The organism is Ruegeria atlantica, assembly GCF_013032005.1.
In the GTDB taxonomy this organism is placed as follows: Bacteria; Pseudomonadota; Alphaproteobacteria; order Rhodobacterales; family Rhodobacteraceae; genus Ruegeria; species Ruegeria atlantica_A.
The window spans coordinates 1-57671 of sequence record NZ_WQBE01000015.1 but is presented as its reverse complement, the minus strand read 5'-3'; the positions used below and the strand labels follow the sequence as shown (position 1 = coordinate 57671).

The window sequence follows — 57671 nt, the reverse complement described above, 5'->3', positions numbered from 1 at the left end:
GGATCGACACCGTTGCGCAAACAGGCCTCGGTGACCGAGGGGAATTGCCTAGCCATCTCGGCCCCGATGGCCTGGCGCGTGTCCAATGCCGGGCATTTGCCCGCCTGCGCCTGCAGGTAAACGGCGCGCGCAACCGTGTCGCGGGGGGCCAGTTCAGCGTCAGGGTGGATGTCGGGCATAAACCGATGGCCGGCGCTGTCGATCAGGATAGCACCCTCGCCCCGAAGCGCCTCGGTTGCCAATGGCGTCGGGTCTTCGCCCACGTCGATGGCGGTGGGGTGGAACTGCACGAATTCGGCATCTGCAATGCGCGCGCCTGCGCGAGCAGCCATGCCGATCCCCTGCCCGCGGATACGTGCAGGATTGGTGGTTTGGGCATAAAGGCCCGAGGATCCCCCCGTGGCCAGAACATGCGCTGATCCGCGCAGCAATATCGGCGGCGCATCGGCGGCATCGGCGCGGGTCAGGTAAACGCCGGTCACTTGTGTACCGTCGCTTTCCAGCCCGACGGCCTGCGCGCCCTCGATCACTTGAATCGACGGCGTTCGGCGCACCTCCTCGATCAGAGCACGCATGATCTCGGTTCCGGCCTGATCGCCCTTGACGCGGACCACGCGGGCTGCGGAATGCGCGGCCTCGCGCGATTGCACGAACCCACCATCGGCGGTGCGATCAAACCCGGTGCCCAAGTCGGACAGATCATAAATATGTTCCGGTGCGGCATTGGTGACGAACTCGGCCACCTCGCGCAGGACCGACCCGGCCCCGGCGCGCATGGTGTCGTCCGCGTGCGCTTCGGGGCTGTCCGTCCGCGCCATGGCAGCGGCAACGCCGCCTTGTGCCCAGGCCGAGCTTGCACCCGATCCAAGTGGTTCAGGCGAAATCATCACCACAGGGCAAGGGGCCAGCTTCAGGGCCGCATAGACTGCCGCCAGCCCGGCGCCGATGATGACCACACGCGGCGTCTCAACGCTCTGCATGTCGCGGATCAAATACCCAGCTGGCGTGACAAGTCGATCATGCGTTGCACCGACAGGCGGGCCTTGTCCGCCACTTCGGCGTCAACTTCGACCTGCCCTGTCATGGTATCAAGCGCGAACAGCACCTTCTCCAGCGTGATCTTCTTCATGTAGGGGCACATGTTGCAGGGGCCGACAAACTCAACCTCGGGCAGTGAATCCGCAATATTCGACGCCATCGAGCATTCGGTAATCAGCAGCGCCTTTTCCGGCTTTTCGTCCGAGACGTATTTGATGATACCGCTGGTGGAGCCCGAGAAATCTGCCTCGGCCACAACGTCCGGTGGGCATTCAGGGTGCGCAATCAGGCGGGTGCCCGGATTCCATTCCCGGAAATCGCGCAGATCTTGCGGGCTGTATTGTTCATGCACGATGCATGACCCTTCCCACCAGACCACATTTTTCTGCGGCACATCGCGTGCCACGTTCTGCGCCAGATACTGATCCGGCGTCATGATGACCGTGTGACTGTCTTGCGCCGCAACAATCTGGGCGGCATTCGACGAAGTACAACAAATATCTGACGCCGCTTTGACCTCGGCCGTGGTGTTCACATAAGACACAACCGGCGCGCCTGGATACCGGCGGCGCATTTCCTCGATCCCTTCGGCGGTGATCGATTCCGCCAGCGAGCATCCCGCCTCCATATCCGGCATCAGGACCGTCTTGTCCGGGCTAAGGATCTTGGATGTCTCGGCCATGAAATGCACACCGCATTGCACAATCACATCCGCCTCGACCTCAGTCGCTTTGATCGCCAGTTGCAGGCTGTCGCCACCGAAATCCGAAATGCCATGGTAAATTTCGGGCGTCATGTAGTTATGGCCCAGAATGACCGCGTTGCGCTCGACCTTCAGGTCGTTGATCGCCTTGACATAGGGTGCATAGATCGCCCAATCGACGGGCGAAACCACGCGGGACATGCGGTCATAGATATCGCTCATGCTTGCGGCAAGCTCGGGCGATGGGGTCAGATCATATTTTTCGGAGAGATGCGCACGCTGCGCCGGTAGGTCGAACACGGGACTGTTTTTCTGCCTGATGGATTCGTGACGCACTTAATATGGGGTTTATCGTGGATTTACCACCACTCTTAAAAGAAGAATGTTCCAATATTCCCAGTTCTGGCGGAACTATCTTATCAATTCAGGCGCAACAGACCTTCTCGGCCCGCACCTCAAGCATCTCGGCGGCTGGTCTTGCCCGAGAAATGGTCGGCCACAAAGTCGATCAAGGCCCGCACGCGCTGCGGTAAAAACGGCATTTCCGGGCGTAAAATAAAGATCCCACCACCGGCATTCGGTTCAGCATGATCGGGCAAAACCGAGGTCAAGCGACCAGTGCGCAAGTCATTCGAGACAAGAAACTCCGGCAGCCAAGCAATGCCGCGCCCGGCGCAGCACGCTGCATGGAGCGCTTCGAGGCTGTTACATGAAAACCCCGGCCCAAGACGCGATATGGGACCCGCTGCTCCTGTGAATCCCCAATCCGACAGGTGTTTTTCCGGCCCCAGGCGTAGACATTTATGCGCGGTCAATTCCTGTGGTTGCTGCGGTTCGCCATGCCGCTCAAGATAGGTGGGCGCTGCACATGGTATCCGCCGATTGTTCATCAGTTTCCGCGACACAAGCGATGAGTCCGGCAAAACGCCGCTGCGGATCGCGATATCAAAACCTTCTCCGACCAGATCAACAACCTTGTCCGTCAACAGCATGTCAATCTCGACCTCGGGGTTGAGATCCATGAATTCAATGACCAGAGGGATCACGTGTCGCTGACCAAAAGCCGCCGAGCTTGTCAGGCGGATCGTTCCATGCAGGCTGTCGGCACCATCGGCAATGTCCTCTTCCAGTGCCGTCAGGCGGGCGAGAATCTCGCGCGCTTCCTCTACATATCGCTGTCCCGCCTTGGTCAAGGTCATGCGCCGAGTCGAGCGTATGAGAAGCGGCACCCGCAACCTCTGCTCTAGCTGATACACCCGCTTGCCCACGGCCGACGGGGTGTATCCCAATGCGCGGGCCGCAGCCGAGAAACTGCCGTGATCAACCACGGCCAGAAGAATTTCCAGTTCAGCCTTTTGTGCCATTTGATCCAAAAAATATCAAAAACTAATCCCATTCACTACATTATCAAAAGAGATTGTCCAAATTATCTAAGGTGGAGATCAAAAACCAAGGAGAACCACCTTGCCCGCCGCCTCGAACATCTCTCTCTTCACGCCGCTTACACTGCCGAACGGGCGTGTTTTGAAGCACAGGATCATCAAATCGGCCATGTCGGATTCACTGGCCGACGGTCGGGGCAACCCAACCGCTGCACAGATGCGTCTGTATGAACGTTGGGCAACAGGGGGTGTGGCCGCGTCAATTATCGGCGAGGTGCAAGGCGATCCTCATTTCCCTGAAAAGCCGGGCAATTTGGTGCTTGATGAACAAGCCGACTTGGCGGCCTTCAGCGATCTTGCCCGGCGCGGGTCGACCGGCGGCGCGCAGCTTTGGCTGCAACTCGGCCATGCCGGGGCGTTGGCCCATTTGCCGATCAGCCAGCCCAGAGGCCCAAGTGCGATAGACTTCCCAGACTTTCGCAGCGAAGCCATGTCTTTGCCCGAAATCAGAGCAATCCCGGATCAATTTGCCCGCACTGCCCATCTTGCAGCCAAACTTGGTTTTGGGGGCGTCCAGATCCATGCCGCGCATGGGTTTCTTCTGAGCCAATTTCTCTCTCCCCTCTTCAACCGCCGGACGGATGCCTATGGCGGCGCAATCCACGCGCGGATGCGCCTGCTGATCGAAACGGTCGAGGCCGTTCGTGCCGCGGTGCCCCGCAATTTTACAGTTGCCGTCAAACTCAACGCCACCGATCAGCTGGACGGCGGTCTTTCAGAACAAGACGCGCTGAAGGTGGTTGCAGGGCTTGAAGGCAAAGGTGTTGATCTATTGGACATCAGCGGCGGAACTTATTTCCCGGGCGCTCCGTCCAGTTCTGATCGTACGTCCAAAGGCCCCTATTTCCTCGACTTCGTTCGTGCGGCGCGCGGTCTAACCGCGATCCCGCTTATGGCCACCGGAGGATTCAAGCGCCGTGACGAGGCAGAAGCTGCGATTATGGCGGGGGATGTGGATGCGGTGGGTATTGCACGAGGCTTTGTTCTTGATCCCGCTTTGCCCCGGACGTGGCAGGCGCGACAACACGAGGTCCCCTTCCCCCGCTTCACCACCCTTCCACCCGGAGGGATGACCGCGTGGTATACCATGCGCATGACGGATATCGGGTCGGATCGGGAAGGATCGGTGGATCGCGGTATTGCCCAGGCCATCACCGAATATGAAAACCGCGACGCACAGCGCGCAAGGATCTGGCAGAACCGGTTTAATTCCAGGTCAAAGCAAACCTGAGACAGCCGATCAGCAGGTTATGTGAAATTGCCCCCAAAAGCACCAAAACCGAACCAGTCGCGGTCTTGATTAAATTTTAGCGCAAATCCCTCATGAGTTGTGTTTTTTTGCCACAGCCCAGCAACCCAATTCAGATAAACTTGAGTTGAGATTGACTACCAAGATCAGAGGGATAGTCAGGATACAGAATTTTTGGATTTGAGGTTTCGATTTCATATGGATGGGTTCTCATCTTCTCTGGGCCTACACCTTATAGCAGATTTTTTCGATGCAAGCGCACTATACGATCCTTTCCCAGCAGAAGAGACCCTGAGACGCGCGGCAATCGCTGCCAATGCTCAGGTTCTTGGGATCAACATGCGCGATTTCGGACAACGGGCAGGTTTCACAGGCATGGCACTTTTGGCCGAGTCGCACATCTCGGTCCACACCTGGCCCGAACACGGATATGCCGCCATCGATATCTTTATGTGCGGTGACGCAGAACCACAGCGCAGCTTAGAGGTTTTGAAGTCTTATTTCCGCCCCCAGCGCGTCGATGTGCAATCCATCAAGCGCGGTCTGATCGGACAGAGCAGACACCGGCTTGCGGCGGCGGGCTGCTAAAGGGCGGATGAAGGAACTGCGCAGATGCCCGGTCACGATAAGTCTCATTCTATGCGCGATAATCGTTTATGCGCTGTGGGGTCCGGTTCGGCATTCCGGACCCATTGTGACGCTGCCCGATCATCTGTTGTTTTCGATCCGGCATGGCAACCTGAACCATCTGACGCTCAATTGCCTGCTGATCCTTGTTGGCGGCAGCCTCAGCGAACCGCACTTGGGCAGCGCCCGAACCGCAGGGCTTGTTATCCTTTGCGCCGTTGCCGGAACGACAACAGAATTCGCATTGGCCGGACCCGGCTTTGTGGGGCTGTCCAGTGTCGCCTATGGCCTGGTTTCCTATGGAGTGATTGCCACAAGCACACCGGGGCGACGCAGTTGGATGCTGGCGCTGATTGTCTTTGTCCTTATCGCCGAGCTGTTGTTTCTGCGCCCTCAGATCGCCGTTTTCACCCACAGCACATCCGCCTTGATCGGAGGAGGAATCGCCATGTTTAGCGCCCTGTTCGGCTCAAAAGGGCCAACCCTTAAACCCATGGAATGGCAGCATGTATCCCCGGCTGTCCAAATCATCGCCCAAACCGACGAAGATGATGCCGACGAAGCCGAAAACAAGTTCGTGCATGAAGGAACGGACAACATGTTCGTCCTGCAGGACCGCGGCGAGGTGCTGGGGCTGATCGGCTATTGCCTCGACGAAGATGCGCCGGACATCGCCTGGCTGTCCTGGACTTATCTGGATCAGGCGCATGCGGGCAAGGGGCTGGGAAGCCAGATGCTGAACGACCTGCTTGGCAAACTGGCCCAGATGCATGTCCGCAAGATTTTCATCGAAACCAGCGACTATGAAGAGTTTGGCAAAAAGCTCTATGCCGCGGCGCATAAACTGTATGAGGAATTCGGAGCCGAAGTCGAACTGACGGTACCCGGGTATCACGGCCCACGCGAAGCCAAGATCATCTATGGATTGGACAATCCCGAAGCGCCCGACATACAGGCGGCAGAGCCATCGCCAACCACTGGCCTGAGCTTCACCGACATTCACAAAGCCGCCGAAACGGACGACGTTGCCGGCCTGCGCTGGTGCGAAACCAGCAGCGGGCTGAGCGGGCTGGATCAACAGCTTTCGTTGGCGCGCGCGCAAAGTTATCGCATGGCCGTTCTGGCCATCCCGTCCGACCTGTCCAACGCCAACGCAACAGAACTGCAGGCCAATGGCCTGAAAAAATGCGGCGAGCTCAAAGGGTTCTACGGCAAAGACCTGCATCAGGTCTGGTGGAGCAGCAACCTTGGCGAAACCTGAATCACAATCTCAAATCAATAGGAGAAGTTATGTTTGGAAACATTAAAACGATAGCCATTGTTGGCGTTGTGGGCTTTGTGGCCTATTCGATGTTTTTTAGCTCGAAGTCCGAGCAAACCGCCGATCTCGGGCAGGTTCTGGACCGGACCGAATTCGCGATCAACCAGTATCAGGAATACCTGGAAGCCAACAGCATCGCCGAAGCATCTGACGAGCAGGTGGATGAGTTCACCGGATATCTGGCTCAGGTCATGAACTCGGACCCGCGCTTTTATGACGAACCGCTGGGCATGGAGGTTCTGTCTGACGCCAAATTCTCGGGTTTTGTCGATCCGAACGCAAATGGCACGCGCGACTCGAGCGAGGGTGAGATTTTCACAATCGAGATTGACGAGGCCAACAACCGCCTGATCGCCACCGACACCACCGGCCAATCCGCGGGCTTGCGGTTCTCGGGGGCGGGATTCCTGGCGGGGGCTCTGATCGGCAACCTGATCAGCCGCCAACGCTTGGCCGGCATTACCGCGTCCAGCTTCAACAACCGGTCAGTGACACCGCGCAACAGCTACTCGGCCCCGCGCAGCGCCCGCTCGGGCGGTTTGCGCGCCGGTAAATAAGACGCCGCGACTACACCAAACCCCACTCAGACCCGGCGCGTTATCAGTGCCGGGTCTTCCCGTTTTCGGATTTTGAAATGACTGATACTCTGACACCGCGTTACACGGCGCTGCCCCGGCGGCAGGCGATGGTTCTTCTTGGCGCAATCCTTGTTGTTGCCCTTTGTGGCATTGTCTACGAATTGATCATCGGTACGGTGTCCAGCTATCTGCTGGGAAACTCGGTCTATCAGTTCTCACTTACGATCGGGTTTTTCATGTTTGCCATGGGCGTGGGGTCCTATGTGTCCCGTTTTTTCCACGGCAACCTGATCCAGATCTTCATCTGGGTTGAGCTGATCCTGGCGCTGATCGGTGGTCTGTGCAGCGTGTCGCTGTTCATGCTTTTTCCTTACGCGCCCTGGTTTTACACGGTGGGTATGTTCACCTTCATCTCGGCCATCGGATTTCTGGTCGGGTTGGAAATACCGCTGCTGATGCGCGTATTGTCGGAAAGCAGTACAACGCGAGAATCCATCGCTGATGTGCTGTCACTAGACTATATCGGTGCGCTTGGGGGATCGGTTCTGTTTCCCATTCTGTTGCTGCCGTCGCTTGGGCTGATTTCATCCTCTTTCGCTATCGGTCTGACCAATGCCATGGTTGGCCTGCTCAGCGTCCTGTGTCTGCGCGACCAACTGGATGCGCCCAAACGGATGCTGGCCTGTGCCATTGGTACCATAGTTTTGTTGTTCGCCCTGACCCTGGTGGCCGGGCGCATCACTGCATTTGCGCAGGATCATCTGTATTTTGATCGCATCGTCTGGCGCAAACAATCGCAGTATCAGTCGCTGGTCGTTACTAATACTTGGCAAAAAAACGACGTGCGTCTGTACATTGATGGCCATCTGCAATTCGCTGAAACCGACGAATATCGCTATCATGAAGCGTTGGTCCACCCCGCCTTGTCCTGGGGGGATAGCACCCCAAAGTCGGTTCTGGTGCTTGGCGGTGGCGACGGTCTGGCCGTACGTGAAATCCTGAAACACCCCAGCGTTGAGCGTATCGATCTGGTCGATCTTGACCCAGCGATGACCGACCTGGGGCGCAGTCTGGCCCCCGTCGCACGTCTGAATGACAACAGCATGGAGGCATCCATACTAAACGTTCACAACACCGACGCTTTCAACTATGTCAAATCCACCGATCAGATCTATGACCGGATCATCATCGACTTTCCCGATCCTCATAGTGAGGCGCTGTCAAAACTGTATTCGGTCGAGTTCTACGCCATGGTTCAGGGCATTCTGTCCCAAAACGGCGTTCTGGTGACACAAAGCAGCTCACCTTTCTTTTCCCCCCATACCTATTGGACGATATCGGAAACCCTGTCCGAGATGTTCCCGCAGGTGGTCAACTATCAGATGTCGATCCCTTCTTTCGGGGTTTGGGGTTACAACCTTGCGACCAATGAACCCGCGTCTACGCTGGGGGATCTGCCCGAGGGTCTGAGGTTTATAACGCCTGATGTTTTTTTGGCCGCGCAGGTGTTTCCCAGCGACATGTTGCCCAGACGCGAGCTTGCAGTGAATTCCATCTTTGACCCCGGCATCTACCAGGAATACGCCCGCGACGTGTCCGGCTATTGAGCCTGGACGCCAATTGAATGTCGTCCACCACTCAGATCAGGTCTAACAAGCGGACACTGTCAAAAAAGGTCTGCATCGTCAGAGATTCTGAACTAACCCAGAGACTGTAGGTGCTCTTCTAACGCTGCAATACCGCCATTGATTTCATTAAAGAAAATTCTTGAAGTTCGACCATGCTTCTGCGCGATATTTGCTCATAACTCTGCACGATTTGCCCAAAAGTCTGCGCACTCCACTTTTCGGTGCCGGATTAAATCCTTCCGAAAGTCTCTTTGAGTTCTGCGACTTGAGCTACATCCAGCAACCGGGTTGGCAGGCCCCGCAAAGCCACTAGTAGCTTGGCTGTTTCTTCTAACTCTTCTGCTGCACAGACCGCTGAGAAGAGATCCTTTCCCGAGACGACGGGACCGTGATTGGCCAACAGAACCGCACTATGCTTGCCGCCCAGTTCGCGGATCAAGTAACCGGATTTCGGGTCGCCTGGCTTGATGTATGGAACCAGTTTGACCGTGCCGACGCGCATCACCACGTACGGCGTAAGCGGCGGAATACAGTCATTGGGATCGGTGTCTTCCAGACACGACAGAGCAGTGGCCCAGGTCGAGTGCAGATGAACCACTGCGCCCGCTTCCGGCCGCGTGTCATAGAAGGCTTGATGCAGAAAAATCTCTTTGGTCGGCTTGTCGCCAGAAACGTGGTTGCCATCCAAACTAATCTTGGCGATGCGCTCGGGGTCGATATCGCCCAAGGTGGAATTCGTTGGCGTCATGAGGATCCCGTCATGTAAACGCGCGGAGACATTGCCCGCCGTGCCGACGGAAAAACCACGCGCAAACAGCGATGCACACAGTTCCGACATCTGCCGTCGCAGTGTCTGTTCTTCAGAACTCATTTACCGGACTCCATCATTCTGAGGGCCTTCGCGAAAAAGTCCGGAGCGCCGAAGTTTCCAGACTTTAGAGCCAGCGCAATGGGTTCAGTCTTTCCAACGCTCAAGACTGGCACGCCCGGGTCGATCTCTGGCCCAATTGACATGGCCGGTGAACCCAATGCCTCAGAGACGGCCTTGGCGACAGCGCCTGACGTCTCTCCTCCGGCCACGACAAGGCGCTTATGACCCGTTTGAACAAGTTCTCGTGCTGTTTTCGCAAAGAGATTGTCCAGCCTGTCCACTACTGCTTCTTGACCGAATTGACTTTGGATCGCTCGCACCTCTTCCGGGCTTCCTGATGAGTAAGCGAGAGGGGACTCTCCTGAATGCGTTTCAAAGAAATCCAGAAGCGTTTGCGTGGTCACATCCCCGGACATAACACCCGGAACATCGATGGCGAACGTCGGATTGGATTCCGCATGAACATCGATCTGCCCGCGTGTCGTACCTGAACATGACCCTGCAAGGATAGCGGCAGGCCCAGAGATACCTGTGAACACAATGCCACCTCTTTTGGACGAAGCTTTTCTGACGAAGTTTCTGGGTAGACCCAATGCGATCCCGGATCCCCCGGTAATCAGCTGGGCATCCATCAGTGCCTCGCCCCAGGCCAGCAAATCCTCGTCCGAAATCGCATCACCGATTACAAAGCGTTCGTCTGCGATCCGCAACGCATCAGCAATCGCCTCTGACCCTTGCTTCACGGTGCCAACTGGAACCAACCCAACCGCCTCCTTGGCCTGGTGCTGCAACCAACGCCTGATGTTCGCATCCGTCATCGGAGTAAGAGGGTGATTTTCCATCCCTGACTCGTGCAATAGCTTGCCGAACACAAAAAGATGGCCGTGATAAATGGTACGCCCCGTGGTGGGAAAGGCCGGACAGAAAACCACCTTCTGCGCGTCCAGTTCGTTGGCAAGCGCTTCCGCGACCGGGCCGATGTTTCCTTCATTAGTGGAATCGAATGTTGAGCAGTATTTAAAAATGAACTGCTGGCATCCTTGATCCTTAAGCCACCGCAGAGCTTGCAAGCTGTCCGCTACGGCTTCCTCAATAGGTGCGGTGCGGCTCTTAAGTGAAATCACACCCGCTTCGATCTCTTTGTCGGCTGGGGTAGTTGGAATACCCGGAAACTGAGCCGTTCGTAGTCCACCTTCCGGCTCAACACCTTTCGCCAAGGTGTTTGCGACATCACTTGCACCAGTAAAATCGTCCGCTATGACACCGATTTTCATAGTTCAATGTCCCGCGTCGGCCCTGGATCCAGCCTATGGATATGCGGTGCCGCGCCCACGGGAAAAACCTCACGCACAAGTGGATCATGGCCGGGCACGATAAGCCTAGAATGCGAAGCCAACCTCTCAAGTGTCTCGAAACCATCCATCATGTCTTGCAGGTCGACGACGATAGGAAAGGCTTTGCGCGCCATGAAATTCTCGTAATAATGCGAGGCATCAGAGGCGAGTACCATCCACCCGGCTGCCGTTCTTACACGAACGCATTGCAACCCGCGCGAATGCCCACCGATGCAGTGCACCGTTACCCCATCTGCAATCTCGGCTTCTCCGTCGTAGAACACGACCTTCCCTGAATAGAGACGCTTTACGACCTCGCAAATATGGACCGCCGTGAAAGGTGCGCGCAGATGATCGTGGCACATGCAGGGGCCTGTGGCGAAGCCCATCTCCGCCGATTGCATATGCAACTTCGCGTTCGGGAACATATGCAGCCCCCCCGCGTGATCATAATGAAGATGGGTCACGATAACCTCGGTTACCGCTTCCGGCGTGATGTCCAAGGGGCGCAGAGCCTCGCGTGGGTCCATCGCAATGGGACGACCACGCGCGGCGGCCTCATCGGAGTCGTAGCCGGTATCGACCAGTATGACTTCGTTGCCGCGCTTCAATACCCAAACGAAATAGTCCATCGCGTGAGGTGCGTCGTGATTGTCATCCAAGATGAAGCTGTCGCGTCGAGTGCGGGCATTGCGATCCGCATACTTGACAGCGTGAATCTCCCAATCGTTCATCGGATGACCTCGAAGTACTGGTGAACTGTCTTCGTGGCGATCATATCAGCCACAGCCGCATCGAAGGATTTGAAATGCGCGCTTTCCAAGTGGGCGGAGAACGCCACGCTATCATCATAAACCTCATAGAGAAATACTGTCTCGGGATTGCCGCCGAGGCAAACGTCAAACTGCTGGCATCCGGCATCGTCACGCAAAGAGGTTGAAGCGTTTGCGACCATCAGCGGTAAAAAAGTGTCTCTCTTACCGGGTTTGAGAGTGAAAGTGACAGTGACTACAAACATCAGACAGAAAGTCCTTTCAGACGTGAGAAAGCGCGCTTTGCAACGGGCAGCTGGCTGAGGATCAGACCAATGTTGAGCACCAGCAGAATGGCCGCTCCAGGTCGAGAAAAGAAGACCGAAAGATCCCCATCCGACAGGAACAATGACCGGCGGAAGGTTTCATCAAAAAGACCTCCCAGGATAACCCCGATAACCAGTGGAGCGATTGGGTACTTCATGAGGTTCATAAAGTAAGCAACGGCGCCGACGCCAAGCATCAGGTATAGATCATTGATGCCACCACCAACGCTGAAAGACCCAATTGTTGTCAGAACCATAACGACGGGCAAGAAGATGGTCTGCGGGATGGCGAGTATTTTGATAAAGACCCGAGCGGTGAAAAGCCCCATCAGGAACATCGTCAGGGAGGCCAGCACCAGGATTGCAGCCACGCGCAGAATGATCTCGGGGTCTATCGTCGGGCCGGGGATCACGTTGTTGATCTTGAAAGCCCCCATCAAAGCGGCGGCTGGTGGTGAGCCAGGAATGCCCAACACCAAAAGTGGGATTAGCGCGCCCCCAATGCAGGCGTTATTTGCTGTTTCTGAGCACAGCAGACCTTCCAATGACCCTTTTCCAAACTTATCGCCCTCAGCAGATACAGTCTTACCGACACCGTAGCTGACCCAACCGGCGACATCTTCGCCGACGCCAGGAAGCGCTCCTACCCCGGTCCCAATCACTCCTGACCGGCCAATGGTGGGCAGGTAGCGTCGGATGGAGCGTAGGTTCGGAAGGATTCGGCCCTTTAGGGCTACAACTTTCCCAGCCTCAACGTGCCTCAAACCGTCGATAATTTGGGGGATGGCAAAGGCACCCATCAAAACTGGCACGACCTGAAATCCGCTCATCAGGTAAGACCAGCCGAAGGTATAGCGCGGCTCAGACAACAGAGGGTCAAGTCCCACCATGGACATCGCAAGCCCGATCAGACCGGCGATCCATCCCTTAATCACCAGGTCTTCGCTCATCAAAGTGCCCGAAAGCAGAATGCCGAAAAGGGCCAGCAGTGCTTTCTCTGGGCTTGCGATGTTCTTTGAAACCAAAAGCAGCGCCCAGACAAAAATCAAAAGCGTGATGGTTCCGATAACTGTGCCAATGAAACTGGCCGTCGTGGTCAGCCCTAGCGCTTCGCCCCCTCGACCCGCTTTGGCCAGAGGGTAGCCATCCATGGCCGTCGCCGCGCTGGCTGCCGTGCCCGGAATGTTCAGCAAAATAGACGGGTAAGAGCCGCCGTAAATCGCGCCCACATAGGCACCGAGCAAGGCAATGAGCGAATAGTCCAATGGGATCTTATTGCCGAAAAAACCCGTTAAGATCGTCACCGCGAGCGTTGCCGTAAGTCCGGGTAACGCACCGAATGTGATGCCCAGAAATACGGATACGATCAGATACAGGTAGGTCAGCGGGTCTACTGCCAGGCCCACGAATGCGGTCCCAAACCCAGCCAGTTGCGAAAGGATAAAGTCCATCCGGTCAGTCTTTCCATAGCGGACGAAGCGTCACGTAGTAGTGGTATTCGATTTGCTTGAAGATCAGCCCACCGCGCGCAGGTACGTTTTGGCGGAAGACGAATGCCATCGCACAAACGAGGATGAGCGGGGCAAGTATTGCCACCAATGGAACGAACCGCAAAACGCGTTCGGAAGCCGCTTTGGTCAACACCACTAGTGTTAACGCGACCCACAAGGCCAGTGTGAACCAATCATCACCGTGTGCATTCCAATCCGCCTGAGCAGGAAACACGGCGAACGCAAACAAACCGGCGACGACAACTGCGACACAGGCCAACAAAGCACGCCGCGCATGACCTCCGTAGTAGCCGTAAGTCAAAGCTGTAATCAGTAACCCCGAGCACAAAATAAAATCCACTCTGGGAACCAGTCCGACGACATATGCAAGAAGGATCAGGCCTATTGTTGAAGCTCGATAGGCTTCCGACTGGTCCCATCCGATCCCTAGAGCGCTGGCCGCGTATTTGGCACCGCCAGAGCGGATCGAAATAGCCAACAAAATGAACGACAAAACAAGCAATCCACCGAAGATGAACAGCGGTACAATTGCAGCCGAGTTGTACCAGTCGGACCCACTGACACCTGCGCGGTTTTCACCCCATAGCGGGATGTCCGACGTCTTCCAAAGGAAAAAGGTGGAAATTGCTATCAGACCAATCGATGCCCAGAAATCGCGCGCCCGCATGATCAGTGTATCGTCAGGTTTGTCCATTGCCTGCCTCTTATCGGAAAGGGCGCGATCAAGCGCGCCCCTTCAAAATTGATCGGATTAGGGCTTCTCGATACCCAGCGAGGCTGGATCCACTGTGGCAGCGCCCAGATCTTGCAAGGTGTAGGCAAAGGTAGCCTCGAGGTTCGCAAACAGCTCTTGAGCTTCTTCGCCGTGTTGACCACCGACATCATAATTGTTTGCAGAGGCCCATTCAGCGACGGTGTCGGAGGCAATCGCTTGCTCGAAGGCATCACCAAGCGCGGCCTTTACGTCGTCCCCCGCTGAACTGTGAACTGCAAACCCGATGGCCTGTTTGAGCGGTAAATACTGATCGAGACCGTCATAGATGCCAAAGGCAGAAGGCACTGTTGCCCCTGCAATCTGCGCATCTTCGGGTGTCAACATCGCAAGCGGTTTAAGTTGACCGCCTTCGATCAAAGGGGCCTGTTCAGCTAGAGAAGTCACAACCAACGCGACTTCACCTGCTATTGCTGCCTCCTGCCCGGGCGCTGAACCTTTGTATGGAACAAACTTGAATTCTGCACTGGACCCTTTTTCGATGGCCAGAAGGTTCAAGTGGTGGATCGAACCTGCGCCGGAAGCCGCCGCTGGAATGGTCCCAGGAGCAGCTTTTGCGGCGTCGACCAGCTCTTCCAGCGTGTTGTAAGGGCTATCTGCTGGAACCGAGATCAGATCAGGTGATCCGCCAACAATGAACGGATACCAAAAATCAAATTTCTTATCCCAACCACCTTGCACAGCAGCGGTGACGTTCGACTCTGACAAACCAACCAATGTATAGCCATCGTCTGGTTGGTTCATGACATAGACCATCCCGTTGGAGCCTGCGACACCACCTGTTTGATTGATCACATTGATCGAGACCGGAAGGTGTTTTTCCATCTCGGCCATGATCATTCGGTTGATCGTATCCGTACCTCCTCCGGCCCCCCAGACCACAGCTGTGGTGATATCACGATAGGGATAATCCTGCGCAACAGCTGCCCCTGCAATCCCGGTCGCCATCACGGCTGCGGCCGCCAACCGCCCTAGCTTTTGTTTCATTTCCAAGTCCTCCCAAACAGCTTTGCGTTTATTATTGCATTTATTTGCGTATACATTAAAGAATGCATTGTCAACGGACTGTAGTGAAAGCTGCTATCGCGCTATGAATGCGAAACGGGAAGGAAGCGGGCTAAGATGAAGAAAAATTATGATGTGGCAGTGTTCCACGGGGACGGAATCGGCCCGGAAATTATGGCCCCTACGCTTGAAATACTGCACCAGCTTTCGCGCAGCAGTCCTTCATACGAACTGGTGTTTACAGACGCTCCGGCGGGCGCAGGCCACTACGCCAAAACTGGAGAATCGTTTCCGGCTGGGTCACTCGAAACTGCACGCAACGCCGACGCGATTCTGCTATCTGCAATGGGTTTGCCGGACGTTCGCTACCCTGACGGAACCGAGATTTCACCGCAGATCGATTTGCGAAAGCAACTGGGACTTTTCGCCGGTGTACGGCCAGTAAAGGTAAGCAGCGGACAAATGACCCCCTTGGCGCTGCCCACCGGAAAAGAGATCGACTTTGTCTTGATACGTGAGAGCACAGAAGGACTGTTCTTCACCCAAGGCACTGGCGAAGTTACCGAACACGAAGCACGTGAAACTCTGCTGATCACTCGTGAGGTGTCCGAAAAACTGTTCCGTTTCGCGTTTAAACTCGCCCAGAACCGCAAAAGAACCGGGCGCGGTCGGGGTCGAGTTACATGTGTCGACAAAGCTAATGTGTTCCGCGCCTTTGCGTTCTTCAGATCGATGTTTGATGCAGAAGCTGCACACCATCCCGAATTGCAGGCAGACCATGCCTATGTTGATGCCACCGCTCTATGGATGGTTCAAAAGCCTTGGGAATTCGATGTATTGGTGACTGAGAACATGTTCGGAGACATCCTCTCCGACCTTGGCGCGGGTCTCATGGGTGGTCTTGGACTGGCTCCGTCAGCGGATATCGGGTTGAATCACGCTGTATTCCAACCCTGCCATGGTTCCGCTCCGGACATTGCGGGACGGGGTATTGCCAACCCTTTTGCGATGATCCTGTCCGCAGCAATGATGCTTGAATGGTTGGGTTTGACCCGTGATCACCCAGGCCTGTCCAATGACGGCGAACGATTGCGTGAAGCCGTGGAAAAGGTGACTGCGAACGGACAAAACCTGACGCGTGACTTAGGTGGCACCGCCGGAACGCAGGACGCTGCCTCATCGGTATTGGAAGCATTGCGGGCATGAATACTCAACAAGCCATCAGGGTCGCGTGTGTGGGTGCGGGGTACTTCAGCAGGTTCCACTACGAAAGCTGGTCCCGAATGCCCGGAGCGGTTCCGATTGCATCCTGCAACCGTGATATCAACAAGGCGAAGGAAACAGGACTGGCCGCTTACGACGATTTGTCAAAAATGCTGGAGGCGGAAGAACCGGATCTCGTGGACATCATCCTTCCGCCTGTGGCGCAGGCCGAGGCAATCCGCTCGGCATTGCGGTTTGGTATCAAGTGGCTGATCTGCCAAAAGCCATTTTGCTTGTCTCTGGATGAAGCTGAGAAGATTGTTTCAGAGGCAGAAGCCGTTGGTGCCATTATTGTAATACACGAGAACTTTCGCTTCCAGCCTTGGTATCGCGCAATCAAAGAGGCGATGGCCGTGGGTCGAATTGGAACACCTCTACAAGCGACTTTCCGACTTCGACCCGGTGACGGACAGGGACCAAGCGCCTACCTAGACCGGCAGCCGTACTTTCAGGATATGCCACGTTTCCTCGTTCATGAAACAGCGGTTCACTGGGTAGACACATTCCGATTTTTATTCGATGCGCCCAGCGCAGTTTATGCGGACTTGCGCCAAGTTAACCCCGTTATCGCGGGCGAGGATGCTGGTTACATCCTGTTTGACCACCCCAACGGTTTGAAAGCTCTGTTCGATGGGAACAGGTGCCTTGACCACAGCGCCGAAAACCTGCGTCAGACCATGGGCGAAGCTCTCGTCGAAGGAACGGAAGGATCACTGGTTCTTAACGGCGACGGTTCAGTAGAACTCCGCGTTTTTGGAAAACAGGAGCGGCAGCAGATTCTACCTCCAAGCGATCACGATGGGTTTGGAGGCGACTGCGTCCACGCCTTGCAAAGTCACGTCGTTTCAGGCCTTCTAAGAGGCACGCCGTTGGAAAACACGGCCCGAGATTATCTGGACGTGATCCGCATTGAAGAGAAGATTTATCTTTCGGCTGCGGAGGGACGAAAAATCAACCTGGAGACGCCGTGAAGGATCAGGACACAAAAACTCTTTCCAATACGCAACGCGCTGTTAGGGATTTGCGGCAGATGATCCTGTCCGGCGAACTTGCCGCCGGGACTGACCATCTGGAGTCGGAACTCGCCGAAACTCTGGGCATGTCCCGCACCCCGATACGGGAAGCTGCGTTGATGTTGGAAAGTAAAGGGTTGCTGGAAATGCGGCCCCGCAAGGGCGTGCGGATACTACCTGTTTCATCAGATGATATGCGTGAAATTTACGACATACTGACGGAACTCGAGAGCCTCGCAGCGCAGCGCGCTGCCGAAGCGGGTTATTCCGAAGATGAACTGGCGGTACTTGCTGGATCAATTGCAAAGATGGACCAAGCCATCGAAGCCGGAGACCTTGAAGCCTGGGCCGAGGCCGACGAGTTGTTTCATCAGGAGCTCGTTCGGTTGGGCGGCAACAAACGGGTCGAAGCGATTGTCGCCATGATGAGCGACCAAGTGCGTCGCGCGCGCGCAACTACGTTGTTCATCAGGCCCCTGCCCGTCAAATCCAATGAAGATCACCGGGTTGTTTTTCAAGCGATTAGTGAAGGTCGTCCAGATGCCGCCCGCGAACGTCATCGAGAACACAGGCTGCAAGCGCAGGCTATGCTTTGCGGGATACTCGAAAAGCATCGGCTCAACAGCCTCTGATCTTCTCGTGTCCGGTCGTTAATCAACTAAAATAACTGCCAATTTTTGACAACAAAGGCGCTCCGAATACTTCTTGCCCACGGCAGTCCACGGTTGCGTCCGGCTGTTCTGATTTTCTTTTTTCAAATCACTCAACCAATCACTGCATCGTTTGGGGTTGATGTGGTACGAATTCGTATTAAATTAGTACGATATCGCACTATTGGAGGGTCAAGATGCCAAACCGAAGACGTTTTCTCAAGATTCTAGGCGGAGGCACAATACTGGCGGCAACCGGTGCGGTTGCGTTTCTCGCTACACGCACGCCGCATGACGCGCTGGCTCCGTGGATGCCAAAACCGTATGACGACCCACGCAAAGTTGCTTTGTCCTATGCAATTCTCGCCCCCAATCCGCACAACTTGCAACCTTGGCTGGTCGAGTTGGTTGGACGAGACAAGGTGCGCATCCACCGTGATCCTGATCGCGAGCTTCCGGAAACCGATCCTTACCACCGACAGCTCTATATTGGCCTCGGGGCATTTGTTGAGACGATGGTACTGGCGGCAAGTGCTTTCGGGTTCGATACCGAGGTCAAGTTACTGCCAGATGGGGATGACGGACCCATCGCAGAAGCAGTGTTTGTGCCAGGCGGGACATCCGATCCACTATCAGATCAAATCCTCAAACGGCATTCCAACAAAGAACCGTACACTGAACAGCGGCTGTCCGAGGCGGAAATGTCAGTTCTTGAAAACTACGCCACTCTGATTTCCGATGAGGGTCTAGTGGCCCGTATTCGAGACCTCACGAAACGCGCATTTGAAATCGAGATGCGTACACCGCAGACGCTGAAAGAATCCGTCGACCTCATGCGGATCGGGAAAGCAGAAATCAACGCCAACCCTGACGGGATTGAACTGCGTGATCCCATGCTGGAAACACTGCGACTAGCAGGTCTGTTGGACAATGAGACCCTGATGAATGTTGACCACCCAGGCACTCAGTCACACATGCGAGGCTACTTCGCCATGCTAGACGCGACGCCGCAATACGCGGTCATGACGACGGCTACAAACACGCGAAGCGATCAACTCGATGCCGGGCGTCGATTGATGCGTTTTTACCTGAAGACAACCGAAATGGGCCTGGGCGTTCATCCGGTCAGTCAGGCACTTCAGGAATATCCCGAGATGGCCGATGAATACGCTCTGGCGCATGAGCTTCTTGCGCCAACAGGGCACACAGTGCAAATGTTGCTGCGTTTGGGGTATGGACCCGAACCAATTGCCACACCCCGCTGGCCGCTGGAGACACGAATTCTGAATGAAGCCTGAACATGTGACCAACGAAGTCTACCGGTTCTTCACCGAGGTCGGGATCATCAATCAGTTGATCTCGACCAAGCTAGAAGCGTTCTTACCTGGCAGAATGACCGCAACCCAATTTGGCATATTGGGCCACCTGGTCCGGCGCCCCGAGGGAGAGACGCCACTACAGCTATCGAACGCTTTTCAAGTGCCCAAGACGTCGATGACCCACATGCTCTCCAGTCTTGAAAGTCATGCCTTAATTACCCTTGAAGCCAACCCCAATGACAAGCGTTCAAAAATTGCCCGGTCGACGCCGCGAGGCGCGGAGTTTTTGCAAGCTTGTATGGATCGGATGTCGACAGCCCTCGGTCCGGTGATGTCCGAACTCGGGCCTGAGCCGTTTCATGAAACGCTGCCTAATCTGACGCTCATACGCGAAGCTTTAGACAGCGAACGGGACTAAGTAGAACCAGCGCCGCCCAAAGCGCGACCTCAAACGATCAGAACACCATGCTATCTGCGCCTAGGAGCAGCGACGGCGATCCTCGAGGCAAGATGGGCATGTCGTCAAATATTGCAATCCACGCGTCACCATCAAATACCACGAGTGGTTGGTTAAATTCCCGCCTATTGGGGAACTGCCAGAGTTCGCTCGAACTAGCGCGCCGTCACAGTCGCCAATCGACAAAGTAGGATGTGCGAAATCAACACCAAAAACGAAACAACCTCAGGCTACATAGAACAAACTTGCAATCGCGTGCTCCGGCGTAGTCACCTAAGGCATAGGGTTGGAGGAAGCAAATGGCGCAATGGAAGTTCGTGGTTTGTGTTTGTTGCGCGCTGGCTCTAGTAGCTTGCGCTCCAAAAACCCGCACATATGAAAAGACGGTATCGGCTTCGCTGCCAGCGACTTCAGGCACAGCTCTGGGCCTGGCGGCCAATCACCTTGGGAATCCCAAAGACGGTCGGTCAGGCGTCAAGCTAATCAGTGATGGCGAAGAAGCGCTCGTCTCAAGGCTGTTGTTGGCGGCTGCGGCCGAGCGAACGATAGACGCGCAATACTACCTTCTGCACAACGACCCAACGGGTCACCTCTTTGCAGCCAGTCTATTGCAGGCCGCAGATCGGGGTGTTCGTGTCCGATTGTTGCTGGATGACATGGATACGTCCAGCTATGACGCGATGACAGCCGCATTGGACAATCACGAGAATATTGAAATCAGGCTGTTCAATCCGTTTTGGCGCGATCAGAGCCTTTTGTTCGCGGGTCTGACGGACTTCAAACGCATCAACCGCAGAATGCACAACAAGTCCATGACGGCGGACAACGTGTTCACGATAGTGGGTGGCAGAAACATCGGTGCCGAGTATTTTCTGGCTCGGAAAGAAATGAACTATGCCGATCTGGATGTGCTGGCCGCAGGCCCAGTTGTACGCGAGGTGTCGCAAAGCTTTGACGCATACTGGAACAGCGAATTCGCCGTTCCGGCTCGTGTGGTCGTTGGAGAACCCCAGGAATTTGACCTTGCTGATGCACGAGTCCGGTTGAATGAACTGGTCGAGGAAGCGAGGCAAACGCAGTACGGCGCTGCCCTCAGAAAATCAGCGCAAGAGAACTTCGCGGATGGAGCCCTGTCACTGGATTGGCTGCCTGCGAAACTTTATGCTGATCCGCCCTCAAAAGCCGCGGGTCTCGAGAACTCAGGTCCCGTTCTGGCATCTCAATTGCTTCCGTACTTTGAGAATGCCAACAGTGAGGTGAACATCGTCTCCGCCTATTTCGTGCCGCGCAACAACGGTGTGAAATGGCTTACCGAACTTGAGAGCCGCGGTGTTAACGTGAAGGTCGTGACCAATTCGCTTGCATCTAACGACGTCGCACCCGTTTACGCACACTATGCTAAAAAACGCCGAGCACTTTTACGCGGTGGAGTAGAACTCTACGAACTGCGCCCCGACGCCTATCAGGTCCAACGTCGGGGTATTAACTGGGCTCAATCTCGATCAGGCCTACACTCCAAGGCATTTGCAGTTGATGACCGATACTTGTTCGTAGGGTCGTTCAACTGGGACCCGCGGTCTGTCAACATCAACACCGAAATGGGAATTCTGATTGACTCACCAGCATTGACCGCACGGACTATGGGTGCCTTGGACGACGCGCTACCCGCATACACATATAACGTGACGCTAGAGCACGCCGGTCAACTTAAATGGACAACAAGAGGCGATGATGGCAACGTCCTTGAGTATGAATCCGAACCGACAGGATCAGCTTGGGATCACATAGTTTCCGGTTTCCTAAGTATTTTACCAATTGGGTCACAGCTTTAGGTTTGTTGACAAATAATCTGGCCGCGTGTCGCTCTTCTCGGACACGCGTCTACAGCGAGTGGGAAACACCCTGACGTATTTCGGGCCATCGCCCAGGCGACCTTCAGTAAAAACCAATCTTGCTGACATCTACACGGGCGTCGTGATCGCGCCCGTAGGCGACAATTCCAACTGAGGTGATTTCGTCAGCGACGGGAACAGAGCGCAACATGGCACCTGAAGCCTTAAAGTTTGACAAAGGTAAAGAAACCTCGGTCCATTCGTCAGAAGTTTCGAACTCGGCCTGATAGTATTGCCAGGGCAGCACCGTGCCACGTGTTCTGAGGTGAACGAAGTATTGCTCGCCGTTGCCCCGCACCACTAACCTGACGCCTGATACACCCTCATCTGGTCGAACAGGTAACTTGCGTCGAAACTGGATGAAGCCGCCGTTGTTTTCTGTACTCACGGTTCCGGTCAACCGCGCGAATGCAACATCACCTTCCGAATGAAACTGCACCTGCCCTGAAGAGACCCCTCCCATGACGGTGTCGGCAATGTAGTCCCAACGAGTCTCCGGAGACTCGGAGAAGTCCTCAGCAAGATTTCCATCAGCCTGCGCCATTGTAGATCCGATGATAAATAGCCCTGAAACAAGCCCAACGAAGTTGCCACGCATATTGTTCTTCCTCAGTTCAATATCGCAATGGAAAGGTTAAGCGCCGTGGCAAATGCGACCCATGCTAAGTACAGCAGGAAGGCCAGTGCGGAAACCCGATCCGAATTCCTGACCCGAGCGATGAACATGACGATGACAACCAACAACGCGACAATGACCACAAGGGCAAACCACGGCTGTTGCAGTACGAAAAAGGTTGGAGACCACAAAAAGTTCAGACCCATCTGCGCCCACCACAGCTTCATTGCGGTCGAACTTCGGTCTGTTTCAAACTGACGCCAACCCGTCACAGCAATCAAGACATAGAGCACCGTCCAAACCGGGCCAAAAACCCAATTTGGTGGGTTGAAGGCGGGTTTAGAAAGCTGCCCATACCAATCGCCGGGTGCGGTCAATATCCCGATCAGGATGCCGCCTCCCATCACGAGGGCAAGAAATGCTATGCGGACCATCCAGTTCGACATTGTAAGGCAGCTTTCAGCAGTCCTTGGTCGCTACGTTGACAACTGCGTCGGAAGAGAAGGTTGCAGTTTTGGTCTCAACTGCGTCGGCATATGACACTGTTGCGCCTTCGATCTCGGACCCGGTTACGGTGATTTCGCGTTGCCCGATTGTATCATCAACATCGATGGTAAAGGCGAGATTGTCCCCGACTGCGAGGGTGGCGATCTCAAGTTCAATTGTATTTTGCCCGTCCACCGCCAAAGGAAGTTGCCGCAGTGCATCAACACCCTCAACGATTTCAAGCGGCTGGAATACCTCTACGCCTGCGCCATTTTCGGTGACATCGAAAATCAGGCGTCCGGCAGATTGCGACAAGTCAATTTTGAGGGTTGAGGCTTCTACTACGCACGTTCCGACATTCGTCAGAACAAAACGGTCCTTGGGTGCGCCTTCTATGAAGCGAATTTGTACACCAGCTTGAAGCGAAGTAGCTGCAAACAATCCAAGGGTTGCGGTAAGAATACTCTTCGAGAACATATTTATCTCCTTTCTAAAAGGTTCCTGACAAATACGCTCTGGCAGCTTTCTTGGATCAGACTTATGCCCTTTGACTATCGTGGTTCAGCCGACAGGACCTTTCAAAGTTCCATGCGCCGCTGTCAGAACGGTTAAGTCAAAACATGCCGTTTTCATTCTCGCTGTTTGCCGGAACCTCCTGAAGAACGTCCCAGTGCTCGACAACCTTCCCATCGACATCCAGGCGAAAAATATCGATCCCTGCGTACTCGAGACCATCGGGCCAGATTTGGTGGCAATGCAGAATAACGTGGTCGTCTTCAGCAAAGGCACGTTTGATGTCCACACGCTTTCCCGGGTATTCGGCAGCCATGCGCTCGAAGTACTCGACAAAGGCTTGCTTGCCGTCGCCAACATGCGGGTTGTGCTGCGTATAGGTTTCCCCAACAAAGATCTCTATGGCCTCGGCAGGTCGACACTCGTTGAACATCATTTCGTAGAAAGCGATGACGTTTTTCTTGTTTGTTTTGAGGTCCGGCATACTGATCTCCAAATCGACGTTTGCACCGCCCAAAAAATGTTGGCCCACGCAAATCTTGGAAGCAACCCGGCAAGGACCTCAATCCCTAATCGGCAAGAAGTTACCGGCTTGATTTTGCGTTGCGACTATTTCGCGGGTTAGCCACTTATTCAGTTTCTTCAAAGTCTATGTGAATGTGATTTCCATCAGGATCGGCCACATGGATTTGGATCATTCGGGATCCCGGGACTTCGGATTTGCGATACTGGATCTGACACGAGATCAGTTTTTCTTCGAATGCTCTCAACCCTGTGGCTGAGAGCGCAAAATGCTCGAGCTTGAGCTTCACTTCGGAGCCGACATTAGGCGTTCCTTCGTGACCCACAAGGTGAACCACGGCGTGATCACCCGCATACAACCAAGCTCCGGGAAACGGAAAATCAGGGCGGGCCCCGAGTTTTAAACCCAAGACCTCTTCATACCAAGCAACCATCTCAGGCAACTTAGTCGTCACGATATTCACATGATCCAGCCGCTCAATTCTCATCTAAAAACCCTCAAGCACGAGCTTTCCTTTGGCCTTGCCGCTTTCAAGGATAGTATGCGCTTTCTTTAAGTTTGTAGCATTGATCCTACCAAGTGTATCGGTCGCTGTGGATCTGATCTTTCCGTCATCTATCAACCCGGCGACCTGATTCAGGATTTCGCTTTGACGGTTCATATCTCCAGTCCCAAAAAGCGACCGAGTGTACATGAACTCCCAATGCAATGAGATCGATTTAGGTTTGAACGGCGCGATGTCGAAGGTTTCAGGATCATCAATCAACCCAAAGCGACCTTGAGGTGTCATCACCTCTCCAGCTTGGGAAGCATAAAGCTGGGAATGGTTTGTCGAATAAATGAAATCCACGCTGTCGATACCGAGAGCCTCGAGTTGTGAGCCAAAAGGTTCCGCATGGTTAATGACATGGTGTGCACCCAGCTCTCGAACCCAGTCTTGTGTCTCGGGTCGGGACGCAGTGGCAATCACCGTCAAGTCAGTGAGAGCTCGCGCCAATTGAATGGTGATCGACCCGACACCGCCTGCGCCACCAATAACCAACAACGTATTGGTCCCGCCGGAAACGGCATCCTGAACCCGCAAGCGGTCGAACAGCATCTCAAAGGCAGTAAGCGTCGTGAGCGGCATCGCCGCAGCCGCTTTCGCCGGTATGGATTTTGGCGCGGCTCCGACAATACGTTCATCCACCAGATGAAACTCGGCATTGGTTCCCGGTCGGTCTATTGCCCCGGCGTACCAAACTGTATCTCCCGGACTGTAATTCTCAACCGTTTCGCCAATTGCTTCGACGATCCCTACTGCGTCCCACCCCAGAATATCAGGTGCTGGGCCCGCAGGAGCACGTTTTTGCCGAATTTTCGTATCAACTGGGTTCACTGACACGGCCTGCACCTTCACCAACAAGTCGCGCCCCTTAGGCGTCGGTTTATCGGCCTCAAAGTCGATTAAGGCGTCCGCCCGATCAATCGACCCTGTCTCACGGTATCCCACGGCTTTCATAACGTGCTCCTTTGTCCGGTTCTCTATCAACCGATGACTGTCATCTCATTCAACGTGAATTCTGCAACGGCGCCCTCTGTTGCTTCCAGGTAAGCCGCAAGGTGCTGAGCACCCATGTGGGTTTGCCAAAGCTCTCGGCTTTGCCAGTTTTCGTAGAACACGAAATGAGCCGGGTTGTCGTTGTCCTGGTGCAGGTCATAGTTAATGCAACCTTCTTCGGCACGGGTTATGTCGATGAGCTTGATCAGCTCGGCCTTTACGAGGTCAATCTTGTCGGGGTTAGCTTTGATGTTGGCGACGATTGTCAACTTGGCCATTGGAATAGGTCCCTTGTGTATTTGCGCGATGCGCTAGATTTACGCCGCAGTCTCTTCGGGATAAACGGGGTATAATCGAACATATAATCCGGAAATACCGTTTAATGCATTTAGACAATCTTCGCTTGTTTCTGACCATAGCCGAGAAAGGCAGTCTTGTGGCCGCGGCGCGCGACACAGGGATGTCGAGCACGACAGTGTCCGAGCGGCTCGCGGCTCTCGAGGCACATTATGGAGTGGTTTTGTTCAACCGCACCACCCGTTCCATTAGCCTGACCGAAGAAGGCCGGGTACTAGCCGATGGTGCAAAAAACGTTCTCAGTGAGGTTGCGGACCTGGACACACGTGTTCGGCACGGTGCCGAAACTCTATCTGGTCCAATTCGCATAAGCGCGCCGATTGACTTGGGACGGAGCATTGTTTCCAAGGTTATTGCCGAATTCACCGAAGAGAACCCAGCCGTCTCAATCGAACTGTCCCTCTCGGACGGCTATGTCGACCTTGTGGGCCAGGGTTTCGACCTCGCCGTTCGCTTTGGCAACATCACAGACAGCTCGCTCAGGTTGCGAAATCTAGGAAGCTACCAACGTTTCGTATGTGCGTCCCCAAGTTATCTGGCCTCATTCGGAACGCCCGAAAAACCAGAAGATCTATTAATCCACAACTGCTTGGTCATGAGGTTTGGCGACATGATCGACAACGTTTGGGAGTTTGGATCAGGGCCAAATGCCCAGCGCGTATCGGTAAAGGGAAATCGGATAGTCAATGATGGTTCACTCATCCGCGATTGGGCGATTGCAGGCCATGGGGTCGTATTGAAGTCAGAACTGGATGTAGGCGAAGATGTTCGATCTGGCAGACTTGTTTCTGTCTTGCGCGACTTCCTCCCACCGCCGAAACCTTTGCAAATGATGTTTCCGCCTAGCCGAGCCCAACCACGTCGCATAACGGCCTTGGCCGAGCACTTGCGTCGCAAATTTGGTGTGAATTGAGGCAACAGGGGAAGAAACTAGACTGATACCAGCTAGGTTTGCTTAATGAATTTCAAAGTCGCCTGTGCTAGCTCTCTGCCAGCATCTTCTTGAATGAAATGCCCGGCTTTAGGCACAACGGTATGGTTTTGACCAACTGCCCCAGGGATCGACTTTTGGAACACTTTGTCTACTCCCGCCATGACCCTGTCATCTTCTCCAAAAACGGTCAGAAACGGAGTGTTGAGGGTCTTTAGGGTTTTCCATGCGGCTCGGTTGGCTTCTGAAGCTGGGTTGTCGGGTTTGTCGGGCACCAACATTGGAAACTGTCGAGCGCCTGCCAGATAGCGCTCATCCGGGAACGGTGCGTTGTAGGCTGCGACCTCTTCATCGGAAATCTTGGATGTTGTGCCGCCGAATACGATGCGCCCCGAATAAAATTCAGGAACGGATTGCGAGTATTCCCGCCAAGAAAGAAATGCCTCGCCCAAGGGAGTGTCACCGGTGGGCAAGGCCGTGTTTGCCACAACTACCCGAGAGAACCGCTCGGGCATACTCGCAACCAGCCGCAAGCCAATGAGTCCGCCCCAGTCTTGACAAACCAGTGTGATGCCCGTCAGGTCAACTTCCTGCAACCACTCGGACATCCAGTCTACATGGCGTTGGTAGGTGTAGTCGGATCGCTCAGTTGGCTTGTCCGACCGTCCAAACCCAATCAAATCAGGAGCCAGAACTCGATGGCCCGCATCATTGAATAACGGAATCATGTGCCGATACAGGAAGCACCAAGTTGGTTCTCCGTGCATCAACAATACTGGCGGTGCCTGTGCCGGACCCTCATCCAAATAGTGCAGTCGGAGTCGACCGCCCTCGGTATCATCCACATCAAGATAGTTCGGGCCAAAGTCGAAATCTGGCAATCCGTCAAACCGGTGGTCCGGTGTGCGAAGGAACTTCATCGTGAACTCTCCAAAATTGCCGACGGTCTTGGTCCAACAACAGTGATCGATAAAACTAAAACGGTCCAGTTCCAGCGTATACCGACTTCAGGTTTGGTTGAGTTGGACGCGTTACTTCGGTCCCTCGCGGAGGAGGCCCTTTTCGCAGACGTCTTGAATCTGCGCCAAAAAAAATGATCTCAAAAACCTTATATTGTGAGTTCATCTGCACGGATCGCCGAGAGGCGACTCAGAAGAAAATCGCAAGCCCGGTCATTGAGACAACCAAGAAAAGGAGAGTCATAATTCCGCCCGAGCGAACAAAATCGACCACCCGGTAGCCTGCTGGGCCCATGATCAACGCGTTCACCTGGTGGGTTGGGATCAAAAATGAGTTGGACGTTGAAATTGCCACTGTGAGGGCAAATACAGCCGGGTTACCACCCGCTGATATGGCGATAGAAACCGCCAGCGGCACCAGCAGAACAGTTGCACCCACGTTCGACATGACCAGCGTGAACGCTGTCGCCAAAATGGCGATTCCTGCTTGCAAAGACCAGATCGGCCACCCCTTCAGTAGAGCCAACACATGCGCGGCAATCCAATCCGCAGTGCCGGTGTTCTGGACTGCCTGGCCCAGCGGAATCAGTGAGGCGAGTAGAAAAACTGTGCTCCAACTGATCGACTCGTAGGCTTCGTCAATCGAGAGCACCCGGCTCAAAACCATCCCAATAGCGCCGATCAACAGGCACAATGACAAGCGCAGATCAGAGAACAAAATTAAGCTCAACGCTATTAGGAAGAAGGCGAGCGCCCATCCGACCTTGTGTGGCCGCAACTCTTCCTGGGGAAAGTCCGAGGTTACAACGACGAAATCCCTGTCTGACTTCAGTCGTGTCAGACGATCCCACTGCACGTGCACCACACATGTGTCGCCGGCTTGCAAAGGAACTTGCCCGATATGCGTGGCTGCATGATCCTCGGTTTCAACGTGGCTCAGTGTTTCTTCGCCACGCTGAATGGCTAACAAAGACAACCCATGTGTTTGACGGAGACGCAAATCAATCGGAGTCTGGCCTATCACTGAAGAACCGGGAGGAATAACAACCTCTGCCACCCCTGATTGAGTCGCGGCGAAATCATCCGCAAAGACGTCTAGTTGGGGTAGTATCTCTAAGCCGTAAGGCTCAGCGAACTGATGCTCAACCACCCGACGTAGGCCGAGCACTGCGAGCCGCGCCGGGGCTTCGATCTTTGTATCAGCCATCGGCGCGATGACCTTGTGGCCGCGATAGGATGTACCAAGAATGTAAATATTATGGGCGACCATGACATCCGCGAGCGTTTGTCCAATCAAGATCGAGCCTTCTGGAACACGAATCTCGAACATATCGGCCCTAAGCCCATAGGTGTTTTCTACATAGGTCTGCATGGACCGAGCTGAGCTTGCGTCTTCTCCACGCTCTCGCTGCGCTGGAAGGACCCAACGACCAAAGAGCACAAAGTAAAGCACCCCTGTCAGCACCAGCATCACACCGATAGGCGTGACTGAAAACAACCCAAATGTCTCCATTTGTTGGTCAGCCGGAAGGGATGAATTTGCCGAAACGATCAGGTCATTTAACAGGATGAGGGGCGACGACCCGACCAATGTGATCGTACCACCCAGAATCGCGCAAAACCCCATGGGCATCAGCAACCTACTCATCGGGATTTCCGTACGTGCTGAGATGCGGCTCACAACAGGCAGAAAAAGCGCGGCAGCTCCGACGTTCTGCATGAAAGAGCTGATGACACCAACCGTTGTTGAAATTATGGGGATTATCCGGGCCTCTGTCGTGCCACCATTCTTGAGGATCAAGGCCGCGACCTTTGACATAAGTCCAGTCTTATCAAGCCCAGCCCCAATTACCATCACTGCGATGATGGACATCACAGCGTTGGAGGAGAAACCTTCAAAGAGCTTGGATATATCGGCTAGATTACCTAGCCCCGGTAGATAGCTCAGTGCGCCAAGCAGTACCATTACAAGAATTGCTGAAACATCGATCCGTATAATCTCGGTAACAAAAAGTAAGACCGTAAAAGACAATAGACTCAGTACGGCTATCATTTCGTACGTCAGTGTTGGTAATTCCATATCGTACTCCCAACCTAACGTTACCTGACTAGCAGCAAATACGAAGGACCAGCTCTGCGCCGCAGATAAGGCCAAAATCCATCAGGCCGTCTCACGCGGCTCGTTTTCTCGAACGTGGTATCTGCTGAAACCTGGATTTCGCCAACTCAAAGAGACGCTGATGATAAACTCAAAAACCTCTCTTAATCACCGCAATCGGAGGAAAGCAGTCCATGCGTAAACTTGTGACAGAACCCCGCTTCAAGAAAGGGTATTGCCGTAACCTCGAAGTGAGCGCGTCCAAACCGGCGCGCTCACTCTATTTGGTATTGCCTGTTACCAAGTAGTTAAGAGTGATGCATCACTCTGCGGCAACCGCTTCCTCTTCTAGTGCTGGGTAGTCGGTGTATCCTTTTTCGTTACCGCCGTAGAGGGTAGTTGCATCCAGCTCATTCAGCGAGGCGTCTTTCTCCAGCCGACTGACAAGATCCGGGTTGGAAATGAACGGTCGGCCAAAAGCCACCAGATCGACGGCACCTGTCTCAACCGATTCAATCGCCATTTCGCGATCATAAGCGTTGTTGCCCATTTTCGCACCGTCAAACAATTTATAGAGCGCCTTTAGATCGCCACCTTCCGGAATATCGCGCGGGCCGCCGGTCTGTCCTTCCACGAGATGGAGATAGGCCAACCCATAGCTATTCAACAATTTGATCGCATGGGAGAACGTCGCCTGCGGGTTGCTGTCGGAGATGTTGTTGGCGTCCGAGAACGGGCTGAGGCGAACACCAACGCGGTCGGCGCCCCACACGTCGACAACCACGTCCATGACTTCCTTTAGGAATCGCGCTCTGTTCTCGACAGGACCGCCGTATTCGTCTTCACGCCTGTTGGACTCGTCCCGCAGGAACTGATCGATCAGATATCCATTGGCTGCGTGGACCTCGACACCGTCGAAACCAGCCTCTTTGGCGTTTTCCGCGGCCCTCCGGTAGTCGGAAACAATGTTCGCAATTTCTTCGATGGCCAGAGCCCGCGGTTCAGATGTTTCAACAAACTGCTCACCATCAAACGTCTTGGCCTTAGCTCCAATCGCGGATGGTGCAACAGGGGCGCCACCATCCTGCTGCAAGCTGTAATGCGAAATCCGGCCCACATGCCAAAGCTGGATTACAATCTTCCCGTCCTTGGCATGGACGGCCTCAGTCACTTTTTTCCAGCCGTCGATCTGCGCTTCGGAATAAATGCCGGGCGTCCAGGCATAGCCCTTGCCTTGGGGCGAGATTTGCGAAGCCTCCGTGATGATCAGACCTGCACCCGCCCGCTGGGCGTAGTACTTGGCCTGCAATTCATGGACACTGTCATCCTCGGCTCTTGCCCGGTTGCGGGTCAATGGCGCCATGACAATGCGGTTTTTCAGCTCGATTGCACCAGCTTTGATGCCGGAGAACAGTTTTTCATCAGCCATTGCTGTTTCCTTCTTTGGTAAACTTCGTTCAGATATTATTGGACCAATCAGTCCAATATTAGGGTCACTGTCTTTTGATTGAGTTTGTTTTAGGTTTCATTTCCTTATGGTGGCGGGAGGCCTTATGGCGAAATCACCAACCGGGCTTGTTTCAGGGTTTGCGATATCTGCTCAGCGGGAACGCCCGCCTTGCGCAAGGCTAGTGTTCCGATTGCAAGGGACGCAAAGGCGCGTGCCTTGTCGAGGGCCTGTCCCGGATCCGAAGGCTCAAGCGCTCTCGCAATAATCTCGTCAATATTCTCCAAATGCTGCCGTCCGAGAGCCGCCACTTCATCATCATGAGGAGCAAGTTCCGTCAGGCAGTTGATAAGCATGCAGCCATCACGACCGCCTTGCGGGTTCGCCAAAGCTTCCATTATCGCACCAACAGGGTCATCTCCGCCCGCGTCAGCAACGTCACGCAGCGCTTTCAAACCACGCCTTGAATAGTGGCTGAGGGCTTTGTGAAACAAAGCCTGCTTGTTGCCGAACGCTCCATAGAAGCTGGACCGACTCAAACCCATGGCCTTGGTCAGATCATCCACGGACGCGGTCTCGTAGCCCTTGTGCCAGAATACGCACAAGGCTTTTTCCAATGCCTCAGCTTCGTCAAAGGCACGAGGTCTACCTGGACCTGCGGATGATTTGATGTCGCCATTTGGGAGAGTTTTTTTGCTCATGCGCATGATTTGGAATGATTGGTCCAGAAATTCAAGGTGGCGGTAGGAGATTTTTGGAATGGTCAGTCCGTATTGTGACCAGAGAAAGGAATTTAGGTCGGTAGAGATACAAAACCTCCCCATCCCGGTTGGTGTCACGCTAATCTTAGGATCAGGACTGTTTTTCTTTTTGCGGGAGTGTCAGACGAGGAGGATCGCGATCGTAGAAAAGAGAGCCCGCGCTCGGTACTAGTTTCCAACACTGGACTGAGTGACTGGCGGCTTTGTCCAACGCGCTGATCTTGATCACTCTCAAACCAGAGATTGGTTCGGTAGATTCATGGCCAATGCCCTCATCTTGTGAGGATTACTACTCCAATGAGTAACAAAGCCAGGAATTCAGAACTGGTTTTACGAGCATCAGAACGGCGGGTCATCGTAAGCAAACCAACAGTAATTTCAGTGCGCTAGGTAAAAAAAACGAGGTTAGCTGAAGTTTAATTTGCCCAATGTGAACTTCTTAACTTTGGTTAGAACGGTTTTTTGGCAGTATCGTTTCATGAGTTGTTAGTGAGTTCAGTGAGTAAGTAGATGTATTTGCATAATTTCGAGGGGCATTGTTGCGCGGTCAATGACATCCGGATGGATGATTTTGCGCGTGAGTATCCGTTGCTGGACGATGTAGGCGTGCACGCACAATGGCAGAAAGGCTCCTGGCAGATCACGCGGATAGCCGACATCTGGACACGAACCGGGAAGGTACTTTCTTTACCTTACAAAGGAGCCAACGCCTATCCATCTTTCCAGTTTGCTCAGGATGGAACCCCGCTTCCTTTGATGGAAAAAGTGTTGAAAGCCCTGCCACGTGAAATGACCCCGTGGCAATGCGCGTTCTGGTTAACCACACCGAAACTGGAACTCGGAGGGGAAAGCCCGGCAAATCGCATTCAAATTGGCGATGATTGCATAGTCGGTATCGCAGGCGATGCTGGTGGTCTGATGGCAGCTTAGTGTTAGCTTTTGGTCACTTATACGTCGTACAGCATCTGGCAAATTCGTGTCTCCCCTGCTTTTTCTGCCTCCGGCAAGAATAGCGAGATCAGGGCACTTAAATGTCTATTTTCTTCTGAGAATTCAGAGACAATACCAAGCAGCCCATCCATAAATACGAATGGCCAAGAGCATACTGAAATACGGGTACTAACTAGGTCTTCGAATACCGATACCCGTTGGAGAAAATCCCACCGACAAGTACAACTGCTCTGCAAATCTGTTATCTGCCGCTACGCGTAGCGGAAATTCAACAAACTCGGTTTCTGCATATTTCTGTCAAACAGACTTCACCGCTCAAACACAGCCATCATCTGCCTGCGCAATCGCGCCAGATCCTCATCCACACTAGCGGTAGGATCCCGGCTCAGGGTGTGACTGGCTGGATCAAGGGGCATACACGCCGGAGCAGCGTTTGGTATCTGGTTCGAAAAATCGCGGAGTTGGCAATTCGGGAGATTGAACCAACTTCTGATAATAGGCAGGGCGTGTCACCAGACGACACCTAAAGCAACGCACAGGTAGGAATTTCGGTGCCAGTCTCCCGTCTTTCCACACCAGTGCAAACTACTTGCCCCGGAGGACTAGGTCGTTTGCAGAATTGGAGCCTCTCCTGAGGAAGCGCTCGCACGCCCGACAACTAGCTTTTCCGGGGCCATGACAAATAACTCAAAGTTAGCAATTTGCCCAAAAGCCTCAGTTCCAGAGGGGAATAAGAATGTCAGAGAAGGCTTCATCCGCAGTACTTTCGCACCTCAGTATCCCTAAGCCCGGTGGCCACAAGCATGCATCTGTTTCGCGCCTCGTAATAATACCCTCGGGCATACCACATGACCGCTTCGGGCTCATTTCCATCTGAAACCATCCAAGCACCACGCAAATATCTAATGGCGTATGTTAGATTGGTCTGAGCGTCCAAGAGGTCGGAAGGCTGTCCGCGAAATCCCATCTGGCGCGCAGTAGCAGGCAGAATCTGCATCAGCCCGTAATAGGGACCATTTCGGGCATTGGGGCGGTAGTCGCTTTCTCGCTGGATCACACGGTGTACGAGGCTCCGCGGTACACCGTTTGCGTCCGCGGTTTCGTTGATCATCACGCGCAGCTCAGGGGTTTCACCGGGATAAAGTCGCGTCAAAGGCTCTGCGGGTTCATTGCCGCAAGCGGTAAGAATTAGCGCAGCAAGAATGACTGTGTATCGCATCAAAATTCTCATCTCATTAATGACAAGATTCATCAGTGCTCAACTGTGATTGATATTCAATATCCCAAGGTATTTTTGAGCGGCTTTTGGCCAGAATTGATTTGGCACCTAATACCGACGGTGCACTCTCTTTTCAGTAACAACGTGCCTCTTTTTCTGACGCTCGCGCAAAAAGACAAACAGTCCTGACCCCAAGATCAGTGAAATACCGACTGCGACAGGCAGGTTTGGGAGTTCGCCCCAGATGACCCATCCCCAAAAAATAGCCATGGGAAGACCGACATATTCAAACGGTGCCACAGTAGCTGCGTCTGCCATTCGGTAGGCCTGGCCAAGGCAATACCCGACAATTGCAGAATTGAATCCGAGGCCAATAAACAACCAGCGGTCAGCCCCTTCGGGCCAAACCCACGCACGCAGTAAGAAGATCAGGCTATCGTTCTCGAGCTCGCTCGCAAAACGGCCATCCCCTGCCACTGACCAGAACAACAGACTGACAACGATAAAGCACGCCTGAATGTACACGGCCATTGCTGAGGCTTTGGACTTTGCGCCTAGAAAACGGGTCATCACGTTGTTGAGGGCATAGGTAAATGCAGCAAGAACCGGTAAGGCATACATCAACAGACCAACTTCACGCTCGCCGCCGGCCTCCCATGGGCGAGTCATGATCACCACGCCCAAAAATCCCACAAGCACAGCACCAATCCGCATCGGCCCAACTTTTTCGCCAAGCAATGGGATACTCAGCAAGGTGATCATCAAGGGGGCTACGAAGAAAACAGCGGTGGCTTCCGCCAGCGGCATTACCGCCAGGGCCGTAAAGAACGTCAGATTGGCAATGACAATCAGCAAACCGCGCACAAGGTGAAGTCCCGGCTGATCGGTTTTCAGGATGCGCCAACCGCCCTCCATCTGGACCAGGGCAAAGCTGAACCCGATCCCGATCAACGATCTTGTAAACACCATCTGGTGCAAGGGGTAACCGCCAGACAGGAATTTGATCAGCATGTCATTGACAGAAATCGCCAATATTCCGATCAGCACGAACACAATACCAGCTGTCGGGTTTTGTAGTTTTTGTTCCGCTGTCATGGAGTGCCCTTTCACAGGGCCACTACCATGGGTCAAAGAATAGGTCACGTCGCTTTGCGACATGGCAGTTCGCTCAGATATCCGCGACGCGTATCTGTGACCGATCGCAGCCCAAACCGGAAATTCAAAACTAGACTTTGCAGTTTTCCGAGAAGCGGACAATGCAGCCGTTTGTTCTATCGCTATTGGGCGGCTCGAAACATCGGAAATAGGGGTGGGGCTTGGTCGGCTTTGATTAGACCCATCTCTTGAAAACCATAGCGCTTATACAGCGATAGATTTGTAGGGTTTGTCGACTCTAAGTAAGCAGGTCTTCCATCTTCGTCACAACGTTTGAGGCAGCATTCAAGCAACGCGGAACCCAACCCTTTTCCTTGGCGAATTGGGTCGACCGCAATAAAAGCTAAATGCCAGCAGTCCTCATCGGGATGATAATTGTCCATCTGCCCAAAGGTTTCGAACAACGCATCATGCTTTTCTGGTGAGACCGTCTGCTCAAAACAGGCGACAAGCCGTTCTTCATCAGGGTGAATGCTTGGCGGAAGCCAAAGTGCGCCAGCGGTGAAATCATCGTTTCGAAACGCGCTGCCCTGTTCAAATGCACGCCCTCCAAAGAAGTCCATTACTCGCGGGAAGTGGGAGAGGAAATCGGCAGGTTCAGGATACAGCCAACGCATGAATGGGTCCGCAGAAAATCCAAGAGCAAGTCCGCTTAACAAACTTTCTGCTTCACTTCGGGTTGATGATCTAAACATGAAATTACCTTTGGTCGTTCCACTTCGATTTCCAAATTTTAGCATGAGGGCCGTAAATACTTGTTGTCAAATGCGCAATTTATTGTCCTGCTCAAGCAACGATGGATGACTGCATTGGGCTCACTGCAGACATTTTCTGCATACAATGTCTGCGACAGATCGCAGCCCAAAGCGGACCTTCAAAACCGAGCTTTGTAATTCTAGCGATGCTGACCAAAGCCACCGATTGATGTACGGCGCTAAGATTGGTCGGAGTGAACCAACGCAATTCGGGACTTTCTGGTCATTCAGGTTGGATTCCCCAACCATTTGGTTGCACGTTTGCGAACGTCATCGGGTATCTCTGTGGCTTGGCGGGTTTCGAGGCTTAGCAGTACGCATTTGAATTCGGTTTCGAACGCTATTTTGTTGCCGTCAGCTCGAAAAAGCCGATGTCTAAAGGTCATGGATTTGGAGCCAATCGCTACAACTTCCGTCTCCAGCCGTATCGATTCACCAGCAGTAAGCTCTGCGCGGAAATCGCTTTGAGCGTTGACTACGGCGAATGAAACACGGCGGCCCGTTCGCATATCGTTTGCGGTTAACCCCATTTCAGATTGAATGGCTAAAACACCGTCGGAACATGCGGCGAAGTACCTCGAAACATTCATATGTCCAAGAAAATCGCAATCCGTTGGATCAACAACCGAGCGGAATGAAACCATTGCTGACATGTAGTTGCTCCTCTCGAACTGCATAGGATTCTTACAAGAATGGGCATTGCATGTCATCTTGTCGAACAATCGACCAAGTATAGACCAGCATTTTGGTAAGTCTTAAGAAATGGAGTGTGCGATGCCCTCAATTGAAATTCAGGTACTTGAAGGTGTGTTTTCGGCAGAAGAAAAAGGCAAGATAATACAAAATGTCACCAAGGCCTTCGGCGAAGTCGCCGGGCAAACAATACAAAATGGAACGTCTGTCCGGTTGCTAGAGGTAAGCAGCGGTTCATGGGGTTACGCGGGACACATTCTAACTACACAAGACGCTTTGGAGATGCGCGCCCGTGGTTGACAAAACACCTTAGGACCGGGTCAGTTTTCGGCAGCTTTGGCCCACAGCAGTCATTTTCTACGGGTTGCATACTTGGCTGTTTCAGCCCGTAGCCGACATTCGCGACCAGACTTTGCAATTCCGTAAAGCGAGAAGAAAGCAAGTTTTCAATGCCGCTTCATGTTGTTGTAGTATTGCCGTAGTTTTCGAATTGACCTGACGTTATGGCCGAGCTGACTGAACAACTCAGCGACGTTCTAATTCGAAGATGCTGCGAGAACTTGATCCGCAATCCAGTCGAACACAAGCCTGGACCCCCTGCCGGAGTTGGTATGACTTCGAGACATTACATAACCAGCATCGCTGAAGACTAAATCGTCCGTAACGGTCACCAGAGACCCCTTGCTGAGCAGATCATCAATCAATCCAATCCACCCCAATGCGACACCTTCACCAGACAAAGCAGCCTGGGTGACCATGTCATAGTTGTTGAAACTGATGTAATTTTTCTTTCTTTTGCCAGTTATGCCCAGGCTATCAAACCATCCTTGCCAGGTTTGCCACGCTGCGGTTGCAGGTTTTGACAGGCTCAGAAGTTGAACATCCAGCAAGTCCGCGGGATTTTGGATTGATCCAATCTTCTCTAATAGCTGAGGACTGCAAACAGCGGCGACAACCTCTTCCAAGAGTAGTATTTCATCAGGTTTGATCTGGGCTTTGGGTGCAACATGGATACGAATGTCGCAATCGGTATCATCCAGGCCGGGCGGCACAGTGGAGGCCAAAATCTGAATTTCAATTTCATCCCCGATTTCCTCTCGGAGGTAACCAAGACGCGGAAGCAGCCAGAATGTTGAGAACGCAAAATCGGCTGAGATTCGAACACTGGGTTTAGTTTTGCGCTCGAGCAAAGAGTTTACCGCAAAATTCATCTGCGTCATTGCGGGTCTGACCACATTCAAAAGCCTCAACCCCTCATACGTCAGTGAAACGCCCCGGTGTTCTCTTTTGAAGAGGACGACGCCCAGATCGACCTCCAAACCTTTTATCCGTTGCGAGATCGAGGACTGGGTCAGCCCGAGAGCGTCGCCGGCACTTGTAAAGTTTCCATGCTTCGCGACCATTTCGAACGCATAAAGCGCCACGAGGTTTCGGCTTAGACTGGTATTAACTCTGTTAATGTCACCCATAATTACTCAGCTACTGCAAAAGAGAGAAAATTTATACCAAAAACTATGCCAATGGGCGCGAGTGCAGCCCTGTGAGAGAAACACGGGAGCCAATGATAACCAAACAAAACCGCGGCCATAGGTGCGGACAGCCATCCGATTAACGAAATTCACACGCGTGCGCTGGCTCTGAGAAGCTAAGAATTTCGGCGCGTTTTAACTCCCCGGACCCAGTGAGATTGACGATGCAACTGGTGTGCATCGTTGGGCTCACTGGTTTCCCGGCAATATGGGCGATCGGGTCAAAACTAGCAGACTGTCCCACCAGAATATCAAAAACAGGGAGAAGTTGATTATGGCGATAAAGCCACCTCTATCAGAACTTCCGATTAAGACCGCTGACAACGGTTTTTATAGGGGGTTCAGTGTTAACGTCACGGTGATCAGTAAGATTATCATTAGTTTGCTGGTCGTCTGGTGCATCGTTTGGCCGACCCAGGCCGGCAGGATCCTTGGCGATTGGAATGCAGCCATTCTGGCTCAGTTTGCAGCTTGGTACATCTGGGTTGTAACCGGGTTTGTTATCGTCTGTATTGGTTTGGCCATCTGGCCAGCCGCAGGACGTCTGAACCTGGGTGTAGAAGGCGAAAAGCCGGAGTTCTCGAATTTCTCATGGTTCTCGATGATGTTCGGTGCAGGTATCGGAGTTGGGATGTTGACCTGGGCGGTGGCGGAACCCGTGGCCCACTTCAAGAACAATCCTTCGGTTATTCAGGGGGTCACTACAGCCCTAGATGCGGACAATGTGCGCACTGCCTACGTGTGGTCCTATCTGCATTGGGGATTGGGCGCTTGGGCGTGCTACGCGATTGCAGGTCTTGCATTGGCATTCTTCAGCTATCGCCGTGGGCTTCCGCTGACGATCCGCTCATCCCTGACGCCGCTTTTTGGTAAGGCGCTTTCGGGCAACCTTGGCCACCTGATCGATATCGTCGCCGTCGTTGCAACCATCTTGGGTGTGGCACAGACGCTTGGCTTTGGTGTTGAGCAGTTCGTTGCGGGCCTGACGCGTATCGGCATCGGCGGCCTGGCAAATACAGACGGTTCAGCCACAACGCTGGGCATCATCGTCGCGTTGCTGGTCATCATGGGGGCTTCGACACTGTCAGCTCTGTCTGGTGTGGGTAAGGGCATCAAGTGGCTGTCGAACATTAATATGGCGCTATCGATCTTCCTTCTGGGTTTCTTCATCCTGTTCGGGGCTACGTTCTTTGGCGCCAAGGCATTCTTTGTCGGCATCTGGGACTATCTGGTTGCTCTGCCCTGGCTCAGCTTCAACGTTTACGCCTCGGATGGCGTAGAAGGGTCTGAATCTTTCCTGCTGGCACAATGGCAGGGCTGGTGGCCGGTGTTTTATTGGGCCTGGTGGATCGCGTTTGCACCTTTCGTCGGATTGTTCTTGGCGCGCATCTCGCGGGGGCGGTCCATCCGTGAGTTCGTGCTGGGTGCGATGATCGTACCGTCGCTGATGTGCTTTGTCTGGTTTGCATGGGCCGGCGGCACCGCTATCGACCTTGAACTGAACGGTGGCGCAAACGGTGTGATCCTGGATGCGGCCAATGGTGACAAGATCTTTGCCATGACCACCTACATGCTCGCGCCCATAGCCGAGTTCCTGGCCTGGGCCATGGCGGTTGTGATCGTGATTTTGCTGATGACCTTCCTTGTCACTTCGGCTGACTCGGCCGTGTTAATCGTGAATACGATCAACGCGGCTGGTGACGAGGGGCCCAAGGCACGTCCGCATATCATGTTCTGGGGCGCTGCGCTGGCATTGGTGGTTGGAGGCCTTCTGATCTCAGGTGGAACCGGGGCCATTCAGACCGCTATGGTAATCGGCGCATTACCTTTCTCTATCGTCATGGCGCTGATGTGCATTGCTTTGATAAAAGCGATCTGGAACGATGGGCGCCGCGAAGCGGCTGGCATTGCATCAACTGTTGATCCCGAAACATCAACGATGCCAGCCGAATAGTACTCGCGTATCTAAATGTGACCCTGGGACGAAAAAACCGGGGTCACAAATATGATGGCAGCCGAAACAGAAATCTATCAAAAATGCGGGTTTTAGCGCCGCATATTGATTGCTTGATCATTACCGAAAATACGTCTTTGGTTGAACTTTGCAGAGTCTGCTTTCTGCGCAGAATGTTCAAACTGCCTGAGAACCCAAAACTGGGATTCCAGAAGTCACATTGAGCATGAACCCCAGCAACACTGCTCACGTTTAGTTACGACTCGGATTGCGATGTCCATGCAGTAAGGTGTTTCTGTAGCGTCCCAACCAGCAGGCAAGTTCGCAACGACAAGAAACCTTTATTGAATCGCTACAGAGACTGTAGGTGTTCTCATAACGCTGCATTGTCTTCATTGAAGACATTCAGGAAATTCGGCTGTGTTCGCCCATAATTCTGCGCGGTATTTGCGCACAAGCTTGCACGATTTGCCCATAAATTTGCGCGGTTCGAAAAACGCTCTCAATTGATGGCAGCTGTCGCGCTCCTTCTTCAGCTTTAAAGGGCTATCTCTCTATCATAGGTGCATTCTGGGCGGCAAAATTCAACCCTTATCTGAAGGACGATGCTCGTCAGCGCTTGTGGTAAATTGCGGAACTGGATCCAGTTTCTGAAGCCCAAATTCTGCGGAAGGCCGTGACGTGCATTCTATTCGATTTAGCCGAACGAGCCAAAAGCCTTCGTTTTCCTCGGCAGCGGTTCTATGGCCGAGTTACGGATTTGAATAGTGCTTTGCCGATGCCTGCTCAAGTTCTCGTGCGCGGTCAGGCGATCCACCCAAAAGCGTATCCCGCGGCGAGAGATCCCAAAATGGCAAGCAAAAGATAGAGCAAGAATGGCTTCAGTTTGAGAACCGGGGCGATGGCCATTGCACCCCAGATACTGACCACACCACCTGAAACCAAAAAGGCCATGGCGGCACCTTTAGACATGCCGTTGTCAATTAGCCCACGCGTAAGTGGGAGCGCGGCGTAACCATCGATATAGGCTGGTGCACCCAAAAAAACCGCTGCGGGTATAGCCCACCATTGATCCTCGCCAACATAAGCCGCAAGCACCCCTGGGGTCAGTGCAGCATTCAACGCGTATTCGGCCGCAAAGGCAGGAATCAGGCAGATTAAGATAAGCCGTGCCGTTGCCCAGAATTGTTTTCTGAATGAATGCCGACGTGCTTGAGTTCTCCAAACCCATGGGTCGAAGGTTTGGTCATTGCAACGTCGCGCTGTGCTGAGTTGGCGTGCCAGACCATTGTTGCGAAGCGCGTACAATGACCAAGGTGCTTTGGCAAATAAGCTGGCAACTGCCCCTCCGAACACACCCAATCCGAACGCTGCGAGCGTTTTGCCAATTGCAAAGCTCAATCCCAGAGTGGCAGCGGTCGTTGCGAGCATCGCAGGGTCTGTGATCGGGGATGACAACCAAAACGCCATGATCGGGGCAAGCGGCACGCCAGCAGCCAACAACCCTGCCATCAATGGCAGTACGGTGACACCACAAATTGGCGTGATGGCCCCGATCAATGATGCGGCCACCACTGTTCGGAGTGTCCTGCCTTCGAACACGCCAGCAATGTGGGTGTCTGCTCCGCTGGCGATGATCCAGGCCGCCAGAAGGATGCCCGGAATAACTATCGGGGCAACGACAACGAGGCCCCAGAGGACAAACCTAGTGGCATCCGCAATGTGTTCCGGCCAGGCGAAACCGATGCTGACCAACAGCAATAGGCACGCGCCCCAGACCACATAAGTCTTACCTGATTGCCGGCGGACAATTGTCTGATCGGTCATAGGATACTCCTTTGATCTTGAAAAATAGGAGTTGAACAAACATGTGTGAAACGAATAGTTTCAATCACTGATATTGGTAATTCAAATGGTAAATCTGGATAGCGATTTGTTGCGCACCTTTGTTGCCGTCGCCGAAGCAGGCAGCGTCACGGATGGCGCCGCACGTATCCATAGGTCCCAATCCGCCACAAGCCTTCAAATCAAACGCCTCGAATCCATCCTCGGCCAACCCGTATTTAAGCGGCACGGGCGCGGGGTCGTCCTAAGCGATGCAGGTCGTCTGCTGTTGCCCGTTGCACATGAAGTGACAACACGTCTGGACGTGGCATTGCAGGACATTTCCCAAACGGCCGTGACGGGCAAACTGCGCATTGGCGTTCCAGATGATCACGGTCGAGCCAAACTGGCTCAGATTATCGCAGCATTCACCCGCCACCACCCACAGGTCGAGTTGGAGGTGACCTGCGCTTTGAGCACCGGTTTCCCTGACGCCATCGACAAGGGGTCGTTGGACCTTGCAGTTTATGAAGTTGAAAGCCCAGAGCCTCATGAAGAGCTGTTGTTTGAGGATCCAACATGTTGGGTCTCATCCGCACATCGGGAGTTTTCAGTCGATGAAACTTTGCCGGTGGCTGTATTCGATCACGCCTGTTGGTGGCGCGACGCGGCAATCGCTTCGCTAGAGCACCGCGCAAAACCATACCGCATTGTCTATTCCAGCCAGAGTGTCGCTGGTGTAATCGCGGCGGTCGAAGCAGGGATAGCGGTCGGCCTACTGGGGCGTTCCTCACTTCATGCCGGTCTATCGATTGTGGGCGAGACCCTTGGTTTCAGCAGAACGTCCACCTCGAAGTTGGTGATGGCGGCAGCCGGTTCACAGGAAACCGGGCCATTGGATGCCATGAAAACGGCTATCCGCTCTGCGTTTCTAACTAAAATATAGAAGACGTGCCTTTTGGCCAGCCGACCGATCCACAAGCTCTTCTAAGTCTCACCGTAGCAAAACCAAATTTTTTTGAAATTGATGATGCGTCAGTTTCCCAGACTTTCAAACCAGTCAAGCGCTGTGGAGCTCCATCCTGTCGGGTAACCGTGCCCTCCGTCATGCAGAATGATTTCGAGACTACCGTATTCGCAGTTCCAGCGTTTGCGCCACAGACCCTCGGTCATTTCGTGATGTGCAGCATTGGGTGGGCATTTGTTTTCTTGCCGCCACACCGACAGGCCTTGCCAGATATCTGCCTGCGTGATGGTAACGTCAAACTCCTCGCTGTGTATTGCGCGACCTTCAAGCGGAACAACTTTGTCGGCAAACCCGTGGGTATGGAGCAAGTGTACCGGCTTTAGACAATCTTCGGTTGCCGGGAGCCAGAAACCACCGGAAGCCGGCGCGTAACCAAGCGCTATTTCCGGTGCAAGACAAGCAACTTCCCAGACCATTGATCCACCTCTGGAAAATCCTGTCAGCAACACCCGGCCCACATTCACGTTTGCACGAAGGGCAGCGTCAGCCAAAACCTCACGGAGAAATCTTACGTCTGAGCGAGGGTAGGTGTTCCAACCGTCTCGAACAGACCAGTCGGTGGGTTTACCCTCCAACCATGGGAGCGCGGTTGGCGCGATAAATGCGTATCCCCGCTTGGTGAATTCTTCAACGAACGCCGAGTTCCCTACAATCTTCTCACCTGTACCGCCATAACCGTGCAGGTGCATCACAGCAGGTCCACCCTGCCAATCGTTCGGAAGAACGATATGATATTCTCCGGTTTCAATCTTGCACGAGTTTGTTTTGTCACCACAATCGAGGGCGATTGCCTGCCCTGAACTCACGAGTAAAACTAAAACGGCCAATACTTTGTTGTGCATAATGTCCCCCTCGGGGATTGATGTTAGCACACTACAACACAGAATTTCCCGAGAGAGCTTACTCGGGCAGCCCCACCAAACGAAGTCCATCCAGGATTGCGTCCCAACGTGTTGGGTCCTGAAAATGGAACCTGCGCACGCCGCTAACTCGGAAGTCCGGATCTGACGCAATTAGGGCATCCCGCGCCCTTTCGCCTTCATCAGGTAGACCAGCCTGACCGGCTGCGCTGGCAAGGTACATTTGTGCGACCGGCAGCCCCGGCGAATTTTGTAGCGCTCGGTTGGCGTTGGCGATGGCATTCTCGAAGTCGCCCATAACTAGATAAGTCTGGGCCAACGCTTGTGGGACACGGTGATATATCCGGTTCTTGGCAAGAGAAAACGAGCCCTTTTTGATGGACTTCAGCGCTAACTCTGGTTGGCCCATCAGGTTCTGAATCCAGCCCAGTACCATATGCCCCTGGGCGAACTGCGGACTGATTTCGAACCCGCGTTCAACACACCGCACCGCTGCTTCCAAATCGCCGGTAATACCGTAGTGAAAAATCCCCCGGATCAGGTGCAAGTAGTCGCTTTGGTCATTCAACGATACCGCCTTGCTCAAGCCGGCGTCGGCCGCTTCAATATCCTCCGTGTTTATCGGACGGTAACCCCATACCAATTCTCCGATCAACGTGTTCGCCTTCATCCCAACGGCCATAAAATTGCGTGGCTGGACCGTCAGGATCCTGTCCAGCAGACGGCCCGCCGCGTCCCATTCTTCGGGCTGCGATCCCATCATGTAATGCCCTGCGAGGTTCAGCATTGCCTCGGGATCGTTTGTCTCTGTCTCAGCCGCGTGCTCAGCAATTCGTTGCAGAATTCCGTATCGGATCGTTGTTGCGATTTCACCTGACAACAGATCTTCCGCCAAGAAGGGGTCGGAAAGATCACCGTTCATCCGCTGGGTCAGATAGGTTGCTGACGTGCTCGTCTCGCGTAGCTTTAGGGTGGTACGGACCTGGTTGCCGGACGCCTGAAACACTGCGGTTGCGATATGATCCGGGTCCGCATCGAGAGCGATCAGATCCAATCCGGTCAGATTGGCAAGCGCCGCCTCTACCGTGTGATTGCAGGCCTCTGCCAGCATCTTGGCATCATCATTGCTGCCAAGGGCTTCGAATGCCGCGAGGGCTATGGTCGGTTTCCTGGATGTACCACCGATGGGTGGTGTGCTGACACTGTTCTGCCCACCATCTTGGTCGGGGGGCCAAACAAAGGCGCGGATCGGGCGCGAGATGTTTTTTAATGTCAATTCACCGACATCCGCAAATAGCACGTCCATTACGCCAACGATCTGGTCACGAACGGCAGCGGAGATGCAAATCCCGCCCGTCGGGGCTGCGCCCTCCAAGCGAGCTGCGAGATTCACACCGTCACCGTAGATATCGCCGTCATCAACAACCACATCGCCTATGTGAAGGCCCATGCGGTAACTGATCTGCCGATCCTGAGGCGTGGATTCTTCCTCTGCGCGAACGGCTTCTTGTGCAGATATCGCGAAGCGAACCGCTTCCACTACACTAGAAAACTCGGCCAGAAATCCGTCGCCCGTTGACTTGATGATCTTACCACCTGCCTGCGCAACACCGGGATCAAGCACGGACACGCGCAGTTCTTTCTGACGGGCCAGCGTGGCTTCCTCGGCGGCTTCCACAAGCCGCGAGAAGCCGACAATGTCAGCCGCCAAGATCGAAGTGAGTTTGCGTTTCAACCTTCGGCTCGCGTGTTCAAGGAAATCCAACCGGTTTTGTCCGGTTCGGTCACAGCGGCACCATCCCCTCCAAACGATGTCGGAACCGTCTTCCACTTCGGCAGGCCATCAGCCATGTCGAAAACACGCTCGCCGTAGAAGATGTGAAAGGCCGGCTCGAAGCTCAATCCGGATTCGGCCAGCGACATTGCGTAGACCGCTACAATGTCCTTTCCGGGTTTGATATTCACCAATGCACCTCCGCATTTGCCGCAGGAAACACGATGGCTTTCATCATTCTTGTCCGAGTGAACCGTCGGTCCTGACAACGAGACATTGTCTACCGACCAGAGGCACCAGGCATTGACCGGCGCCGAATGCCATTTTCTGCAAGAGTGGCAATGACAATAAGCCATGACCATCGGCTCACCGGCAGTAGAAACACTACATGCGCCGCAATAACAGATTCCTCGGTAGGTTTCAGAATCATCACTCATTTTCCATCTACCCCCAATCGAACAATGGCTGTTAACGCAAGTTTTCCGCCACGCCTTCTTCTCCAATGCACTGCCAGTTATACATTCCAATTGCCGGGTCCCAAAGTGGCTTATTTACCTCTGAAACTGCGCTATCGAAGGTGCCGGAGGTGCTTCCAACTTCGCGCACCTTATCGCGTTGCGGATGCCTAAAGATGCAACGCAATCGCGAGATCGTGGAGCAAAACTTACAAAATCCTAAGACCCGGCTCGCCATTTCAGGCGCTCGCCACGCCAATGCATTCAAAAGACTGCGTTGGTCAGAAGGTCAAAGGATAACGGCATCCAAGGACTTTGGATGTTCCGTTATTGCCTCCCAACCATCTTCGGTGATTATGAAACTGTCGCCAACCTGCGCACGAAACGTATCGACTGACACTGAACCATCAACAGCGAAAACCATCCCTGGCTGCAACACTGTCGTGTCGCCGGTGACGAGCTGTGGTTTCTCCAAAAAGCTATAGCCGGTCGCGCGACCACACCGGAACGGGTATTCAAAACCCGCCCCCTGGATAACCTCGGCATAGGCGGTATGCACACTTTCGGCGGTCACACCTGGGCGCAGCTCTGCCAGTGCGGCGGCCTGACTTGCCACGGCAACCTCATAGATATTCTCTTGTTGTTTGTCCGCCACCTCACCAATCCAAAAGGTGCGGTCAAAACCCAGTTTGAAACGGTGAAAATTGGTCATGCCGCAAAAGCACAAAAACACCGGCTCGCCTCGTTTCATGATCCGGGTTGAGGCGCGATGATGGGTTTTGGTGATGGTGTCGCCCGACGCCATTATTTGCAGAAAATGAGTGTTGGGCGACATGTCCGCGTCATCGTAATGTGCCACTAAAAGCTCGGCGGCCTTTCGTGTTCCAGCCTGGGACGTGGCAATCGCAACTTCGAACTCCGGCACTCCGTCTGCAATGGCGTCGCGTCCGGCGTCCATCATAGCGCTTGCAACTTGCCCGGCATGCCGGGCCAATTGAAGTTCCTGGGCGGATTTTATCATTCGCATTTCAGCCAATATCGGTGTGGCGCTGACCAGGTTTTCCACCGGGACCAACGTTTCCAGATATGTCCGCACAACAGGCGGCATGTGATCAGGCTCGATCCCGACGCGCTTTGCCATTTTGACCGCTTTAGGCAGTTCCGATCTCCACTCTTCGCCCATACCGTCATTCCAGGCCGCGATACGATCAACATGAGCCGCCGAACGTGCCGCGTTCAGGTCTATTGTCGGCGTGATCAGCAGGCTTTCACCTGACTTGTGCACAACCAGGATGGTTGGACGCCCGAACTCCATATGCAGGTAGTCAAAATAGCCCGTCAGATAATAAACGTTGTCGTCATCGGTGATGAGAGCTACGTCGATTCCGGCTTCTTGCATATGAGTGCGAAAGCTTGTCATCCTCGCAGCAAACATCGTCAGTCTCCATCCTGAAGGTGTCAGTTGAGCTTCTCAAATTGAGTTGCGTGATCGAGACGGTAGAACACGTTTGGTCCACGGTCTATAATAGCAAAGTCAAGCACCTGTCATGACGCTTCGCCAGCATTTCATCGGAATTACTTCTCGGATCACTGTTTTTCCCGTTAAAGCCTATCATCAAGCTTCAACCATACGGTGATACGCCGCCGTAAATAAAACAGCAGCGCTATCCGCGATCTACCTCCAAAGCCATTTCCCTTAGGTGTCGCATATCCGTACCGCAGCAACCGCCAAACACCCTGATAGACGGGTTCTTCCGCAGGACATCCGCAATTTCTTGGCCGAGCTGCACGGGATCTCCTTCATCCAAGGTATCGGCCTCATCCAGTTCTGCGTGCGAACAACTTGATGCATTGGCAACAACACCTTTGAGCCTTGGATGCGCGTTGAGCGCGTCGGCAAAGTGCGTCGGGTGTGCGCAGTTGACCATGTAGAACAGAGCCGCGCCGTCTGTTTCTGCTTCGATCTGGTCTATGGCATCAACAAGCTTGGTGCCGTCAGCCAAACAGCCATCGGTTTCGACGACCAATGACAAAATGATCGGTAAATCAATATCTCTTGCAGCCAGAACACAGCCAGCAGCCTCGCTTGGGCGGTTGAACGTGTACGCGGTCACCAGATCAACACTGGTTTCTTTCAGAACAGCAAGTTGCGCACCGTGGTAACTACGCGCCTGTTCAACTGTCATGGGCGGGACATCAGCGTAAGGATCGTATCTTGGACCAACGCAGGCGGAAACCAAAACGTCATCCCGACCAGAAGCCTTGCGCACCTCCTCCATCAGTGCGACACCATCCTTGTTTACCTCACGAAGACGTTCAGCATCGTAGCCCAAAGGTGCAGCACGGTCGGCATTGGCCATCCATGTCGGTGCGTCGAGAATGCACCCAACACCCATATCACCGGCCAATTGCACGAGCGTTTGCATTTGTCCGGCCAGAACAGCCCGGGTGTCAGGCTTCTCCAGCAAGGGAAACGACGCAAAACCCGGAAGCTCGATACCGTGATTAAAAATCAGGTCCGTACCTGTACCTGCATAAACCAAAAATTTCTTGTCACCCTCGCCTGGAAGTCTCCGCGCCATTTTGCACCCCTCGAACACCGGCATTACTCCGCAGCCACAATAACAATGATCAGATCTTCTGCAAAACCGAGGCGTTTACTTGTCCGTTCGGACGCTTTCTGAATTTGCGGTATCGGCTAGGCATATTTAGGCGCGAACCGCCGGAGATTCTGAACAAGCGTGGCTGTACCGTTCTAACCTATAGCCGGTCCTCGTTACCTCGGAGCGACAGGTTCAAGCTGACACAAAGGACTGGCCGTTCTATCCTTTCTAGGTGGAGGAGAAGACATGAGTGATAAGATCGAAGGCGGCTGCAAATGTGGGCTGGTGCGATATTCTGGAATTCGCTCTGACCTTCCGATGTTTCGATGTCACTGCCGAGATTGCCAGCAGCTCACCGGCTCGGGACATTCAGAGATGGTGCCACTTGTGGCCAAATCTGTTTCGATTGGTGATGCGCTCAAAACATTTGAAATGGCAGGAGGATCAGGGTTGTCGACCTTTAGCGGGTTTTGCCCGAACTGCGGCTCACCGCTGATCCGTAGAAGTGAACGGATGAGTGACTGCATCTACGTCCATGCGGCATCAATGGACGATCCCTCCAAGTATCATCCGGCGAAATCGATCTACAGCGAAGCAGCTCAGGCTTGGGACGAAGCAGTGATAACAACTGAAGGGGCAGGCACAAAGTAACCTCGAATGTCTTTGTTTACTTCCGCCTGAACGCGCGTTGCCAAATCCGCACGAATTGCATCACGCCGTTCTTTCGGCTGACGCTTGAGGAGCGATGCCGCACGCACTGCACCACCATCAAAAACATCAAAAAGCATCTTAGGATCTGAAACGCACAATTCGCTTGCAACATCGATAAGCCGCACATTGCGGAAACCTGCATTTTCGACCATTGGTTTGGCAATTCCACTGTCTACGAGCATGTGCGCATCCGGGCCCGCAGGCAGAGAGATGGATGGGTCGGCCAGGCGTTCAACAGCATCGAACAGCCAGCCAAACGCGCCATCTGATCCTTTGCCACGCCAAATCGAGAAGGCAACTCTACCGCCCGGTTTCAGCACTCTGTTTACTTCTCTCAGACCGCGTTCGGGGTCTGGAAAATGTGGGACGCCGAACCCGATTGTGACCGCATTAAAGCTGTGATCTGGAAACTCCATTGCCATTGCATCACCCTGAACGAACCGCGCCGTTGGAACAGCTGATTGGGCAAGCTCAATCATCGGTTCAGAGAAATCCAAGCCCGTTACATCCGAGCCGCGGGCCACGAGTTCTGCTGCCACGACACCGTGTCCGGTGCACAGATCAAGCGCTTTGCAATTCGGCCCGGCAGCGACTTCGTCTGCAAGCTTTCTGGCAACCAGGCGCGTCGCCATTTCAAAGCCGTCGGCATACCCTTTAGCAATAGACGGATCCGCCCACCCTCGGCGTTCCATTTTCTCAAAGTCCGCTGTATCAGTCACTTCAGCCCCCCAAAGCTCCAAAATGTGGCAAGGATACACTCAAGCAAGGTTCGGGCCAGATATGTTTTTCAAGCCTTGTCAGGATCGATCCGGATACTCGCCATGTAATCGCGAGTGCCTGATCTTTATTAAAGCACGAGACTTGAAAGCGGTTGTGATCCGTAGTGGATGTATTCAATCTCAATAATGGGTTTGCAGTTTCTGGAGTGACCCGATGGACATAGTTCGACTTTCCGAACGCCTCATGGGCATGAAAGACGAAGTTTGGTTGCGGCATACAAACCCTTGGTCGGTCTGGACCCGCGTGCTGACACCGCTGCCCCTTTTGGCGCTGGCGATCTGGAGTCGGGCGTGGATTGGTGGTTGGGCATGGGTTGCCGTCGGCGTGGTTTTGGTCTGGGTCTGGATCAATCCGCGTGCGTTCTCCCGACCCAAGACCTTCGAAAGCTGGTCAGCCCAAGGTGTATTGGGCGAGCGTGTCTGGCTGCGATACCAAGACAAGATTGCAGCTCATCATATTAGAATGGCCAAAGCACTTGCCTATGTCAGCGGATTGGGTTTGCTGCCGTTTGCATACGGTCTTTGGGCGTACGACTTAGGAGCCACATTCCTTGGCATTGTTGTGATCTCGGGCGGCAAGATGTGGTTTGTGGATCGCATGGCGTGGATCTGGAGCGACTTTCTGCGTGATGGTGGGTCGTTGGAAGACCTGGCGGCTGGGACGTAGGCCCAGTCACTTATCTTTCTACGGCAGCCGCCAAAGTAGTGGCCCAATTTTAGGGGGCAAAGACAATCAACGATTTGCAATGAATTGGTAGTCCGCTTTTTTGAACAACCATCCTTCCGAACCAAGTGGATGTGAAGCTGTTTTTTCAGACGGTATTTGTCACAACAGAATATTCGATTTTGAATATAAAAGTGGATTCATGGCACCCCTGTATGTTCTCCTTAGCGATTAAAGAGGGGGACGGATAAATGAGACGACTATTCAATATCGGGCCAATTTGGCTAATTCTTTGCATGGTGACCCTCACAGGCGCTTTTTCTGCCAACGCCCAAGAAACGACGGATACGCAGGAAGCTGTCGAAGTAGAGCAAGACGAACTTCTTGATGAGGTTGTTGATACATCCATTTCGGGCGAAGATTTGGAGATCCTGCTTGTTCCGTTGACAGCAGATGAGCTTTCCGAGGTCGCAGGCACTTGGCAAGGTATTGTGCGCTCGCAACTCGAAGAGGTCGCCCAGATTAATCTCGGTCTTCGGACAGCAAGTGGGGAGCAAGAAAACGACCTCCGGTCACAATTGGCGTCCCTAAGTGACTCAGGATCGGCGCTTTTGAACAACTATCGGTTGGTGCTTGAGGCGTGGACACTGAAAGGGGCCAAGGCAGAAGACCTGCAACCCCATTCCGACTACATCCTTGCATTAAAGGCAGGGGCGCTCAAAACAACTGACTTTCAGACACTAATTCAAAATGCTTGGGCCTGGTTGTTCTCCTGGGAAGGGGGCGTGGGCCTTTTGATGGCTATTTTGGGTGTTTTGCTAGCCGTGTGGGCCATGATGTTTGTCGCCCGAATGGTGCGCCGCGTCACCGAACGCGGTTTAGAAAAAATTCCGACTATTTCGAGGATGCTGAAGAGATTCATCGCCACAGCAGTATTCTGGGCTGTGTTCGTACTTGGGATACTCGTCGTCTTGGCCTTATTTGGAGTGAACGTCACTCCGCTTTTTGCCGTTCTTGGTGGCTTGTCTTTCATCCTGGGCTTCGCGCTTCAGGAAACCCTAGGCAATCTTGCGAGTGGTCTGATGATCATGGTTTTGAAGCCATTTGATACCGGTGACTACATTCAAGTCGGAGGATCATCCGGCTTTGTGGATGAGATGTCTGTGGTTTCAACCAAAATTCGTACGTTCGACAACCAAATCATTATCGTCCCGAACAGTAAGATCTGGGGAGACGTGATTACCAACGTCAGCGCCTCGGAAGAACGCCGGGTCGATCTGGTTTTTGGCATCGCTTATACAGACAACGCGGCGCAAGCAATCGATGTTCTCAAAGAACTGGTTTCAAAACACGAGCTCTGTTTGAAGACACCCGAGCCCGAGGTTTTCGTCGGCGAGCTGGGAGACAACTCTGTCAATATCTTCTGTCGCCCGTGGTCCAAATCTGACGATTACTGGACCGTCTATTGGGACCTGACAGGGCAAGCAAAGGAGCGGTTTGACATAGAGGGGATTTCGATACCTTTCCCACAGCGCGATGTTCACCTGATACCCGTAGAGGGAGCAAAGTCATGAGAGCTTTTGTAGTTTGGTTCACGACTGTTTTGTTTGCCAGCAGTGTCGCGTTCGCCCAGTCAGAAGAACCGCTTGTTCCGACTGAAGAAAGAGAAGATTCTGAATTTGTTGCTCCAGTGATTGTAGATGGGGAGGAACTGTTCGTCGTTCGTGGTTCGAGTGCCCTTCCTGCAACTGAGCGGGCCGACAAGGTTGCTGAGCGCCTTTCTGAGGTTGGCGACGCTTCTCAGAGTTCGAGCATAAATGTTGAAATCATGGACTCTGAGTTCGGGAAACTCATTAGAGCCGATGGCCAGATGATTACAACGACGACCCAAGCGGATGCCGAATATGAACAGATGGACGTCGAGAGTTTGGCCGCACTACAAGCCGCGGCAATTGAAACCGCGATCCTGCAATATCGTGAAGCGCGATCCAACGAGGGCCTTGTCGACAGTGCAATTGCTGCCGTTGCATGGACAGTCATTTTTGCTCTGGTTTCATATGCGTTCTTCGCCAAACGACGAAAGCTGTTGGACTACATCAGAAGCAACTTGGAAAAGAGAGCAGAAGGTTTTGAGGAAGCCACAAAATCGATTCTAAGAAGCAAGGCTATTGCCTCCATCATCGTTTACGCATTCCACGTTTTGATGTGGGTCTTCTTCCTCTTTTTCTTCTATTACTACCTTTCCTTAGTTCTGCTTTCTTTCGCGGAAACACAGGGCATAGCCCAAATCCTGTTGAAATATGTCAGTGAACCGCTGGTCACTGTTGTTTTGGCCATTGTCGGGTACATTCCCAATCTGATCATGCTTGCGATTATAGCCGCTGTGACTCGGCTGGGAATTCGAGGCCTCGATCTTTTCTTCGAAAACATTGAGAGCGGAGCCTTTGAGCTAAAGGACTTCGAGGATCATTGGATTGCACCAACAAAAATGCTGTGCAGGGCTTTGTTCATCGTTATCGCGTTGGTGTTTGCATACCCTTACATTCCTGGTTCCGACTCTCGCGCCTTCCAAGGTTTGACTATTCTTGCCGGCATCATGGTTTCGCTGGGATCCAACACAGTTGTTTCAAATATGATGGCCGGTCTGTTTGTCATCTACAGACGCAGCACTAATGTGGGTGATCGAATTCAGGTCGGTGACAAGATAGGCGACGTAACAGAGATCAAACTGATGGAAACACTCATCAAATCGATCAAAAACGAGATGATCAGCATTCCAAATGCCCAGCTGCTCAATTCCGAAGTTGTGAACTACTCTCGCAAAGTGGATGGTCGGGGGCTATTGGTGCACACGACGGTGGGGATTGGCTACGAGGAGCCTCCCAAGAAAATCAAAGCGATGCTGATTGAGGCGGCACACCGAACGCAAGGGCTGAGAAAGAGCCCGGAGCCATTTGTGCTTTGGACCCAGTTGGCAGATTACGCGATCAACTATGAAATCAACGCGTACACTTCTCGTGGATCGAGTTTGCCAAAAATCTTGTCGGATCTTCGCGAGAACATTGTCGATGTTTTTAATGAAAACGAAACTCAAATAATGACTCCGTCTTACATCGCTGATCCGCCGGAACCCAAAATACCTTCAGCTGATTGGGATGGTGAGCTTGCTCACATATCTGACTAACAACTCGTCAGGGGCATCTGTGAAACTTCAAAAACGCAATACCGCCGTCGTCGGATTGGATTGGCTTGGATTGATTGACATTGAGCAATGATTAGAATCAAACAAGAAATCTTCAGAACTCAGCGAGGCTCCGGATGATCAAGTGGGTACTTTCCGCAACTGCAGTGCTTCTGCCTGGGTTTGTCCACGCAGCCGGGATGGAACAGTGGGGTGAGTCCGGCGACTGGGCAATTCTCGTCGATCCAGAAAAAGGCAACGGTTGTCTCGCGTGGAGAGCCTTTGAAGACGATATGACAGTAGAAATTGGCGCTGCACCAAACCAGGCTGGCGGCTTTTTTGCCGCCTACAATCCGGCCTGGGTTCAAGTCGAGGACGGTGCGACAGGCATAGTAAGATTTGATTTTGGTGATGCGCAGTTCGAAGGTGAGGCTGTAGGTGTCTACAAGAATGGCGTGCCCGGTGGCTACGCATTTTTTGACAATCCGGCATTTGTAACCGAGTTTGGAAAACGCCAAAGCGTTACAATCATTGGCGAAAGCGGAGCCGAAGTCGAACTCGACTTAAGCGGATCCGCAAAAGCCATTGAGGCCGTTCTGGCGTGTCAGGCGGAGCAGCCGGAACCACTGAAGAACTAGGTCGCGTCAGATCACTGCAATTGATTGATATCAGGCACACAGGGTTGCCTGTCGACAGGCATAGCATCGGCGCCCTCTGGAGCCTTGTTTCTGGATCCGCCCACATCCAACTTGAACTTTGGCGACGAAAGCTGGCCCGACACATCAAAAGGCCAAGCGCTTCGGGATAGGGGTTTGCCAACGCGCCGCGGCTCCGCCCTGATCGCAATGCTATCGTTCAGCCAGTCCACTTGTCCCCTGGCCACCAACTGAACCGACCCTGTTTCAATGACGGTGGAGTTTGAACTGACCCGCCCGGCCTGAATTTCAACCGGAGCTACCACGCAAGTGATATCGGTGTAACCTTGTCTGAACTCTTCTGAAAACAGCCACGGGAAGATTCCCAGCCCCGCCAACTCCAATAAGCTGGTGCTGATGTAGCCCTGGGACATCGACAAAGACGCATTGCCGCGCATGGAGTTGACGAAGGCCTTGCCCGAGGTGGTACTGCCAGAAACGTTGAACTCACCGCTCAAACGTCCATAGGCATCAATGCCAATTCCCAATTCATCAAGGATTTCACCGAATTCCCATCCTGAGGTCGATCCCGACAAGGAAAGCCAATCGGGTGAATCAATCAGGTCCATGCCCGCCCGCAGGCTGAAGTTTCCGCCGCCATAGGCCATTTGAAGAGGACCAAAATCTATGGTTCCGTCTTTTGCAGACAATTGGCTTGAAACAGAAGTTACGCCTTGCTGGCCTACAATCTCATTGAAGTCGATCTGCACCTCGACATCAGCCTCTTTCAGTACACGTTGCACATCCAGAAGATCGGCAGGTTTCCCATTCTCCTTAGGTAAAACCAAGGGCTGAACATCTGTCTCCTTCGGCAAAACCAAAGGCTGAATTTCAGCTTCAGGTTCTTTTGAGGCCTCGCCTACCAGGCTTTTCAGTTGGTCCAGTACGGCAGTCAGGTTCTTCAGGTCGTTAAGATCGAGTCTCTCGCTCGTAACGTTGCCACGGAGGATGGGTGCACCTTCGGGGAACTTTGCATCCAAAGCGGCTAGAAGATGCGAAGACCCGGCCTCGAACTCGATTGCGGCATCAAAATCTTCGCCCTGCCTAGAGGTTTCAGCATCAATGCCGAGTTCGCCAATTTCGATAGGTTGCAGGTTGAGCGCAGTCAAAAACTGGGCGCCATTGTCGACATGCAGTTCCACGTCGAAGTCGAGACCGGCTAGCCCTTTGAGCTCGTTGACAGATAGTGCAAGATCCAGCGCCCAAAGATCGGTGCCGTAGGTGGTTGCGTTAAACCTGTTGAGAGAAACTGGCCCACCCGCATTGGTTATGTTGAAATCGGCTTTGATGCCGCCGAACTGATCAACGTAACCCTCATCTAGGTTCGGCAAAATCAACTTAGCACGTCCGTTGAGCACACCATCGAAAGTTACGTCCTGAAGCTGAAGCAGGTCGAGTATTTCGCCTTCGGCTTTCAGAACCGGCTCCTCGATTGGGCCAGCTTGCAAGGTAATGCCCAACATCGCGAGGCGGCCGTCCGGCATGCGGCGAATGCTCTCGATAGAGGCTGGGCCGATCACGTCCAACCCTTGGTCAAAGGCGTTGGTTTCGAACAGTAGCTTCTCAAATTCGAAAGAGGCGAGGGATCCGACCATATGCATTTCAAAGCCTGTAAACTTAAGATCTTGAATACTCTCTGCCGCTTGGGGCGGTTGTCCCTCTGGGTGAAGTCGCGCATTGAAAAGCAGATCGACACCTTGAGCTGTATAGAGATCATCAACAGAACCTTCAGCTTCGAGTTTTTGTCCATCTTCAAGGCTTACGGTTGTTGTAAATGTTTCGATTGTTAGGACGTCCTGAGACACAAGTTCAGCTTGCAACTGGCCATTACCTTCCAGAACTCGTTCCAACCCCATGACATCGAGAAAGTCGCCGAATTCACCGGTATCCATCTCCAGGACAGCCCGGTAACCGCCACCTTCGTCTTCCGCGAATGGCTCGCCATCGTAGCGGACAGTCATTTCTCCAAAGTTCGCCCGCGTCGTAAACGGCGCGTCATGGGGATAGTCGCCCTCGATTTCGAAACCTTGACCGTTGACGGAGCCTGTCCCCGAGACCTTTGTCCTTTGTTCATCAGCTGCTTGTTCGAGGGCGAGTGACTGAAGATCAAACACAAACGAAAAACCTGAAACCTGGTCGTCAACGTTCAAACCGATGGATGTGAAACTGACGTTCTTGTCGCTGAGAAAGGTAAGAATCCCACTGCTTTCATTGCCACCATCTTCGGACGTCTCGATTTCAGCCTCAGCGTCTTGATTGTCCTCTGCCAACGACCCGTTGGTTTGAGGCGTTGGCATTGGTCGGCGTTTTCGCCAGCTTGTTGTGCCATCAGAGGCTGTAAGAAAGTTTGCCTGGAGTCCGTCCACCAAAAGATTGTCAAATTGCAGACGTCCGTTGGCCAAGGCGGCAACGTCCAGTTCCATTTCAAGGAGCTTTAATTCTGCAAGAGATGTATCTGGCAGTGTCTCGCTGGGGATTACAACGCCACCGACATAGATGTGGGTAATGCGACCAAGTGCGACGCTCACATCGTCGTTGACCAGAAGCGGCTGCCCAATTTGTTCCGAAAGAGCCTTTTCCACAAGGTTGCGTCGCATATCTGAGAACAACGGCGCAGCAAGTAGCAACCAAACAAAAGCGATTGCTGCAAAAGCGAGTAGCGCAACGAGCCCAAGTATCTTAAACAGCCAAGTCTTCATTTGCTTCCCTGTGGTCGCTTTCATAATTCAGTTTAACCGCAAATCGGAAATCTCCAATCTTTCTGGCAACTAGGGTCAGGACTCATAGCCAATAGATAACGAGTGCTGCGAGGGCGATTGCTGACAGGAAGACCTTCGGGCACCTGTCGTAGCGGGTTGCC

Annotated in this window: 55 protein-coding genes (1 of these 55 running past the window's edge); 21 read left to right on the top strand and 34 right to left on the bottom strand. The window is 53.5% G+C overall.

The window, feature by feature from the left end; genetic code table 11:
- The 3 genes from GOX21_RS19980 to GOX21_RS19970 form a co-directional block, all read right to left on the bottom strand.
- A protein-coding gene (locus tag GOX21_RS19980; RefSeq protein ID WP_170379615.1) for an L-aspartate oxidase crosses the window boundary here: on the bottom strand, positions 1 to 980 show its 5' portion. 586 nt of this gene lie to the left of the window's left edge; 980 of the gene's 1566 nt are visible here — the first part of the coding sequence; its start codon is at positions 978 to 980; the stop codon falls past the left edge of the window.
- Between the two features lie 8 nt (positions 981 to 988).
- Entirely contained in the window at positions 989 to 2041 is a 1053-nt protein-coding gene (nadA, locus tag GOX21_RS19975; protein ID WP_170352018.1) for a quinolinate synthase NadA, read from the bottom strand.
- A 155-nt stretch (positions 2042 to 2196) separates the two neighbouring features.
- Complete coding sequence (locus GOX21_RS19970) at positions 2197 to 3105, bottom strand: LysR family transcriptional regulator (protein WP_170379613.1); 909 nt, start codon at positions 3103 to 3105, stop codon at positions 2197 to 2199.
- A 100-nt stretch (positions 3106 to 3205) separates the two neighbouring features.
- Here GOX21_RS19970 and GOX21_RS19965 point away from each other — a divergent pair, with 100 nt between their 5' ends.
- From GOX21_RS19965 to GOX21_RS19945, 5 genes are all read left to right on the top strand, one after another.
- Positions 3206 to 4414: a tRNA-dihydrouridine synthase gene (locus GOX21_RS19965; protein ID WP_170379610.1), complete on the top strand. Its 1209-nt coding sequence runs from the start codon at positions 3206 to 3208 to the stop codon at positions 4412 to 4414.
- 216 nt (positions 4415 to 4630) lie between these two features.
- On the top strand, positions 4631 to 5020 hold the full coding sequence (gene speD, locus GOX21_RS19960) for an adenosylmethionine decarboxylase (RefSeq protein WP_170379608.1): 390 nt from the start codon (positions 4631 to 4633) through the stop codon (positions 5018 to 5020).
- Between the two features lie 106 nt (positions 5021 to 5126).
- Positions 5127 to 6320 carry a GNAT family N-acetyltransferase gene (locus tag GOX21_RS19955; protein WP_170379607.1) on the top strand — a complete coding sequence of 398 codons (1194 nt, stop codon included), beginning with the start codon at positions 5127 to 5129 and terminating at the stop codon, positions 6318 to 6320.
- Between the two features lie 29 nt (positions 6321 to 6349).
- A complete protein-coding gene (locus tag GOX21_RS19950; protein WP_170379605.1) occupies positions 6350 to 6937 on the top strand; it encodes a hypothetical protein in 588 nt (195 codons plus the stop codon).
- A 77-nt stretch (positions 6938 to 7014) separates the two neighbouring features.
- Positions 7015 to 8565 carry a polyamine aminopropyltransferase gene (locus tag GOX21_RS19945; RefSeq protein ID WP_170379603.1) on the top strand — a complete coding sequence of 517 codons (1551 nt, stop codon included), beginning with the start codon at positions 7015 to 7017 and terminating at the stop codon, positions 8563 to 8565.
- A gap of 250 nt (positions 8566 to 8815) precedes the next feature.
- Here GOX21_RS19945 and otnC read toward each other — a convergent pair whose 3' ends face one another.
- From otnC to GOX21_RS19910, 7 genes are read right to left on the bottom strand one after another with little or no spacing between them, the layout of a single operon-like run.
- A complete protein-coding gene (gene otnC, locus GOX21_RS19940; protein WP_170379601.1) occupies positions 8816 to 9457 on the bottom strand; it encodes a 3-oxo-tetronate 4-phosphate decarboxylase in 642 nt (213 codons plus the stop codon).
- Positions 9454 to 10731: a 3-oxo-tetronate kinase gene (otnK, locus tag GOX21_RS19935; RefSeq protein ID WP_170379600.1), complete on the bottom strand. Its 1278-nt coding sequence runs from the start codon at positions 10729 to 10731 to the stop codon at positions 9454 to 9456. The genes otnC and otnK overlap by 4 nt, the downstream gene beginning before the upstream one ends.
- On the bottom strand, positions 10728 to 11525 hold the full coding sequence (locus tag GOX21_RS19930) for an N-acyl homoserine lactonase family protein (RefSeq protein ID WP_170379598.1): 798 nt from the start codon (positions 11523 to 11525) through the stop codon (positions 10728 to 10730). The genes otnK and GOX21_RS19930 overlap by 4 nt, the downstream gene beginning before the upstream one ends.
- Positions 11522 to 11809 carry a putative quinol monooxygenase gene (locus GOX21_RS19925; RefSeq protein WP_170379596.1) on the bottom strand — a complete coding sequence of 96 codons (288 nt, stop codon included), beginning with the start codon at positions 11807 to 11809 and terminating at the stop codon, positions 11522 to 11524. Before GOX21_RS19925 ends, GOX21_RS19930 begins: the two co-directional genes overlap by 4 nt.
- Entirely contained in the window at positions 11809 to 13320 is a 1512-nt protein-coding gene (locus GOX21_RS19920) for a tripartite tricarboxylate transporter permease (RefSeq protein WP_170379594.1), read from the bottom strand. The genes GOX21_RS19925 and GOX21_RS19920 overlap by 1 nt, the downstream gene beginning before the upstream one ends.
- Positions 13321 to 13324: 4 nt before the next feature.
- Positions 13325 to 14074, bottom strand: a complete 750-nt coding sequence (locus tag GOX21_RS19915) for a hypothetical protein (RefSeq protein ID WP_170379592.1) — start codon at positions 14072 to 14074, stop codon at positions 13325 to 13327.
- 57 nt (positions 14075 to 14131) lie between these two features.
- Positions 14132 to 15139 (bottom strand): Bug family tripartite tricarboxylate transporter substrate binding protein, encoded by a 1008-nt coding sequence (locus GOX21_RS19910; protein ID WP_170361964.1) that lies wholly within the window; start codon positions 15137 to 15139, stop codon positions 14132 to 14134.
- Positions 15140 to 15274: 135 nt separating this feature from the next.
- Between GOX21_RS19910 and GOX21_RS19905 the strand changes: the two genes are divergently transcribed.
- The 6 genes from GOX21_RS19905 (at position 15275) to GOX21_RS19880 (ending at position 21691) form a co-directional block, all read left to right on the top strand.
- Positions 15275 to 16363: an isocitrate/isopropylmalate dehydrogenase family protein gene (locus tag GOX21_RS19905; RefSeq protein ID WP_170379590.1), complete on the top strand. Its 1089-nt coding sequence runs from the start codon at positions 15275 to 15277 to the stop codon at positions 16361 to 16363.
- Positions 16360 to 17391: a Gfo/Idh/MocA family protein gene (locus GOX21_RS19900; protein ID WP_170379588.1), complete on the top strand. Its 1032-nt coding sequence runs from the start codon at positions 16360 to 16362 to the stop codon at positions 17389 to 17391. Before GOX21_RS19905 ends, GOX21_RS19900 begins: the two co-directional genes overlap by 4 nt.
- A complete protein-coding gene (locus GOX21_RS21795; RefSeq protein ID WP_368040047.1) occupies positions 17388 to 18065 on the top strand; it encodes a GntR family transcriptional regulator in 678 nt (225 codons plus the stop codon). Before GOX21_RS19900 ends, GOX21_RS21795 begins: the two co-directional genes overlap by 4 nt.
- A 215-nt stretch (positions 18066 to 18280) precedes the next feature.
- The gene (locus tag GOX21_RS19890) at positions 18281 to 19381 is read left to right on the top strand and encodes an Acg family FMN-binding oxidoreductase (protein WP_170379586.1); all 1101 of its coding nucleotides are present in this window, start codon (positions 18281 to 18283) and stop codon (positions 19379 to 19381) included.
- Positions 19371 to 19820: a MarR family winged helix-turn-helix transcriptional regulator gene (locus GOX21_RS19885; protein ID WP_217353057.1), complete on the top strand. Its 450-nt coding sequence runs from the start codon at positions 19371 to 19373 to the stop codon at positions 19818 to 19820. The genes GOX21_RS19890 and GOX21_RS19885 overlap by 11 nt, the downstream gene beginning before the upstream one ends.
- A gap of 338 nt (positions 19821 to 20158) precedes the next feature.
- The gene (locus GOX21_RS19880) at positions 20159 to 21691 is read left to right on the top strand and encodes a phospholipase D family protein (RefSeq protein ID WP_170379584.1); all 1533 of its coding nucleotides are present in this window, start codon (positions 20159 to 20161) and stop codon (positions 21689 to 21691) included.
- Positions 21692 to 21794: 103 nt separating this feature from the next.
- On the opposite strand, the gene GOX21_RS19875 is transcribed toward GOX21_RS19880, so the two are convergent.
- The 7 genes from GOX21_RS19875 to GOX21_RS19845 form a co-directional block, all read right to left on the bottom strand.
- Positions 21795 to 22349 carry a CIA30 family protein gene (locus GOX21_RS19875; RefSeq protein WP_170379581.1) on the bottom strand — a complete coding sequence of 185 codons (555 nt, stop codon included), beginning with the start codon at positions 22347 to 22349 and terminating at the stop codon, positions 21795 to 21797.
- An 11-nt stretch (positions 22350 to 22360) separates the two neighbouring features.
- A complete protein-coding gene (locus GOX21_RS19870) occupies positions 22361 to 22813 on the bottom strand; it encodes a TspO/MBR family protein (RefSeq protein WP_170379579.1) in 453 nt (150 codons plus the stop codon).
- Positions 22814 to 22826: 13 nt separating this feature from the next.
- Complete coding sequence (locus tag GOX21_RS19865; RefSeq protein ID WP_170379577.1) at positions 22827 to 23330, bottom strand: aggregation factor core; 504 nt, start codon at positions 23328 to 23330, stop codon at positions 22827 to 22829.
- Between the two features lie 136 nt (positions 23331 to 23466).
- Positions 23467 to 23850, bottom strand: coding sequence for a nuclear transport factor 2 family protein (locus GOX21_RS19860; RefSeq protein ID WP_170361955.1), 384 nt, complete (start codon positions 23848 to 23850; stop codon positions 23467 to 23469).
- 145 nt (positions 23851 to 23995) lie between these two features.
- Positions 23996 to 24376 carry a VOC family protein gene (locus GOX21_RS19855; RefSeq protein WP_170379575.1) on the bottom strand — a complete coding sequence of 127 codons (381 nt, stop codon included), beginning with the start codon at positions 24374 to 24376 and terminating at the stop codon, positions 23996 to 23998.
- Positions 24377 to 25390: a zinc-binding alcohol dehydrogenase family protein gene (locus GOX21_RS19850; protein WP_170379573.1), complete on the bottom strand. Its 1014-nt coding sequence runs from the start codon at positions 25388 to 25390 to the stop codon at positions 24377 to 24379.
- Positions 25391 to 25416: 26 nt separating this feature from the next.
- On the bottom strand, positions 25417 to 25707 hold the full coding sequence (locus tag GOX21_RS19845) for a putative quinol monooxygenase (protein ID WP_050606061.1): 291 nt from the start codon (positions 25705 to 25707) through the stop codon (positions 25417 to 25419).
- Between the two features lie 104 nt (positions 25708 to 25811).
- Here GOX21_RS19845 and GOX21_RS19840 point away from each other — a divergent pair, with 104 nt between their 5' ends.
- Complete coding sequence (locus GOX21_RS19840; protein ID WP_170379571.1) at positions 25812 to 26699, top strand: LysR family transcriptional regulator; 888 nt, start codon at positions 25812 to 25814, stop codon at positions 26697 to 26699.
- A 32-nt stretch (positions 26700 to 26731) separates the two neighbouring features.
- Here the strand turns inward: GOX21_RS19840 and GOX21_RS19835 are convergent, their stop codons facing one another.
- The 4 genes from GOX21_RS19835 to GOX21_RS19820 all read right to left on the bottom strand — a co-directional run bounded on the left by GOX21_RS19835 (position 26732) and on the right by GOX21_RS19820 (position 32060).
- Positions 26732 to 27637, bottom strand: a complete 906-nt coding sequence (locus tag GOX21_RS19835) for a haloalkane dehalogenase (RefSeq protein WP_170379569.1) — start codon at positions 27635 to 27637, stop codon at positions 26732 to 26734.
- A gap of 229 nt (positions 27638 to 27866) precedes the next feature.
- Positions 27867 to 29756 (bottom strand): SLC13 family permease, encoded by a 1890-nt coding sequence (locus GOX21_RS19830; protein WP_170379567.1) that lies wholly within the window; start codon positions 29754 to 29756, stop codon positions 27867 to 27869.
- A gap of 340 nt (positions 29757 to 30096) precedes the next feature.
- A complete protein-coding gene (locus GOX21_RS19825) occupies positions 30097 to 31203 on the bottom strand; it encodes an alkene reductase (protein WP_170379565.1) in 1107 nt (368 codons plus the stop codon).
- A 122-nt stretch (positions 31204 to 31325) separates the two neighbouring features.
- Entirely contained in the window at positions 31326 to 32060 is a 735-nt protein-coding gene (locus tag GOX21_RS19820) for a TetR/AcrR family transcriptional regulator (protein WP_368040046.1), read from the bottom strand.
- A 483-nt stretch (positions 32061 to 32543) separates the two neighbouring features.
- Here GOX21_RS19820 and GOX21_RS19815 point away from each other — a divergent pair, with 483 nt between their 5' ends.
- Entirely contained in the window at positions 32544 to 32912 is a 369-nt protein-coding gene (locus tag GOX21_RS19815; RefSeq protein WP_170379563.1) for a hypothetical protein, read from the top strand.
- Positions 32913 to 33684: 772 nt separating this feature from the next.
- Here GOX21_RS19815 and GOX21_RS19810 read toward each other — a convergent pair.
- From GOX21_RS19810 to GOX21_RS19795, 4 genes are all read right to left on the bottom strand, one after another.
- Positions 33685 to 34152: a lytic transglycosylase domain-containing protein gene (locus GOX21_RS19810; protein ID WP_254428635.1), complete on the bottom strand. Its 468-nt coding sequence runs from the start codon at positions 34150 to 34152 to the stop codon at positions 33685 to 33687.
- 108 nt (positions 34153 to 34260) lie between these two features.
- Complete coding sequence (locus GOX21_RS19805) at positions 34261 to 35247, bottom strand: DMT family transporter (RefSeq protein WP_170352051.1); 987 nt, start codon at positions 35245 to 35247, stop codon at positions 34261 to 34263.
- A 182-nt stretch (positions 35248 to 35429) separates the two neighbouring features.
- Complete coding sequence (locus GOX21_RS19800) at positions 35430 to 35924, bottom strand: GNAT family N-acetyltransferase (RefSeq protein WP_170379561.1); 495 nt, start codon at positions 35922 to 35924, stop codon at positions 35430 to 35432.
- Positions 35925 to 36289: 365 nt separating this feature from the next.
- Entirely contained in the window at positions 36290 to 36715 is a 426-nt protein-coding gene (locus tag GOX21_RS19795) for an acyl-CoA thioesterase (RefSeq protein WP_170379559.1), read from the bottom strand.
- Positions 36716 to 36836: 121 nt separating this feature from the next.
- Here GOX21_RS19795 and GOX21_RS19790 point away from each other — a divergent pair, with 121 nt between their 5' ends.
- Positions 36837 to 37055 carry a tautomerase family protein gene (locus GOX21_RS19790; protein ID WP_170352054.1) on the top strand — a complete coding sequence of 73 codons (219 nt, stop codon included), beginning with the start codon at positions 36837 to 36839 and terminating at the stop codon, positions 37053 to 37055.
- A gap of 236 nt (positions 37056 to 37291) precedes the next feature.
- Here GOX21_RS19790 and GOX21_RS19785 read toward each other — a convergent pair whose 3' ends face one another.
- A complete protein-coding gene (locus GOX21_RS19785) occupies positions 37292 to 38224 on the bottom strand; it encodes a LysR family transcriptional regulator (RefSeq protein WP_170361945.1) in 933 nt (310 codons plus the stop codon).
- 334 nt (positions 38225 to 38558) lie between these two features.
- Between GOX21_RS19785 and GOX21_RS19780 the strand changes: the two genes are divergently transcribed.
- Positions 38559 to 40238 (top strand): BCCT family transporter, encoded by a 1680-nt coding sequence (locus GOX21_RS19780; protein ID WP_170352056.1) that lies wholly within the window; start codon positions 38559 to 38561, stop codon positions 40236 to 40238.
- A gap of 804 nt (positions 40239 to 41042) precedes the next feature.
- Here GOX21_RS19780 and GOX21_RS19775 read toward each other — a convergent pair.
- A complete protein-coding gene (locus GOX21_RS19775; RefSeq protein ID WP_170379557.1) occupies positions 41043 to 42065 on the bottom strand; it encodes a permease in 1023 nt (340 codons plus the stop codon).
- Positions 42066 to 42150: 85 nt separating this feature from the next.
- Here GOX21_RS19775 and GOX21_RS19770 point away from each other — a divergent pair, with 85 nt between their 5' ends.
- Entirely contained in the window at positions 42151 to 43008 is an 858-nt protein-coding gene (locus GOX21_RS19770) for a LysR substrate-binding domain-containing protein (RefSeq protein WP_170361932.1), read from the top strand.
- An 89-nt stretch (positions 43009 to 43097) separates the two neighbouring features.
- Here the strand turns inward: GOX21_RS19770 and GOX21_RS19765 are convergent, their stop codons facing one another.
- The 5 genes from GOX21_RS19765 to GOX21_RS19745 form a co-directional block, all read right to left on the bottom strand.
- Positions 43098 to 43931, bottom strand: coding sequence for an alpha/beta hydrolase family esterase (locus tag GOX21_RS19765; RefSeq protein WP_170379555.1), 834 nt, complete (start codon positions 43929 to 43931; stop codon positions 43098 to 43100).
- Between the two features lie 58 nt (positions 43932 to 43989).
- Positions 43990 to 45684 (bottom strand): adenylate/guanylate cyclase domain-containing protein, encoded by a 1695-nt coding sequence (locus GOX21_RS19760; protein WP_170379553.1) that lies wholly within the window; start codon positions 45682 to 45684, stop codon positions 43990 to 43992.
- Entirely contained in the window at positions 45681 to 46160 is a 480-nt protein-coding gene (locus GOX21_RS19755) for a GFA family protein (RefSeq protein ID WP_170379551.1), read from the bottom strand. The genes GOX21_RS19760 and GOX21_RS19755 overlap by 4 nt, the downstream gene beginning before the upstream one ends.
- 307 nt (positions 46161 to 46467) lie before the next feature.
- The gene (locus GOX21_RS19750) at positions 46468 to 47613 is read right to left on the bottom strand and encodes a M24 family metallopeptidase (protein ID WP_170379550.1); all 1146 of its coding nucleotides are present in this window, start codon (positions 47611 to 47613) and stop codon (positions 46468 to 46470) included.
- Between the two features lie 229 nt (positions 47614 to 47842).
- Positions 47843 to 48784 (bottom strand): homocysteine S-methyltransferase family protein, encoded by a 942-nt coding sequence (locus tag GOX21_RS19745; RefSeq protein ID WP_170379548.1) that lies wholly within the window; start codon positions 48782 to 48784, stop codon positions 47843 to 47845.
- A 243-nt stretch (positions 48785 to 49027) separates the two neighbouring features.
- Between GOX21_RS19745 and GOX21_RS19740 the strand changes: the two genes are divergently transcribed.
- The gene (locus GOX21_RS19740; RefSeq protein ID WP_170352124.1) at positions 49028 to 49432 is read left to right on the top strand and encodes a GFA family protein; all 405 of its coding nucleotides are present in this window, start codon (positions 49028 to 49030) and stop codon (positions 49430 to 49432) included.
- Here the strand turns inward: GOX21_RS19740 and GOX21_RS19735 are convergent.
- Positions 49381 to 50124 carry a methyltransferase domain-containing protein gene (locus tag GOX21_RS19735; protein WP_254428636.1) on the bottom strand — a complete coding sequence of 248 codons (744 nt, stop codon included), beginning with the start codon at positions 50122 to 50124 and terminating at the stop codon, positions 49381 to 49383. The genes GOX21_RS19740 and GOX21_RS19735 overlap by 52 nt on opposite strands.
- Before the next feature lie 301 nt (positions 50125 to 50425).
- Between GOX21_RS19735 and GOX21_RS19730 the strand changes: the two genes are divergently transcribed.
- From GOX21_RS19730 to GOX21_RS19715, 4 genes are all read left to right on the top strand, one after another.
- Positions 50426 to 50938: a DUF6653 family protein gene (locus GOX21_RS19730; RefSeq protein WP_170379546.1), complete on the top strand. Its 513-nt coding sequence runs from the start codon at positions 50426 to 50428 to the stop codon at positions 50936 to 50938.
- 248 nt (positions 50939 to 51186) lie between these two features.
- Positions 51187 to 52509 carry a mechanosensitive ion channel family protein gene (locus tag GOX21_RS19725; RefSeq protein ID WP_170379544.1) on the top strand — a complete coding sequence of 441 codons (1323 nt, stop codon included), beginning with the start codon at positions 51187 to 51189 and terminating at the stop codon, positions 52507 to 52509.
- Positions 52506 to 54119 carry a mechanosensitive ion channel family protein gene (locus tag GOX21_RS19720; protein WP_170379540.1) on the top strand — a complete coding sequence of 538 codons (1614 nt, stop codon included), beginning with the start codon at positions 52506 to 52508 and terminating at the stop codon, positions 54117 to 54119. The genes GOX21_RS19725 and GOX21_RS19720 overlap by 4 nt, the downstream gene beginning before the upstream one ends.
- A gap of 134 nt (positions 54120 to 54253) precedes the next feature.
- A complete protein-coding gene (locus GOX21_RS19715; protein ID WP_170379538.1) occupies positions 54254 to 54754 on the top strand; it encodes a hypothetical protein in 501 nt (166 codons plus the stop codon).
- A gap of 11 nt (positions 54755 to 54765) precedes the next feature.
- Here the strand turns inward: GOX21_RS19715 and GOX21_RS19710 are convergent, their stop codons facing one another.
- Positions 54766 to 57510 (bottom strand): AsmA family protein, encoded by a 2745-nt coding sequence (locus GOX21_RS19710; RefSeq protein WP_170379536.1) that lies wholly within the window; start codon positions 57508 to 57510, stop codon positions 54766 to 54768.
- Between the last annotated feature and the right edge of the window lie 161 nt (positions 57511 to 57671).

Coding starts and splice junctions, on each gene's coding strand:
- GOX21_RS19970 (WP_170379613.1), bottom strand. CDS start 3,105: ATGGCACAAAAGGCTGAACTGGAAATTCTTCTGGCCGTGGTTGATCAC.
- speD (WP_170379608.1), top strand. CDS start 4,631: ATGGATGGGTTCTCATCTTCTCTGGGCCTACACCTTATAGCAGATTTT.
- GOX21_RS19950 (WP_170379605.1), top strand. CDS start 6,350: ATGTTTGGAAACATTAAAACGATAGCCATTGTTGGCGTTGTGGGCTTT.
- GOX21_RS19945 (WP_170379603.1), top strand. CDS start 7,015: ATGACTGATACTCTGACACCGCGTTACACGGCGCTGCCCCGGCGGCAG.
- otnC (WP_170379601.1), bottom strand. CDS start 9,457: ATGAGTTCTGAAGAACAGACACTGCGACGGCAGATGTCGGAACTGTGT.
- otnK (WP_170379600.1), bottom strand. CDS start 10,731: ATGAAAATCGGTGTCATAGCGGACGATTTTACTGGTGCAAGTGATGTC.
- GOX21_RS19930 (WP_170379598.1), bottom strand. CDS start 11,525: ATGAACGATTGGGAGATTCACGCTGTCAAGTATGCGGATCGCAATGCC.
- GOX21_RS19925 (WP_170379596.1), bottom strand. CDS start 11,809: ATGTTTGTAGTCACTGTCACTTTCACTCTCAAACCCGGTAAGAGAGAC.
- GOX21_RS19920 (WP_170379594.1), bottom strand. CDS start 13,320: ATGGACTTTATCCTTTCGCAACTGGCTGGGTTTGGGACCGCATTCGTG.
- GOX21_RS19915 (WP_170379592.1), bottom strand. CDS start 14,074: ATGGACAAACCTGACGATACACTGATCATGCGGGCGCGCGATTTCTGG.
- GOX21_RS19910 (WP_170361964.1), bottom strand. CDS start 15,139: ATGAAACAAAAGCTAGGGCGGTTGGCGGCCGCAGCCGTGATGGCGACC.
- GOX21_RS19905 (WP_170379590.1), top strand. CDS start 15,275: ATGAAGAAAAATTATGATGTGGCAGTGTTCCACGGGGACGGAATCGGC.
- GOX21_RS19900 (WP_170379588.1), top strand. CDS start 16,360: ATGAATACTCAACAAGCCATCAGGGTCGCGTGTGTGGGTGCGGGGTAC.
- GOX21_RS19890 (WP_170379586.1), top strand. CDS start 18,281: ATGCCAAACCGAAGACGTTTTCTCAAGATTCTAGGCGGAGGCACAATA.
- GOX21_RS19885 (WP_217353057.1), top strand. CDS start 19,371: ATGAAGCCTGAACATGTGACCAACGAAGTCTACCGGTTCTTCACCGAG.
- GOX21_RS19880 (WP_170379584.1), top strand. CDS start 20,159: ATGGCGCAATGGAAGTTCGTGGTTTGTGTTTGTTGCGCGCTGGCTCTA.
- GOX21_RS19875 (WP_170379581.1), bottom strand. CDS start 22,349: ATGCGTGGCAACTTCGTTGGGCTTGTTTCAGGGCTATTTATCATCGGA.
- GOX21_RS19870 (WP_170379579.1), bottom strand. CDS start 22,813: ATGTCGAACTGGATGGTCCGCATAGCATTTCTTGCCCTCGTGATGGGA.
- GOX21_RS19865 (WP_170379577.1), bottom strand. CDS start 23,330: ATGTTCTCGAAGAGTATTCTTACCGCAACCCTTGGATTGTTTGCAGCT.
- GOX21_RS19860 (WP_170361955.1), bottom strand. CDS start 23,850: ATGCCGGACCTCAAAACAAACAAGAAAAACGTCATCGCTTTCTACGAA.
- GOX21_RS19855 (WP_170379575.1), bottom strand. CDS start 24,376: ATGAGAATTGAGCGGCTGGATCATGTGAATATCGTGACGACTAAGTTG.
- GOX21_RS19850 (WP_170379573.1), bottom strand. CDS start 25,390: ATGAAAGCCGTGGGATACCGTGAGACAGGGTCGATTGATCGGGCGGAC.
- GOX21_RS19845 (WP_050606061.1), bottom strand. CDS start 25,707: ATGGCCAAGTTGACAATCGTCGCCAACATCAAAGCTAACCCCGACAAG.
- GOX21_RS19840 (WP_170379571.1), top strand. CDS start 25,812: ATGCATTTAGACAATCTTCGCTTGTTTCTGACCATAGCCGAGAAAGGC.
- GOX21_RS19835 (WP_170379569.1), bottom strand. CDS start 27,637: ATGAAGTTCCTTCGCACACCGGACCACCGGTTTGACGGATTGCCAGAT.
- GOX21_RS19830 (WP_170379567.1), bottom strand. CDS start 29,756: ATGGAATTACCAACACTGACGTACGAAATGATAGCCGTACTGAGTCTA.
- GOX21_RS19825 (WP_170379565.1), bottom strand. CDS start 31,203: ATGGCTGATGAAAAACTGTTCTCCGGCATCAAAGCTGGTGCAATCGAG.
- GOX21_RS19815 (WP_170379563.1), top strand. CDS start 32,544: ATGGATGATTTTGCGCGTGAGTATCCGTTGCTGGACGATGTAGGCGTG.
- GOX21_RS19810 (WP_254428635.1), bottom strand. CDS start 34,152: ATGCGATACACAGTCATTCTTGCTGCGCTAATTCTTACCGCTTGCGGC.
- GOX21_RS19805 (WP_170352051.1), bottom strand. CDS start 35,247: ATGACAGCGGAACAAAAACTACAAAACCCGACAGCTGGTATTGTGTTC.
- GOX21_RS19800 (WP_170379561.1), bottom strand. CDS start 35,924: ATGCGTTGGCTGTATCCTGAACCTGCCGATTTCCTCTCCCACTTCCCG.
- GOX21_RS19795 (WP_170379559.1), bottom strand. CDS start 36,715: ATGTCAGCAATGGTTTCATTCCGCTCGGTTGTTGATCCAACGGATTGC.
- GOX21_RS19790 (WP_170352054.1), top strand. CDS start 36,837: ATGCCCTCAATTGAAATTCAGGTACTTGAAGGTGTGTTTTCGGCAGAA.
- GOX21_RS19785 (WP_170361945.1), bottom strand. CDS start 38,224: ATGGGTGACATTAACAGAGTTAATACCAGTCTAAGCCGAAACCTCGTG.
- GOX21_RS19780 (WP_170352056.1), top strand. CDS start 38,559: ATGGCGATAAAGCCACCTCTATCAGAACTTCCGATTAAGACCGCTGAC.
- GOX21_RS19775 (WP_170379557.1), bottom strand. CDS start 42,065: ATGACCGATCAGACAATTGTCCGCCGGCAATCAGGTAAGACTTATGTG.
- GOX21_RS19770 (WP_170361932.1), top strand. CDS start 42,151: ATGGTAAATCTGGATAGCGATTTGTTGCGCACCTTTGTTGCCGTCGCC.
- GOX21_RS19765 (WP_170379555.1), bottom strand. CDS start 43,931: ATGCACAACAAAGTATTGGCCGTTTTAGTTTTACTCGTGAGTTCAGGG.
- GOX21_RS19755 (WP_170379551.1), bottom strand. CDS start 46,160: ATGAGTGATGATTCTGAAACCTACCGAGGAATCTGTTATTGCGGCGCA.
- GOX21_RS19750 (WP_170379550.1), bottom strand. CDS start 47,613: ATGTTTGCTGCGAGGATGACAAGCTTTCGCACTCATATGCAAGAAGCC.
- GOX21_RS19745 (WP_170379548.1), bottom strand. CDS start 48,784: ATGCCGGTGTTCGAGGGGTGCAAAATGGCGCGGAGACTTCCAGGCGAG.
- GOX21_RS19740 (WP_170352124.1), top strand. CDS start 49,028: ATGAGTGATAAGATCGAAGGCGGCTGCAAATGTGGGCTGGTGCGATAT.
- GOX21_RS19735 (WP_254428636.1), bottom strand. CDS start 50,124: ATGGCGACGCGCCTGGTTGCCAGAAAGCTTGCAGACGAAGTCGCTGCC.
- GOX21_RS19730 (WP_170379546.1), top strand. CDS start 50,426: ATGGACATAGTTCGACTTTCCGAACGCCTCATGGGCATGAAAGACGAA.
- GOX21_RS19725 (WP_170379544.1), top strand. CDS start 51,187: ATGAGACGACTATTCAATATCGGGCCAATTTGGCTAATTCTTTGCATG.
- GOX21_RS19720 (WP_170379540.1), top strand. CDS start 52,506: ATGAGAGCTTTTGTAGTTTGGTTCACGACTGTTTTGTTTGCCAGCAGT.
- GOX21_RS19715 (WP_170379538.1), top strand. CDS start 54,254: ATGATCAAGTGGGTACTTTCCGCAACTGCAGTGCTTCTGCCTGGGTTT.
- GOX21_RS19710 (WP_170379536.1), bottom strand. CDS start 57,510: ATGAAGACTTGGCTGTTTAAGATACTTGGGCTCGTTGCGCTACTCGCT.